The 57,164-nt window shown below is 60.5% G+C and carries 49 protein-coding genes, 1 tRNA gene and 2 pseudogenes (2 of these 52 cut by a window edge); 32 read left to right on the plus strand and 20 right to left on the minus strand.

The genetic code is table 11. The features are described 5' to 3' along the window. The 12 genes from VNV36_RS07510 to VNV36_RS07565 form a co-directional block, all read left to right on the plus strand. On the plus strand, positions 1 to 2,793 hold the 3' portion of the coding sequence (locus VNV36_RS07510; protein ID WP_325717215.1) for an EAL domain-containing protein. 954 nt of this gene lie to the left of the window's left edge; 2,793 of the gene's 3,747 nt are visible here — the last part of the coding sequence; the start codon falls outside the window, past its left edge; the stop codon is at positions 2,791 to 2,793. 15 nt (positions 2,794 to 2,808) lie between these two features. Continuing rightward, positions 2,809 to 2,885: transfer RNA gene (locus tag VNV36_RS07515), tRNA-Ile, on the plus strand. A 120-nt stretch (positions 2,886 to 3,005) separates the two neighbouring features. Further along, positions 3,006 to 3,467: an Lrp/AsnC family transcriptional regulator gene (locus tag VNV36_RS07520; protein WP_325717216.1), complete on the plus strand. Its 462-nt coding sequence runs from the start codon at positions 3,006 to 3,008 to the stop codon at positions 3,465 to 3,467. Between the two features lie 215 nt (positions 3,468 to 3,682). Then, the gene (locus VNV36_RS07525; RefSeq protein ID WP_325717217.1) at positions 3,683 to 5,365 is read left to right on the plus strand and encodes a flavin monoamine oxidase family protein; all 1,683 of its coding nucleotides are present in this window, start codon (positions 3,683 to 3,685) and stop codon (positions 5,363 to 5,365) included. 12 nt (positions 5,366 to 5,377) lie between these two features. After that, the gene (locus VNV36_RS07530) at positions 5,378 to 6,172 is read left to right on the plus strand and encodes a carbon-nitrogen hydrolase family protein (RefSeq protein ID WP_325717218.1); all 795 of its coding nucleotides are present in this window, start codon (positions 5,378 to 5,380) and stop codon (positions 6,170 to 6,172) included. A 38-nt stretch (positions 6,173 to 6,210) separates the two neighbouring features. Then, the gene (pqqF, locus tag VNV36_RS07535) at positions 6,211 to 8,625 is read left to right on the plus strand and encodes a pyrroloquinoline quinone biosynthesis protein PqqF (RefSeq protein WP_325717219.1); all 2,415 of its coding nucleotides are present in this window, start codon (positions 6,211 to 6,213) and stop codon (positions 8,623 to 8,625) included. A 156-nt stretch (positions 8,626 to 8,781) separates the two neighbouring features. Then, positions 8,782 to 8,856 carry a pyrroloquinoline quinone precursor peptide PqqA gene (pqqA, locus tag VNV36_RS07540; protein WP_003444522.1) on the plus strand — a complete coding sequence of 25 codons (75 nt, stop codon included), beginning with the start codon at positions 8,782 to 8,784 and terminating at the stop codon, positions 8,854 to 8,856. 81 nt (positions 8,857 to 8,937) lie between these two features. Next, positions 8,938 to 9,849, plus strand: a complete 912-nt coding sequence (gene pqqB, locus VNV36_RS07545) for a pyrroloquinoline quinone biosynthesis protein PqqB (RefSeq protein ID WP_325717220.1) — start codon at positions 8,938 to 8,940, stop codon at positions 9,847 to 9,849. 141 nt (positions 9,850 to 9,990) lie between these two features. Further along, on the plus strand, positions 9,991 to 10,743 hold the full coding sequence (pqqC, locus tag VNV36_RS07550; RefSeq protein ID WP_325717221.1) for a pyrroloquinoline-quinone synthase PqqC: 753 nt from the start codon (positions 9,991 to 9,993) through the stop codon (positions 10,741 to 10,743). Then, the gene (pqqD, locus tag VNV36_RS07555; protein WP_325717222.1) at positions 10,740 to 11,015 is read left to right on the plus strand and encodes a pyrroloquinoline quinone biosynthesis peptide chaperone PqqD; all 276 of its coding nucleotides are present in this window, start codon (positions 10,740 to 10,742) and stop codon (positions 11,013 to 11,015) included. Before pqqC ends, pqqD begins: the two co-directional genes overlap by 4 nt. Next, positions 11,008 to 12,147 carry a pyrroloquinoline quinone biosynthesis protein PqqE gene (gene pqqE, locus VNV36_RS07560; RefSeq protein ID WP_325717352.1) on the plus strand — a complete coding sequence of 380 codons (1,140 nt, stop codon included), beginning with the start codon at positions 11,008 to 11,010 and terminating at the stop codon, positions 12,145 to 12,147. The genes pqqD and pqqE overlap by 8 nt, the downstream gene beginning before the upstream one ends. After that, positions 12,113 to 13,912, plus strand: coding sequence for an alpha/beta hydrolase family protein (locus VNV36_RS07565; RefSeq protein WP_325717223.1), 1,800 nt, complete (start codon positions 12,113 to 12,115; stop codon positions 13,910 to 13,912). The genes pqqE and VNV36_RS07565 overlap by 35 nt, the downstream gene beginning before the upstream one ends. 117 nt (positions 13,913 to 14,029) lie before the next feature. Here VNV36_RS07565 and VNV36_RS07570 read toward each other — a convergent pair whose 3' ends face one another. Together VNV36_RS07570 and VNV36_RS07575 are read right to left on the minus strand one after the other, a co-directional pair. Then, entirely contained in the window at positions 14,030 to 14,188 is a 159-nt protein-coding gene (locus VNV36_RS07570; RefSeq protein WP_003228885.1) for a YqaE/Pmp3 family membrane protein, read from the minus strand. Between the two features lie 189 nt (positions 14,189 to 14,377). Further along, positions 14,378 to 15,661 (minus strand): aspartate aminotransferase family protein, encoded by a 1,284-nt coding sequence (locus VNV36_RS07575; protein WP_325717224.1) that lies wholly within the window; start codon positions 15,659 to 15,661, stop codon positions 14,378 to 14,380. Between the two features lie 169 nt (positions 15,662 to 15,830). Here VNV36_RS07575 and VNV36_RS07580 point away from each other — a divergent pair, with 169 nt between their 5' ends. Further along, entirely contained in the window at positions 15,831 to 16,736 is a 906-nt protein-coding gene (locus tag VNV36_RS07580; RefSeq protein WP_325717225.1) for a LysR family transcriptional regulator, read from the plus strand. 227 nt (positions 16,737 to 16,963) lie between these two features. On the opposite strand, the gene VNV36_RS07585 is transcribed toward VNV36_RS07580, so the two are convergent. The 10 genes from VNV36_RS07585 to bioB all read right to left on the minus strand — a co-directional run bounded on the left by VNV36_RS07585 (position 16,964) and on the right by bioB (position 29,414). Then, positions 16,964 to 18,742, minus strand: a complete 1,779-nt coding sequence (locus VNV36_RS07585; RefSeq protein WP_325717226.1) for an acyl-CoA dehydrogenase C-terminal domain-containing protein — start codon at positions 18,740 to 18,742, stop codon at positions 16,964 to 16,966. A gap of 211 nt (positions 18,743 to 18,953) precedes the next feature. Further along, positions 18,954 to 20,750, minus strand: a complete 1,797-nt coding sequence (locus VNV36_RS07590) for an acyl-CoA dehydrogenase C-terminal domain-containing protein (RefSeq protein ID WP_325717227.1) — start codon at positions 20,748 to 20,750, stop codon at positions 18,954 to 18,956. A 90-nt stretch (positions 20,751 to 20,840) separates the two neighbouring features. After that, entirely contained in the window at positions 20,841 to 22,130 is a 1,290-nt protein-coding gene (locus VNV36_RS07595; RefSeq protein ID WP_041476719.1) for a GGDEF domain-containing protein, read from the minus strand. Between the two features lie 191 nt (positions 22,131 to 22,321). Continuing rightward, positions 22,322 to 24,127: a phenylacyl-CoA dehydrogenase gene (locus VNV36_RS07600; RefSeq protein ID WP_325717228.1), complete on the minus strand. Its 1,806-nt coding sequence runs from the start codon at positions 24,125 to 24,127 to the stop codon at positions 22,322 to 22,324. Between the two features lie 275 nt (positions 24,128 to 24,402). Continuing rightward, positions 24,403 to 24,699, minus strand: coding sequence for a pyrroloquinoline quinone biosynthesis protein PqqE (locus VNV36_RS07605; protein ID WP_325717229.1), 297 nt, complete (start codon positions 24,697 to 24,699; stop codon positions 24,403 to 24,405). Between the two features lie 108 nt (positions 24,700 to 24,807). Then, entirely contained in the window at positions 24,808 to 25,488 is a 681-nt protein-coding gene (gene bioD, locus VNV36_RS07610) for a dethiobiotin synthase (RefSeq protein ID WP_325717230.1), read from the minus strand. After that, positions 25,485 to 26,294 carry a malonyl-ACP O-methyltransferase BioC gene (gene bioC, locus VNV36_RS07615; RefSeq protein ID WP_325717231.1) on the minus strand — a complete coding sequence of 270 codons (810 nt, stop codon included), beginning with the start codon at positions 26,292 to 26,294 and terminating at the stop codon, positions 25,485 to 25,487. The genes bioD and bioC overlap by 4 nt, the downstream gene beginning before the upstream one ends. Beyond that, positions 26,287 to 27,018, minus strand: a complete 732-nt coding sequence (locus VNV36_RS07620; RefSeq protein ID WP_325717232.1) for an alpha/beta fold hydrolase — start codon at positions 27,016 to 27,018, stop codon at positions 26,287 to 26,289. Before VNV36_RS07620 ends, bioC begins: the two co-directional genes overlap by 8 nt. After that, on the minus strand, positions 27,011 to 28,189 hold the full coding sequence (gene bioF, locus VNV36_RS07625; RefSeq protein ID WP_325717233.1) for an 8-amino-7-oxononanoate synthase: 1,179 nt from the start codon (positions 28,187 to 28,189) through the stop codon (positions 27,011 to 27,013). Before bioF ends, VNV36_RS07620 begins: the two co-directional genes overlap by 8 nt. A gap of 169 nt (positions 28,190 to 28,358) precedes the next feature. Next, entirely contained in the window at positions 28,359 to 29,414 is a 1,056-nt protein-coding gene (gene bioB, locus VNV36_RS07630) for a biotin synthase BioB (RefSeq protein ID WP_325717234.1), read from the minus strand. 90 nt (positions 29,415 to 29,504) lie between these two features. Here bioB and VNV36_RS07635 point away from each other — a divergent pair, with 90 nt between their 5' ends. The 5 genes from VNV36_RS07635 to rarD all read left to right on the plus strand — a co-directional run bounded on the left by VNV36_RS07635 (position 29,505) and on the right by rarD (position 35,260). After that, positions 29,505 to 30,239 carry a ComFC family protein gene (locus VNV36_RS07635; RefSeq protein WP_325717235.1) on the plus strand — a complete coding sequence of 245 codons (735 nt, stop codon included), beginning with the start codon at positions 29,505 to 29,507 and terminating at the stop codon, positions 30,237 to 30,239. Between the two features lie 95 nt (positions 30,240 to 30,334). Continuing rightward, complete coding sequence (modE, locus tag VNV36_RS07640) at positions 30,335 to 31,099, plus strand: molybdenum-dependent transcriptional regulator ModE (protein ID WP_325717236.1); 765 nt, start codon at positions 30,335 to 30,337, stop codon at positions 31,097 to 31,099. A 71-nt stretch (positions 31,100 to 31,170) separates the two neighbouring features. Continuing rightward, positions 31,171 to 33,072, plus strand: a complete 1,902-nt coding sequence (locus tag VNV36_RS07645; protein ID WP_325717237.1) for a PhoX family protein — start codon at positions 31,171 to 31,173, stop codon at positions 33,070 to 33,072. Between the two features lie 165 nt (positions 33,073 to 33,237). After that, the gene (gene srkA / locus VNV36_RS07650) at positions 33,238 to 34,212 is read left to right on the plus strand and encodes an SrkA family protein kinase (RefSeq protein ID WP_325717238.1); all 975 of its coding nucleotides are present in this window, start codon (positions 33,238 to 33,240) and stop codon (positions 34,210 to 34,212) included. Between the two features lie 160 nt (positions 34,213 to 34,372). Further along, entirely contained in the window at positions 34,373 to 35,260 is an 888-nt protein-coding gene (gene rarD / locus VNV36_RS07655) for an EamA family transporter RarD (protein ID WP_325717239.1), read from the plus strand. A gap of 223 nt (positions 35,261 to 35,483) precedes the next feature. On the opposite strand, the gene VNV36_RS07660 is transcribed toward rarD, so the two are convergent. Beyond that, the gene (locus VNV36_RS07660) at positions 35,484 to 36,002 is read right to left on the minus strand and encodes a glycine cleavage system transcriptional repressor (RefSeq protein ID WP_325717240.1); all 519 of its coding nucleotides are present in this window, start codon (positions 36,000 to 36,002) and stop codon (positions 35,484 to 35,486) included. A gap of 611 nt (positions 36,003 to 36,613) precedes the next feature. Between VNV36_RS07660 and VNV36_RS07665 the strand changes: the two genes are divergently transcribed. Further along, positions 36,614 to 38,791, plus strand: coding sequence for a malate synthase G (locus VNV36_RS07665; RefSeq protein ID WP_325717241.1), 2,178 nt, complete (start codon positions 36,614 to 36,616; stop codon positions 38,789 to 38,791). A 153-nt stretch (positions 38,792 to 38,944) separates the two neighbouring features. Here VNV36_RS07665 and VNV36_RS07670 read toward each other — a convergent pair whose 3' ends face one another. Next, positions 38,945 to 39,391, minus strand: a complete 447-nt coding sequence (locus VNV36_RS07670) for a response regulator (protein ID WP_325717242.1) — start codon at positions 39,389 to 39,391, stop codon at positions 38,945 to 38,947. 255 nt (positions 39,392 to 39,646) lie between these two features. Between VNV36_RS07670 and VNV36_RS07675 the strand changes: the two genes are divergently transcribed. The 8 genes from VNV36_RS07675 (at position 39,647) to VNV36_RS07710 (ending at position 48,734) form a co-directional block, all read left to right on the plus strand. Further along, positions 39,647 to 41,581, plus strand: coding sequence for a putative nucleotidyltransferase substrate binding domain-containing protein (locus VNV36_RS07675; protein WP_325717243.1), 1,935 nt, complete (start codon positions 39,647 to 39,649; stop codon positions 41,579 to 41,581). Beyond that, positions 41,578 to 42,285: a 3'-5' exonuclease gene (locus VNV36_RS07680; protein ID WP_325717244.1), complete on the plus strand. Its 708-nt coding sequence runs from the start codon at positions 41,578 to 41,580 to the stop codon at positions 42,283 to 42,285. The genes VNV36_RS07675 and VNV36_RS07680 overlap by 4 nt, the downstream gene beginning before the upstream one ends. A gap of 193 nt (positions 42,286 to 42,478) precedes the next feature. Next, positions 42,479 to 42,955, plus strand: coding sequence for an RNA polymerase sigma factor (locus VNV36_RS07685; RefSeq protein WP_325717353.1), 477 nt, complete (start codon positions 42,479 to 42,481; stop codon positions 42,953 to 42,955). Further along, complete coding sequence (locus VNV36_RS07690; protein WP_325717245.1) at positions 42,952 to 43,926, plus strand: FecR domain-containing protein; 975 nt, start codon at positions 42,952 to 42,954, stop codon at positions 43,924 to 43,926. The genes VNV36_RS07685 and VNV36_RS07690 overlap by 4 nt, the downstream gene beginning before the upstream one ends. Before the next feature lie 207 nt (positions 43,927 to 44,133). Further along, entirely contained in the window at positions 44,134 to 46,560 is a 2,427-nt protein-coding gene (locus VNV36_RS07695) for a TonB-dependent siderophore receptor (RefSeq protein ID WP_325717246.1), read from the plus strand. Positions 46,561 to 46,634: 74 nt separating this feature from the next. Next, the gene (locus tag VNV36_RS07700) at positions 46,635 to 47,765 is read left to right on the plus strand and encodes a PepSY-associated TM helix domain-containing protein (protein ID WP_325717247.1); all 1,131 of its coding nucleotides are present in this window, start codon (positions 46,635 to 46,637) and stop codon (positions 47,763 to 47,765) included. Further along, a complete protein-coding gene (locus VNV36_RS07705; protein ID WP_325717248.1) occupies positions 47,762 to 47,941 on the plus strand; it encodes a hypothetical protein in 180 nt (59 codons plus the stop codon). The genes VNV36_RS07700 and VNV36_RS07705 overlap by 4 nt, the downstream gene beginning before the upstream one ends. A 163-nt stretch (positions 47,942 to 48,104) precedes the next feature. Continuing rightward, positions 48,105 to 48,734 (plus strand): glutathione S-transferase, encoded by a 630-nt coding sequence (locus VNV36_RS07710; RefSeq protein ID WP_325717249.1) that lies wholly within the window; start codon positions 48,105 to 48,107, stop codon positions 48,732 to 48,734. A gap of 175 nt (positions 48,735 to 48,909) precedes the next feature. Here the strand turns inward: VNV36_RS07710 and creD are convergent, their stop codons facing one another. The 4 genes from creD to rloA2 form a co-directional block, all read right to left on the minus strand. Beyond that, a complete protein-coding gene (gene creD / locus VNV36_RS07715; protein WP_325717250.1) occupies positions 48,910 to 50,277 on the minus strand; it encodes a cell envelope integrity protein CreD in 1,368 nt (455 codons plus the stop codon). 171 nt (positions 50,278 to 50,448) lie between these two features. Continuing rightward, complete coding sequence (gene creC / locus VNV36_RS07720; protein WP_325717251.1) at positions 50,449 to 51,867, minus strand: two-component system sensor histidine kinase CreC; 1,419 nt, start codon at positions 51,865 to 51,867, stop codon at positions 50,449 to 50,451. Next, complete coding sequence (creB, locus tag VNV36_RS07725; protein ID WP_325717252.1) at positions 51,867 to 52,547, minus strand: two-component system response regulator CreB; 681 nt, start codon at positions 52,545 to 52,547, stop codon at positions 51,867 to 51,869. The genes creC and creB overlap by 1 nt, the downstream gene beginning before the upstream one ends. Before the next feature lie 69 nt (positions 52,548 to 52,616). Continuing rightward, complete coding sequence (rloA2, locus tag VNV36_RS07730; RefSeq protein WP_325717253.1) at positions 52,617 to 53,123, minus strand: retropepsin-like aspartic peptidase RloA2; 507 nt, start codon at positions 53,121 to 53,123, stop codon at positions 52,617 to 52,619. A gap of 247 nt (positions 53,124 to 53,370) precedes the next feature. Between rloA2 and yihG the strand changes: the two genes are divergently transcribed. Continuing rightward, positions 53,371 to 54,258 carry a 1-acylglycerol-3-phosphate O-acyltransferase, YihG family gene (gene yihG, locus VNV36_RS07735; protein ID WP_325717254.1) on the plus strand — a complete coding sequence of 296 codons (888 nt, stop codon included), beginning with the start codon at positions 53,371 to 53,373 and terminating at the stop codon, positions 54,256 to 54,258. A gap of 1 nt (position 54,259) precedes the next feature. Here the strand turns inward: yihG and VNV36_RS07740 are convergent, their stop codons facing one another. Then, positions 54,260 to 54,817, minus strand: a complete 558-nt coding sequence (locus VNV36_RS07740) for a DUF2780 domain-containing protein (protein WP_325717255.1) — start codon at positions 54,815 to 54,817, stop codon at positions 54,260 to 54,262. A gap of 149 nt (positions 54,818 to 54,966) precedes the next feature. Between VNV36_RS07740 and VNV36_RS07745 the strand changes: the two genes are divergently transcribed. The 3 genes and pseudogenes from VNV36_RS07745 (at position 54,967) to VNV36_RS07755 (ending at position 56,309) form a co-directional block, all read left to right on the plus strand. Continuing rightward, positions 54,967 to 55,557: an RNA polymerase sigma factor gene (locus VNV36_RS07745; protein ID WP_325717256.1), complete on the plus strand. Its 591-nt coding sequence runs from the start codon at positions 54,967 to 54,969 to the stop codon at positions 55,555 to 55,557. Continuing rightward, positions 55,508 to 55,795, plus strand: a pseudogene (locus VNV36_RS07750) (anti-sigma factor); the annotation flags it as partial. The gene VNV36_RS07745 and the pseudogene VNV36_RS07750, both read left to right, overlap by 50 nt. A gap of 172 nt (positions 55,796 to 55,967) precedes the next feature. After that, positions 55,968 to 56,309: a hypothetical protein gene (locus VNV36_RS07755; RefSeq protein WP_325717258.1), complete on the plus strand. Its 342-nt coding sequence runs from the start codon at positions 55,968 to 55,970 to the stop codon at positions 56,307 to 56,309. Between the two features lie 63 nt (positions 56,310 to 56,372). Here the strand turns inward: VNV36_RS07755 and VNV36_RS07760 are convergent. Further along, positions 56,373 to 56,570 (minus strand): annotated as a pseudogene (locus VNV36_RS07760) (formaldehyde dehydrogenase, glutathione-independent); the annotation flags it as partial. 517 nt (positions 56,571 to 57,087) lie between these two features. On the opposite strand from VNV36_RS07760, the gene VNV36_RS07765 reads away from it, so the two are divergent. Continuing rightward, positions 57,088 to 57,164, plus strand: partial view of a hypothetical protein gene (locus tag VNV36_RS07765; protein ID WP_325717259.1) — the start only. Its footprint extends 148 nt past the window's final position; the window shows 77 of its 225 coding nt (coding positions 1–77); the start codon lies at positions 57,088 to 57,090; the stop codon falls past the right edge of the window.

Raw genomic sequence — 57,164 nt, forward strand, 5'->3', positions numbered from 1 at the left:
GAAAGCCTGTCGGCCATTGCTTGGGAAGCGCGGATGAGCGACTTCACCTATAGCTATGTGTCACCCCACGCCGAAGATTTGCTCGGTTATCCTCAGTCCCATTGGCTGATTCCTGGCTTCTGGCACAACATCATTCACCCCGCCGACCTGACCCGCACGCAGAACTACTGCAGGGAAGCACTGCGTCAGGGCCGCGATCACATCGTCGATTATCGTGTCATCACCGCCGACGGCCGCTGCCTGTGGGTACGCGACATTGTCAGCCTGATCGAGCATGGCCATGAGCCGGTGATGCGCGGACTGATGATCGACATCAGCGAAATCAAGCGCACCGAAGAGGCGCTGCGCTTGTCCGAGCAGAAGTTCGCCTCGGTGTTCGAGCAATGCCCGGACATTCTGGTGATCGCGCGCACCTCCGACGGCTGCCTGTTGGAGGTCAATGAGGCCTTTGAAGAACAGATCGGCCTCAAAGCTGAGGACGTGATCGGACAAACCGCCACCCACCTCAACATTTGGGGCATTCCCGGGGTTGGACCGGGTCTGTTGCAGCGCTTGCAGGCCGGCAGCATCCGCAACCTGGAGATGCCCTTTCGCCGCAACAACGGCCAGGTGTTCACCGGGCTGATTTCCGCCGAGCCCTTCGATCTCGATACCACCCCGGCGCTGGTAGTTGTGGTACGCGACATCAGCCAGCTCAAGGAGACCCAACAGCAACTGCAAACCTCCGAAGAGAAGTTTGCCAAGGCTTTCCATGCGTCGCCGGACGGCTTGCTCCTGTCGCGCCAGAGCGACGGCCTGCTGATGGAGGTCAATGAAGGTTTCAGTCGCATTACCGGATTCAACAGCGCGATGTCGGTAGATCGTTCGACGCTGGATCTGGGTATCTGGGTCAACCTGAACGAACGTAAACAGATGCTCGACCTCCTGCACCGCGACGGTTATGTCCGCGACTTTACCTGCCACATACGTCGAAGCGACGGGCAGATTCGTCTATGCGAAGTCTCCAGCCGTCCACTGCCGATCGGCGACGAAGCCTGCATGCTGACCATCGCCCGCGACATCACCGAGCGCCATCTGATGCAGGAAAAACTGCAACAGGCGGCGACCGTTTTCGAAAGCACTGCCGAAGGCGTGCTGATCACCGACACCCAACAACACATCAGCGCGGTCAATCGTGCTTTCACCGAAATTACCGGCTACAGCGAAAGCGAAGCGCTGGGCCACACCCCGCGTCTGCTGGCTTCCGGGCTGCATGACAGCGCGTTCTACGCGGCGATGTGGCACCAGTTGACCGATGAAGGTCACTGGCAGGGCGAGATATCCAATCGACGCAAGAATGGCGAGTTGTATCCGAGCTGGCTGACCATCAGCGCGGTGCGCAACCGCGATAAGTTCATCACTCACTTCGTCGCCGTGTTCGCCGACATTTCCAGTCTCAAACATGCTCAGGCCAAGCTCGACTATCAAGCACACCATGATCCGCTCACTGGCCTGCCCAACCGCACACTGTTCGAAAGTCGCCTGCAAATGGCCCTGACCGGTCAGCAGGAAAATGGCAGCCAGGGCGCGGTGCTGTTTCTCGACCTCGACCGCTTCAAGCACATCAACGACAGTCTCGGTCACCCGGTCGGCGATCTGTTGCTAAAAGGGATCGCCGTACGTTTGAAGGAACAACTGCGCGACATTGACACCGTCGCGCGGTTGGGCGGAGACGAATTCATTATCCTGCTGCCCGGGCTGCAGCAGGCCAGCGACGCGGACAACATCGCCACGAAGCTGCTCCACTGTTTCAGCGCGCCGTTCCAGGCCGGCGAACACGAATTCTTTATCAGCGCCAGCATCGGCACCAGCCTTTACCCGCGCGATGGCTGCGATGTCGCCACGCTGGTGAAAAACGCCGACGCGGCGATGTACCGTTCCAAAGCCAAGGGGCGCAACCGTGTCGAAAGCTACACCCGCGACCTCACTGCCCAAGCCAGTGAACGCATTGCGCTGGAGCATGAACTGCGACGCGCGATCGAGCGGGAAGAGCTGTTTCTTTACTATCAGCCGAAGATCAGCCTCGTCGACCACACCCTTGTCGGCGCCGAAGCACTGATTCGCTGGCGCCACCCCACCTTCGGCGAAGTACCGCCGGAGCATTTCATTCCGCTGGCGGAAGAGAACGGCATGATCCTGCAGATCGGCGACTGGGTTCTGGAGACTGCCAGCCGGCAAATGTTCGAGTGGAACCAGATCTACCAACCGCTCGGCCCGTTGTCAGTGAATCTCGCTGGCGCGCAACTGCGTCAGCCGAATCTGCTGGTGCGCATCGAACAACTGCTCAACGACAACCGCCTCAGACCGGATTTACTGCAACTGGAAATTACCGAGAATTTCATCATGAGTCAGGCCGAAGAGGCGCTGGCGGTACTGCACCAGCTCAAAAACCTCGGTGTACAACTGGCAATCGACGACTTCGGCACCGGCTACTCCTCGCTCAGCTACCTCAAGCGCCTGCCGCTGGACATCCTCAAGATCGACCAGTCGTTCGTCCGCGGACTGCCCGACGACCCGCACGACGCGGCGATCGTGCGCGCCATCATCGCGCTCGGCCGCAGCATGCAATTCACCGTAATCGCCGAAGGCGTGGAAACCCAGGCACAACAACAATTTCTCGCCGCCGAAGGTTGCGAACAGATCCAGGGCTACATCGTCAGCCTGCCACTACCACCCGACGAATTCGCCGCGACGTTTCTTCGTGTAACCGTATCGGATTTTTCGGATAGCACAGCCGCGAAACCGTCGCTATAATCCGCGGCCTACTGAGGGCCTATAGCTCAGTTGGTTAGAGCAGAGGACTCATAATCCTTTGGTCCACGGTTCGAGTCCGTGTGGGCCCACCATCTTGAAAGCCGCGCATTGCGCGGCTTTTTCTTGGGTGATGGTTTGATGTTTTTCAGTCTAGGCGATCTTCATCGCCTGTAACATGCCCTGATCAACGACCCGCGCCAATGGAGCCGCCCTTGCCAGACACCCGCCCCCCCATCCTCGACGAAATCGACCGCCAATTGATCGCCGCCCTGCAGATCAACGCCCGCGAAAGCGTGGCCATGCTCGCCCGGCAACTGGGCATTGCGCGTACGACTGTCACTTCGCGTCTGGCCCGGCTGGAAAAGGCCAAAGTGATCACCGGTTACGGTGTGCGTCTGGGTCAGCGTGTGGTTGATGGCGGTTTGCAAGCGTATGTCGGGATCAAGGTGCAACCGCGTTCCGGCAAGGACGTGCTGCGCCGCTTGAGTGCGATGGCGCAGGTGCAGCAGCTGTGTGCGGTGAGTGGCGAGTTTGATTATGTGGCGTGGTTGCGCACGGATTCGCTGGAGCAACTCGATCAGTTGCTGGATCAGATTGGCAGCGTCGATGGGGTGGAGAAGACCACGACTTCGATTATCTTGAGTAGCAAGATTGATCGGGGGCAGCCGGTCTGAGCATTGGCCGGCGCATTTTTGCTGAACCTCTTCGCGAGCAGGCTCGCTCCCACATTTCAGTCAGTGTGCAGCCAGTAATCGTCATTCTGCGCAACAATCAAGCAAAACGACGACACATTGCGTCTTATTACCGCGCTCCACGCTCCCTAGAATGGCTGGCATCTTTTCCTATACTCGGACGCGTATCTCGCGCCGGGTCGCCAGTAAGGTCAGCCATGAACAAGAACAATCGCCATCCTGCAGACGGCAAGAAACCCATCACCATTTTCGGTCCGGACTTTCCGTTCGCGTTTGACGACTGGATCGAGCATCCCGCCGGTCTGGGCAGCATTCCCGAGCACAATCATGGCGCTGAAGTGGCGATTGTCGGCGCTGGCATTGCCGGCCTGGTGGCTGCGTACGAATTGATGAAACTCGGCCTGAAGCCGGTGGTGTACGAAGCGTCGAAACTCGGCGGCCGTCTGCGCTCGCAGGCCTTCAATGGCACGGACGCCATCGTCGCTGAACTGGGCGGCATGCGCTTCCCGGTGTCCTCCACGGCGTTCTATCACTACGTTGACAAACTCGGTCTCGAGACCAAGCCTTTTCCAAACCCGTTGACGGGCGCGTCCGGTAGCACCGTGATCGACCTGGAAGGCGAAACCTATTACGCAGAAAGCCTCAAGGATCTGCCTGCATTGTTTCAGGAAGTGGCCGACGCCTGGGCGGATGCGCTGGAAGCCGGTTCGCAGTTCTCCGATATCCAGCAAGCCATCCGCGAACGCGATGTGCCACGCCTCAAAGAGCTGTGGAACAAGCTGGTACCGCTGTGGGACGACCGAACCTTTTACGACTTCGTTGCGACCTCGAAAGCCTTCGCCAAATTGTCGTTCCAGCACCGTGAAGTGTTCGGTCAGGTCGGTTTCGGCACCGGCGGCTGGGATTCGGACTTCCCCAATTCGATGCTGGAAATCTTCCGCGTCGTGATGACCAACTGCGACGACCACCAGCACCTGGTGGTCGGCGGCGTCGAGCAGGTACCGCAAGGCATCTGGCGCCATGTCCCGGAGCGCTGCGCGCACTGGCCTGCTGGCACCAGCCTGAAATCCCTGCACCGGGGCGCGCCGCGTTCGGGCGTGAAGAAAATTGCCCACGCGCCGGGAGGCCGCTTCGCCGTCACCGACAACAATGGGGATACCCGCGAATACGCTGCGGTTCTCACCACTTGCCAAAGCTGGCTGCTGACCACCCAGATCGAATGCGACGAAACCCTGTTCTCGCAGAAGATGTGGATGGCCCTCGACCGCACACGCTATATGCAATCGTCGAAGACCTTTGTGATGGTCGACCGGCCGTTCTGGAAGGACAAGGATCCGGAAACCGGCCGTGATCTGATGAGCATGACTCTCACCGATCGCCTGACCCGCGGCACCTACCTGTTCGATAACGGCGACGATAAGCCAGGGGTGATCTGCCTGTCGTACTCGTGGATGAGCGACGCGTTGAAGATGCTTCCGCATCCGGTAGAAAAACGTGTTGAGCTGGCGTTGAACGCGCTGAAAAAGATCTACCCGAAAGTCGACATCGCCGCGCGGATCATCGGCGATCCGATCACTGTGTCGTGGGAGGCCGATCCGTATTTCCTCGGTGCCTTCAAAGGCGCTCTGCCCGGCCATTACCGCTACAACCAGCGCATGTACGCGCACTTCATGCAGGACGATATGCCGGCTGAGCAACGGGGGATTTTCATCGCTGGCGACGATGTGTCGTGGACACCAGCGTGGGTCGAAGGCGCGGTGCAAACGTCGCTCAACGCAGTGTGGGGAATCATGAAACACTTTGGCGGGTCGACACATAAAGCGAACCCCGGCCCGGGTGATGTGTTCAAAGACATCGGCCCTATCGCCCTGCCCGAGTAAGAGGATTCCCCGATGCGCGTAGCCGTTTACCAATGTCCACCGCTGCCACTGGACCCCGCCGCCAACCTGCATCGCCTGCACCAGGTGGCGATGGAGGCCAAAGGCGCCGATCTGCTGGTGCTGCCGGAGATGTTCATGACCGGCTACAACATCGGCGCCGACGCGGTCAGCACCCTGGCCGAAGTCTACAACGGCGAATGGGGCCAGCAGATCGGCCGGATCGCCAAGGCTGCCGGTCTGGCGATCGTTTACGGTTACCCCGATCGCACCGCTGACGGGCAGATCTACAACGCGGTGCAACTGATCGACGCGCAGGGCGAGCGCCTGTGCAATTACCGCAAATCGCATCTGTTCGGCGACCTCGACCGGTCGATGTTCAGCCCCGGCGACACGGAGTTGCCCGTGGTTGAACTGAACGGCTGGAAGCTCGGTTTCCTGATCTGCTATGACCTGGAGTTCCCGGAAAACGCTCGTCGCCTCGCCTTGGCTGGCGCCGAGCTGATCGTGGTGCCAACGGCGAACATGATTCCGTTCGACTTCGTCGCCGATGTCACCGTGCGCGCCCGCGCTTTCGAAAACCAGTGCTATGTGGCTTACGCCAATTACTGCGGACACGAGGGCGATATTCAGTACTGCGGGCAAAGCAGCCTCGCCGCCCCTGACGGCAGTCGTATCGCCCAGGCAGGTCTGGACGAAGCGTTGATCGTCGGCGAACTGGATCGCCAACTGATGAACGATTCGCGCGCCGCCAATCGCTACCTCAGCGATCGCCGCCCAGAGCTTTACGGCGCGCTCAACCGTCGCTAATCCGCTAGCATGGGCACTTCACTGTTCTGGAAATGCCCATGCCCGCGCCGACGCATCCCCGCCCCCACACTGAAACCCTGGCCAACGGCTTGCGCGTTACCCTGCGCCACATGCCCGGCCTCAAGCGCAGTGCTGCCGTATTGCGCGTGGCGGCCGGCAGTCATGACGCGCCGTTGGCATGGCCGGGGCTGGCGCATTTTCTTGAGCACTTACTGTTTCTCGGCACCGAGCGTTTTCCCACAAACGAAGCGCTGATGGCCTACGTGCAACGTCACGGCGGGCAGGTGAATGCCAGCACCCGCGAACGCACCACGGATTTTTTCTTCGAGCTGCCCGTGACGTCGTTCAGCGCAGGGCTTGAGCGTCTGTCAGACATGCTCGCCGGGCCGCGTATGAATCTGGCCGATCAACGGCGTGAACGGGAAGTATTGCAGGCGGAATTTGTCGCGTGGTCGCAGGATCCGACAGCCCAGCAGCAATTTGCGTTGTATGAAGGTTTACCCGCGGAGCACCCGTTGCGCGGTTTTCATGCGGGCAATCGCGACAGTTTGCAGATCGAGTCGCCAGCGTTTCAGTCGGAGCTCAAGGCTTTTCATCAGCGGTTTTACCACACCGGACAAATGATCCTGAGTCTGGTCGGGCCGCAGAGTATCGATGAACTGCGCATGCTGGCGCTGCAGTTCGCAGCTGGAATGCCGGTCGGGGATAAAGTTGAACAGGCCACACCGCCGCCGCTGGCAGTGAAAAGTTATCAACAGGTCAACGCGCAGCACAGCAGTCTGCTGTTAGCTTTTGACGCCTTGCCTGGATCATCCACAGAGGCGATGGATTTTCTGTGCCATTGGCTCAACAGTGCCAAACCCGGTGGACTGCTCGCGCATTTGCAGCAGCAAAAACTGGTCGACGATTTGAAGGCCACACCGCTTTATCAGTTCGCCGGGCAAGTACTGCTTCACCTTCAATTCAGTGCCGCTGGCGACCGATTAGATGTCATTGACGCACAACTGCGCGACTGGCTGAGCTTCTTCGCCCAACAGGGCTGGACGCCGCTGCGCGAGGAATACGCCGCTGTGCTGCACCGCCGGGAACAAGTCAGCGGTGCGTTGCAGTTGGCGCGCCTCGACGTCCAACAGCAAGCGTTCGGCCTGTCCGAATCGGGCGCCGCAGCCCTTGAACACATCCTCCGCGAAATCGGTGTTGTGGATAACTTCAGCGATCATTGGCACCTGCCCGCCGCCAATCCTTTCCTGCGGGCCAGTGAGCCGCCGGCCAACGCCGGGCTGATTCGCGGCCAGACCAGCGCCCATCGTGGCTTGCGCACGTTTGCCCAAGACCGCTCGCGCAGCCGCCGCGAGCGGTCGCCGATGCATTTCAGTCAGACGCTGCCGGACAACAGCGCTGAAGGCACGATTTATCTGCGCTGGCAGGTCGAGGCGGCAGCCAGTGAGGATTTGCGTTCGGGATTGCAGCGCAGTCTGCGCCAAACCCGGCAAGACGCATCCGAGGCAGGAGTCGATGTGTCTTTCAGTACTGCGGGTAACCAATGGCTGCTGAAACTGATCGGTTTACAAGAGCCCATGCCAAAAGTCCTCGAGCATGCGTTGAAAAGTCTGACGACGATGGACGCCAAATCTGCACGCGGCGAGGTGCAGACACAGTCAATGCCGATCCGCCAACTGCTCGAAGCGCTGCCAGAGCAATGCCTGCCTGCCATTGCAGCCAGCGGTGACGCCCAGAGGCTGTGGACAACTTCACGCTGGGATGGCCTCGCCCTGGGTCTCAACCAGCAGACGCAATCCGCCATGGGCATGGCGCTCAGCCGTATTCCCGGTACACCAGACAACCAGCTACCGGTGACGCCGACCAGCGACGGCCGATATCGATGGTGCGAAATTGCCACGGCCTCCAGCGAACATGCCTTGCTGCTCATCTGCCCGACCGCCAACCGCGAAGTCGCCGATGAAGCCGCTTGGCGCTTGCTCGCGCAGCTGTGTCAGACACCGTTCTATCAGCGCCTGCGCGTTGAACTGCAATTGGGTTACGCAGTGTTCAGCGCGTTTCGTCAGTTGCATGGAAAAGCGTCGATTGTGTTCGGTGTGCAATCGCCAACGACCTCAGCGCAGGCGTTACTCGAACATATCCAACAATTCCTCAAAGAAATCCCGGGCGTCATCGAAAAGCTTGATGACGCGAGCTTGAAGCGACAGCGCCAGATCCTCGTCGATCAATTCGACCTCGCTACGCTGTCCAACAGAGACGCTGCCGAGCTCCTGTGGCAGGGTAAACTGGCCGGCCATTCGTCGGAATATCACGCGCAGCTGGTTGCGGCAATCAACCAACTCGATCGCCCTGTGTTGCTTGCCGCCGCGCAGCGGCTGATCGATGCGGATGGCGGCTACCACGGCCTGGCCAATGAACCGCTGCCGGGCGCGCCATGGCAAGCGGCAAACTGATCATTACTGAGGCTGCAAGGAGCTTTCTCAAAGATTCACGGGTCATCCCGCTGAAATTTTGAGTAACATAGCCGCCTAACTAATTGGAACATCACCGCGCTGCCGTGGACTATACCTATGGATAGCGCTATCCCAACCCACAGAAGGAGACACCTCATGGCCTGGACCAAACCTGCTTACACCGACCTGCGTATCGGCTTCGAAGTCACCATGTACTTCGCCAGCCGCTGAGTTCTGCTTAGGTAGAATTGCAGTGCAACGCCTCGGCTCGCCGAGGCGTTTTATTTTCCGCGTTGAAATGATGGAGCGTTCATGTTCGTCCAGATTCTGGGTTCAGCCGCCGGTGGCGGTTTTCCGCAGTGGAACTGCAACTGCGTCAACTGCGCAGGCTTTCGCGACGGCAGCCTGAATGCCAGGGCCCGCACCCAATCGTCCATCGCCATTTCCGATGACGGTGTGAACTGGGTGCTGTGCAACGCCTCGCCGGATATCCGCGCGCAATTGCAAGGCTTCGCCCCGATGCAACCGGGCCGGGCCCTGCGCGACACCGGGATCAGTGCGATCATCCTGATGGACAGCCAGATCGACCATACCACCGGCCTGCTCAGCCTGCGCGAAGGCTGCCCGCATCAGGTCTGGTGCACGGACATGGTTCACGAAGACCTGAGCACCGGTTTTCCATTGTTCAAAATGCTCGCGCATTGGAATGGCGGGCTGGACTGGCACCGCATCGAACTCGACCAGAGCTTCACCGTAGCGGCTTGTCCGAACCTGCGCTTCACACCGCTGCCCTTGCGCAGCGCCGCGCCGCCGTATTCGCCGCACCGTTTCGACCCACATCCGGGCGACAACATCGGCTTGATCGTTGAAGACCTGAACACTGGCGGCAAACTGTTCTATGCGCCGGGGCTGGGCAAGGTCGATGCGCCGCTGCTGGAAATCATGTCGGGCAGTGATTGCCTGTTGGTCGACGGCACACTGTGGGACGACGATGAAATGCAGCGCCGTGGCGTCGGCACCCGCACCGGCCGCGAGATGGGCCATCTGGCGCAAAACGGCGCCGGCGGCATGCTCGAAGTGCTGGAGCAATTGCCCGAGCAGCGCAAGGTGCTTATCCACATCAACAATACCAACCCGATTCTTGACGAAGATTCGCCGGAACGCGCTGAACTGGCGCGGCGTAATGTTGAAGTGGCGTTTGATGGCATGAGTATTGTGCTTTAAGCATTCGAGACCACTGCGCGGTCTATCGCGAGCAGGCTCACTTCTACATTGGAATGCAATCAACCTGTGGGAGCGAGCCTGCTCGCGAAGAAGCCGGCACAGACACCCAGGATTTCAACGGTTGTTCCCCGGAGAACCGCAATGACCGACACCCCGCTGTCCCCCGCCGAATTCGAAGCGGCCCTGCGCGCCAAAGGCGCCTATTACCACATCTACCACCCTTATCACGTGGCGATGTACGAGGGGCGCGCGACCCGCGAGCAGATTCAGGGCTGGGTCGCCAACCGCTTCTACTATCAGGTGAACATCCCCCTGAAAGACGCAGCGATCCTCGCCAATTGCCCGGATCGGGAAATCCGCCGCGAGTGGATTCAGCGCCTGCTCGACCACGACGGCGCCCCCGGTGAAGACGGCGGCATCGAGGCCTGGCTGCGTCTCGGTCAAGCGGTCGGCCTCGACCCGGATCAATTGCGCTCCCAGGAACTGGTGCTGCCGGGCGTACGTTTCGCCGTCGATGCCTACGTCAACTTCGCCCGCCGGGCCAGTTGGCAGGAGGCCGCCAGCAGCTCGCTGACCGAACTGTTCGCGCCGCAGATCCACCAGTCGCGCCTCGACAGCTGGCCGCAGCATTACCCATGGATCGACCCGGCCGGTTATGAATACTTCCGCACCCGCCTCGGTCAGGCCCGGCGTGATGTCGAGCATGGACTGGCGATCACCCTCGAGCATTACAAGACCCGCGCAGGCCAAGAGCGCATGCTGGAAATTCTTCAGTTCAAACTGGACATTCTTTGGAGCATGCTCGATGCCATGAGCATGGCTTACGAACTGAACCGCCCGCCGTATCACAGCGTGACCGCAGAACGTGTCTGGCATAAAGGAATCACCTTATGAGTTTCGACCGCAGCAAAGTCCCGAGCTGGCGTACGGGCTACCGCTTCCAGTACGAACCAGCGCAGAAGGGCCATGTGTTGCTGTACCCGGAAGGCATGATCAAGCTCAACGAAACGGCCGCGCTGATCGGCGGCTTGATTGATGGCCAACGCGATGTCGCGGCGATCGTTGCCAAACTCGACGAGCAGTTCCCCGGCGTGCCCGAGCTCGGTGACGACATCGAGCAATTCATGGAGGTTGCCCGTGAGCAACACTGGATCGAACTTGCCTGATCTGCCGCCCAAGCCCGAGGTCGGCCTGCCGCTGTGGCTGCTCGCCGAGCTTACTTACCGCTGCCCGCTGCAATGCCCGTACTGCTCCAATCCGCTGGATTTCGCCAAGCAGGGCAAAGAACTGACAACCGAACAATGGATAAAAGTTTTCCGCGAAGCGCGGGAGATGGGCGCGGCGCAACTGGGCTTTTCCGGTGGCGAACCGTTGGTGCGTCAGGATCTCGCCGAACTGATTCATGAAGCGCGGCAGTTGGGCTTCTACACCAACCTGATCACCTCCGGCATTGGCCTGACCGAGCAGAAAATCAGCGACTTCAAGAAGGCCGGGCTCGATCACATCCAGATCAGCTTCCAGGCCAGCGACGAGCAAGTGAACAACCTGCTCGCCGGCTCGAAAAAGGCCTTTGCGCAAAAGCTGGAGATGGCCCGCGCCGTGAAGGCCCACGGTTACCCGATGGTGCTGAACTTCGTCACCCATCGGCACAATATCGACAAGATCGACCGCATTATCGAGCTGTGCATTGCCCTTGAAGCCGACTTCGTTGAACTCGCCACTTGTCAGTTCTACGGCTGGGCGCAACTCAATCGGGTCGGCCTGCTGCCGACCCGGGAGCAACTGGTGCGCGCCGAACGCATCACCAACGAATACCGGGCGAAACTGGAAGCCGAAGGGCATCCGTGCAAATTGATTTTCGTCACCCCGGATTATTACGAAGAACGCCCGAAAGCCTGCATGAACGGCTGGGGCAGCATCTTCCTGACGGTCACTCCGGAGGGCACCGCCCTGCCCTGCCACGGCGCCCGCCAGATGCCGGTGCAGTTCCCCAACGTGCGCGACCACAGCATGCAGCACATCTGGTACGACTCGTTCGGCTTCAACCGCTTTCGCGGTTACGACTGGATGCCCGAACCGTGCCGTTCTTGCGACGAGAAAGAAAAAGACTTCGGCGGCTGCCGCTGCCAGGCCTTCATGCTCACCGGCGATGCGAGCAACGCCGACCCGGTGTGCAGCAAGTCCGAACATCATGGCGTGATCCTCAAGGCCCGCGAAGAAGCCGAGACCGCCACTCAAACCATCGAACAATTGGCCTTCCGTAATGAACGAAACTCACGCCTCATCGCCAAGGGCTGAGCCTTTCAGCGCTGCCCAGGCCGTTGCCGCCGGGACCGACTTTGCCGAACTGCAACTCGGCGCCAATGGTTTGTTCTGGAATGAATATCGTCCGGAAGACGCGGCATGCCGGATCTGGCATTGGCGCGACGGCGGGGCGAAACGTCTGACACCAGATGGCTTCAGCGTGCGCAGCCGCGTGTACGAATACGGCGGTGGTGCGTTTTGTCTGACGCCTGACGGGGTGGTTTTCGTCAACGAAGCGGACCAGCAGTTGTATCGGCAGACGCTCAATGGTGAACCGGTAGCGCTGACTTCCACTGATTGTCGTTATGGCGATCTGCAATTCGCCGGTGGCCGGCTATTGGCGGTTGAAGAACAGCAGGATCGGCATCGGCTGGTGGCGATCGAGCTGGCGAACGGCGCGCGTCAGGTGTTGGCCCAAGGAGCGGATTTCTACGCGGCGCCAACGCTGAGTCCGGACGGTCAACGTCTGGCGTGGATCGAATGGAGCCGCCCGCATCAACCGTGGACGTCGACTCGTTTGATGGTCGCTGAAGGTGATTTTTCTGCGCCTCGTTGTGTCGCCGGCGATCAGATGGAGGAGTCGATCCAGCAGCCGCGCTTCGACGCAAAGGGTCGTTTGTATTGCCTGACAGATCGCGGCGGCTACTGGCAGCCGTGGGGTGAAACGCCCGAAGGTTTACAAGCGCTGGGCAGTGCCGAGGCTGATCACGCGCCCGCACCGTGGCAGCTTGGTGGCTGTACCTGGCTGCCCGTCGGTGATCGATTTCTAGCCACCTGGAGCGAGGGCGGTTTCGGTCGCCTGGCCCTTGGCGAAGAAGATTTCAGCGGCGATTACAGCCGCTTCCGCCATTTGGCGATGGATCAACAGTTCATCTATTGCATTGCCGCCTCGCCGGTCAGCCCGTCGGCAGTGATTGCCATTGATCGCGTCTCTCATACAGTAAAGGTATTGGCCGGCGCAGTGGCGCCCTTGCCTGCCGAACGCATCAGCCGCCCGCAGACCTTGCGCTATCCCAGCGGCTCCGGCGAGGCGCACGGTTTTTTCTACCCGGCCATGAACGGCGAAACAAAACCGCCGCTGGTGGTGTTCATCCACGGCGGCCCGACGTCGGCGTGCTATCCGATGCTCGACCCGCGCATCCAGTACTGGACGCAGCGCGGCTTTGCTGTCGCCGACCTCAACTATCGCGGCAGCAGTGGCTATGGCCGTGAATATCGGCAAGCCCTGCATCTGCGCTGGGGCGAGGTGGATGTCGAGGATGCCTGCGCGGTGGTCAGCTATCTCGCCGGACAGGCCTTGATCGATGGCGACCGTGCATTCATTCGCGGCGGCAGTGCCGGTGGCTACACAACGCTGTGTGCGCTGGCGTTCAGGCAGGTGTTCCGCGCAGGCGCCAGCCTCTACGGCGTCAGCGACCCGGTCGCGCTGGCCCGGGCCACGCACAAGTTCGAGGGCGATTATCTGGACTGGCTGATCGGCGATCCCGAGCGGGACGCCGACCGTTACGCTGCCCGCACCCCTTTGCTGCACGCAGATAACATCCGCGTGCCGGTGATTTTCTTTCAGGGTGAACTGGATGCGGTGGTCGTGCCGCAACAGACCCGTGACATGGTCGCGGCGCTGGAGCACAACGGCATCCCTGTCGAAGCGCACTACTACCCCGACGAACGCCACGGCTTTCGCCGCGCGGCGAATCAGGCGCATGCGCTGGAGAAAGAGTGGGAATTTTATCGGCGGGTGATGGGGTCGGTGAACTGAGATACCGCGTCGTCCCATTCGCGAGCAAGCTCGCTCCCACAGAGGACTCGTGCACGACACAGATCCAGTGTGGGAGCGAGCTTGCTCGCGAAAGCTATCTAAGAGACGCGACCGAATTCAGCGCTTGGCGATGATATACACCGCATGCACGATCCCGGGAATGTAGCCGCACAACGTCAGCAGAATGTTCAACCAGAACGCCCCGCCAAACCCGACCTGCAGAAACACGCCCAGTGGCGGCAAGAGAATAGCGATGATGATACGAATGAAATCCATGGGGCAGCTCCTGAATGGGGGTTGGCTCACTTGAGCCATACAAGCTAATCGACCCGCGCCGTTCATCAGGGTTCATTACGCTTGCTGTTTGATCGCCAGCACCACAAAAAAACGCCCCACGCCAAAAGAATCAGGCGTGGGGCGTGCGTTATACCGCGAGACGGTTCTGGAATTCGGTGGGTAAGCAGTTCAGACGGCAATGCCCTTGCGGCACTGCAATTGGGCGGTGCGCACTCGCGAGAAGGCGCGGCCCAGGCGCAGGAGCATTTCCTCGATGTTGCTTATGCTGACGGTCAGGGCCGGAGTAAAACGCAGGCAGTCGGCTTGCGCAGTGTTGATTATCAGGCCTTCATGCAACGCTGCCTGGACGACGGCGTCGGCAAATGCTTCGGACAGCGCCAGTCCGTAGAACAGACCTTGGCCGCGCACCTCGCCATGGCCGTAGCGGTGCGCCAGTCGTGCAAGACCTTCGCGCAGATGCTGGCCGTTGTCGTTGACCTGCTGCAGAAAGCTGCGGTCATGAACGCTGTCGAGCACCACCAGACCGGCTGTGGTCATCAGCGCGTTGCCGTGATGCGTGCCGCCCAGTTCGCCAGTGGCGAAACAGCACGCCTTGCCCCGCGCCAGCAAGGCCGCCAGCGGCAGGCCGCCGCCCAAGCCTTTACCGAGCACGACAACGTCGGCGCGAACACCACAGGACTGTTCGGCGAGCAAAGTGCCGCAACGACCGATGCCGGTCTGGACTTCGTCGAGGATCAGCAGAATGCCCAGCTCACGGCACAGTCGCTCGACGCCTTTTAGGTAGTGCTCGGTCGCGGGAATAACTCCCGCATCGCTCTGGATTGGCTCAAGCAGGATTGCGACGGTCTGCGCATCCACCGCCGCGTGCAGCGCCGGCAAGTCGTTGAAGGGCACCAGGTCGAATCCTGGCAGCAACGGCGCGAAGCGGTTGTGCAGATTGCCGCTGTCGGACGCGGACATCGTCGCCAGGCTGCGGCCATGGCAGCCCTGCTTCGCTACGATGATGCGCGCAGCGCCGCCACGATGCAGTTGTCCCCATTTGCGCGCCAGTTTGATCGCTGCCTCGCAGGCTTCGCTGCCACTGTTGAGCAGGTAAGCCTGATCGCTGCCAGTGGCGTCACACAGGCGCTCGGCGAGACTGAGCATGCCGCGATTGTGCAGATTGAAACCGGGATTGATCAGGGCCTGAGCCTGATTGGCAATCGCATTGACCAACGCCGAAGGGCTGTGACCGAGACTGTTGGCGCCGCCAGCCTGGGAAAAATCGAGGTACGCGCGATCGTTGCTGTCCCACAGCCAGGAACCCTGACCGCGGACGAATACCTGCTGCGGCCGTTCAACGCAGGTCATCAGGCGTTCGGCAGTGCAAGGATCGGTTCCTGCGGATGGGAACGCTTCGAAAGTGAGGTCATCAAGACTCGGCGTCTGGCGCCGCAAACTGAACAGATTCATGAAAAAAAACCTCGCGTGAGGTGTTTTGAACTGCCTATGTAAACACTGGCGAAGCACTCGTTCTTCATCGCGCTTTCTGGCCCTGTAAGCCTTGTGAATGCGGTTAGACTAGGCGCACATGCGGCTTCGAGCCATTTCGATTTCCCAGCATTTTCAATAAGCGTTACTTATGGATTTCAAACAACTGCGTTATTTCGTCGCGGTCTACGAAGAAGGTCATGTCGGCCGCGCCGCAGAACGTTTGTCGATCTCGCAACCGGCGTTGTCGCAGCAGATTCGTCAGCTTGAGCAGAACCTCGACGTCACCCTGTTCGAACGCAGCAGCAAGCGCCTGCTGCCAACCCTCGCCGCGCACACGTTGTATAACCACGCGTTGCCGTTGCTCGACGGGTTGCAACGGGCGCGCGAGGCATTGGGTAATTTCAAGGGACAGGCGTTGCGCACCTTGGCCATTGGTGTGCTGCAAACGGTGCACACCAGCCTGGTGCCGCAGATGCTCGAACGCGTGCGCAAGGCGCAGCCGCATCTGGTGGTACAGATCTACGAGCTGACCGGGCTGGAAATCGAGCGGCGTCTGCTCAACGGTTCACTGGATATCGGCATCAGCTACCTGCCGCCGCGCCAACCTGGTCTGCACGGTGTGATGCTCTATGAAGATGAGCTGACGCTGGTCATCCCGGCCGATCACCCATTGCGCGAATTCAAGAAAGTCTCGATGCGACAGGCGGCTGAACTGCCGATGTTGCTCCTCGGTGAAGAATTCCAGATCCGGCAGATCTGGCAGGCGCAACTGGCCAGCCTCGGACGTCGCCCGCAGGTGCAGGCAGAGTTGAACAATATGCTGGGGATCCTCGACAGCCTGGCACATACCAGACTGGCGACGGTGCTACCGGGACGTTCGCAAAGAGAATACGACGATCAGGATCTACTGTGGAAACCGCTGAGCGAACCGAGGGTGCCGTTGAAAGTCGGCCTGGTGTGCCGTGATGTGCAACGTCAGCAGGCGTCGTTGGCGTTGCTGAGGACATTGCTTGAAGAGGTCATGGATCGCGAAGTGAAGGCTCCGCTCGCCTGAAACTTTTCTTCAGACAAAAGAAAACCCCGCCGAAGCGGGGCTTTGCAGACTGTTTCCCTGACATCCATTTCACTCCGCCACCCTGGCAGAATCCTACGTGTCCGTGTTGTTTACTTGCGCTTCCTGCGCGACGTCCATGGAATGTAGATTAGCGGTGGATCCAATGTACGCCTATGGGAGAACAGCAGCACGTCACGTAAGCAAAAGCTTACATGCCGTGCACAGGATCAAAACTGCGTGGCATCAAGCAGGTACAGGGACTCGCTGCCAGCTTTGACCGACGCACTCAGCGAGTGGATACGCGGCAGCAAACGGGCGAAATAGAAGCGTGCGGTGCCCAACTTGCTGGCGTAGAAGTCGTCTTGCGCTTCCTTGCCTAGCGAGGCCTTGGCCATCAACGCCCACATATAGGCGTAGGCCGTGTAGCCGAACGCTTGCAGATATTCGACCGAGGCCGCGCCGATTTCGTTCGGATTGTTTTTCGCCCGGTCCAGCAGCCACGCGGTCAGCTCGTCGAGGGTGTCGAGGGCGTCGTTCAGCGGCTTGGTGAACTCGCCCAGATCGGCACTGGCGGTCGCTGTGAAATGACGGATCTCATCGGCGAACAGCTTGTAGAAGGCGCCGCCGCTGCCAACGATCTTGCGACCGACCAGGTCCAGCGCCTGGATACCGTTGGTGCCCTCGTAGATCTGCGTGATACGCACGTCGCGCACCAGTTGCTCCTGGCCCCACTCGCGGATGTAACCGTGGCCGCCAAAGATCTGCTGGCCGTGAACGGTGGTTTCCAGGCCCAGATCGGTCAGGAAAGCTTTCGCCACCGGCGTCAGCAAGGCCACCAGATCCTCGGCGCGTTTACGGGTAGACGCGTCTTCGCTGAACTTGGCGGTGTCCAGTTGCATCGCCACATAGGTGGAGAACGCACGGCCGCCTTCGTTCGAGGCTTTCATGGTCAGCAGCATGCGCCGCACATCCGGGTGGACGATGATCGGGTCAGCGACCTTGTCCTTGTTCTGCGCACCGGTCGGCGAGCGGCTCTGCAGGCGGTCGCGGGCGTATTCGACGGCGTTCTGATAAGAGCGCTCACCAGTGGCCAGGCCCTGAATACCCACGCCCAGGCGCTCGTAGTTCATCATAGTGAACATCGCGGCCAGGCCCTTGTTCGGCTCGCCGACCAGATAGCCGACCGCCTCGTCGAAGTTCATCACACAGGTCGCGGAAGCCTGGATGCCCATCTTGTGTTCGATCGAGCCGCAGTTGGCCGGGTTGCGCGCGCCCAGGCTGCCGTCGGCATTGACCATGAACTTCGGCACCAGAAACAACGAAATGCCCTTCGGCCCCGCAGGGGCGTCCGGCAATTTGGCCAGCACCAGGTGAATGATGTTTTCGGTCAGATCGTGCTCGCCACCGGTGATGAAAATCTTGGTGCCGCTGACCTTGTAGGAGCCGTCGGCCTGAGGCTCAGCCTTGGTGCGAATAATCCCCAGGTCGGTGCCAGCATGCGGCTCGGTCAGGCACATGGAACCGGCCCAGATGCCGGCGTACATGTTCGGCAGGTACGCGGCTTTCAGTTCTTCGCTGGCGTGGGCATTGATCGACAGGCAGGCGCCGGCGGTCAGCATCGGGTACAGACCAAAAGCCAGGCTGGCGGAGTTGACCATTTCTTCGACCTGCGCCGACACTGCTTTGGGCATGCCCATGCCGCCGTAGGCCGGATCGCCACCAACGCCAACCCAGCCGCCTTCAGCATAAGTCTGATAAGCCTGTGGGAAACCCGCCGGCGTGGTGACGGCACCGTCCGCCCAATGGCAACCTTCCTCGTCAGCGGCACGGCTCAGCGGCGCGATGCTTTTGCTGGTGACCTTGCCGGCCTCTTCGAGAATCGCTTCAACGGTTTCGGCGTCGACGGTCTCGGCCAGCGCCGGCAGCTCGGCCCAGAGTTTGGCGACTTCGAACACTTCATTGAGGACGAAGCGCATATCGCGCAGCGGCGCTTTGTAGTCAGCCATGGCAAACCTCGCAAGATCTAAACAGGTGGTTCGTGGAATGATGTTTTCGTTGATCCCGAGTGTACCTCAACAACTTTTGCGACACATAGGGTCAACCAGTGACTGATTTGTTATTTTTAGTCACCATAAAAAGATCGCAGCCTTCGGTAGCTCCTACAGATAAAACGCAATCCGGTGTAGGAGCTGCCGAAGGCTGCGATCTTTTGATTACCTAAAGGGCGAACGACTCCGCCGGCAACGTCATCAGGCAATCACTCCCCGCCTCGATCGCCGCCTGATGCGCAGCAGTCCGTGGCAACAGACGCTTGAAGTAAAACTCGCACGTCGCCAGTTTGCCCTTGAGGAAATCGGCCTCACCCTCGCCGGCCTCCAACTGAGCCTGGGCTACCAAGGCCATGCGCAGCCACAGATAGCCAAGGATGATGTAACCGCTGTACATCAGGTAATCCACCGACGCCGCGCCGACTTCGTCCGGGTTCTTCATGGCGGCCATGCCGACCTTCATGGTCAGATCGCCCCACTGCCGATTGAGCGTATCGAGTTGCGTTACAAAGCTGCCCAACTGCGGATGTCCGGCGTTCGCTGCGCAGAATTCATGCACGATTTTGGTAAAGCCGCGCAGCAACTTGCCCTGACTGCCCAGCACCTTGCGCCCGAGCAGGTCCAGCGCCTGAATGCCGTTGGTGCCCTCATAGATCGGCGCAATCCGGCAATCGCGCACCAGCTGCTCCATACCCCACTCGCGAATAAAACCGTGGCCGCCAAACACCTGCATGCCGTGGTTGGTCACCTCCAGGCCGGTGTCGGTCATGAACGCCTTGCAGATCGGCGTAAGGAACGCCAACAAGTCTTCAGCCTCCTGACGCGCCTGGGCGTCGCTGCTCATGTGCGCGACATCGAGCATCTGCGCGGTGAAATAAGTCAGCGCGCGGTTGCCTTCGTTGAAGGCTTTCATGGTCAGCAACATCCGACGCACATCCGGATGGACGATGATCGGGTCAGCGGGTTTCTCCGGGGCTTTGGCACCGGTCAGCGAGCGCATCTGCAGACGGTCATTGGCGTATTTGATCGCGCCCTGAAAACTCGCCTCGCCCAGACACAGCCCCTGCATGCCGGTGCCGAGCCGCGCGTGGTTCATCATGGTGAACATGCAGTTGAGGCCCTTGTTCGGCTCGCCGATCAAGTAGCCGGTGGCCGCGTCGAAATTCAGCACGCAGGTGGCCGAGGCCTTGATGCCCATCTTGTGCTCGATCGAGCCGCAGGAAACACCATTGCGCTGACCCGCTTCGCCTGCTGCATCGGGCAGGAACTTCGGCACGATAAACAGGGAAATACCCTTGGTCCCGGCCGGCGCGTCCGGCAGTTTGGCCAGCACCAGATGGATGATGTTGTCGCTCAGATCATGCTCGCCGGCGGAAATGAAAATCTTGCTGCCGGTGATCGCGTAACTGCCATCGGCCTTGGGTACGGCGCGGGTCTTGATGATGCCCAGATCGGTGCCGCAGTGGGCTTCGGTCAGGCACATGGTGCCGGTCCACTGGCCAGCAGTCAGTTTGCTCAGGTAGGTGTGTTTCTGTTCGGAGGTGCCGTGGGCGTGGATCGCCGACATCGCGCCGTGGGTCAGGCCGGGGTACATGCCCCAGGACGTGTTGCTCGAGCCGACCATTTCGCTGATCACCAGCCCCAGCGAACTCGGAAGACCCTGACCACCGTAAGCCGGATCAGCCGCCAGTCCGTGCCAGCCAGCCTCGACGTATTGTGCGAAGGCCTGCTTGAAGCCTGTAGGTGTTGTTACCACGCCGTTGTCGAAATGGCAGCCCTCTTCGTCGCCGCTGCGATTGAGCGGCGCCAGAACGTTCTCGCAGAACCTGGCGCCTTCTTCGAGAATCGCGCCGATCATGTCCGGGCTGGCGTCATGCGCGCCAAGATTGCTGTAGCTGGTGTGGAAATCGAAGACGTGATCGATCAGAAAGCGCATGTCGCGCAGGGGAGCTTTGTACTCGGGCATGGTGGCTTCTCCGTCAGCAGATTTCTTCAACCTACTGCCGGCCACCACCTGCGACAATCATCCTGCAGACGCTGAATGCGCCGTCATCACTCAACCCGCAGCGGTGTCCATGCGCACCGCGCCACGACGGTTCTGCCCGAACGCCATGACGCAATTACGCCCGGCGCCTTTGGCGCTGTATAACGCCTGGTCGGCGGACTTGAGCACTTCTTCCGGGGTGCGCTGCTCGACACGTTCGGCGACGCCGATACTGACCGTAACCGACACGGCCGAGGCCCCGGAACCGCTGCGGCGCTGGCGACCTTGCTGGTCATCCTGCGGGCGGTTTTCCTGATTGCGCAACTGAATGCTGTAGGAGGCGATCGACTCGCGGATCACTTCCAGGTGCGGCATGCATTCCTCAAGGGTTTTGCCTGCAAACACCAGGGCGAATTCTTCACCGCCGTAACGATATGCCCTACCTCCGCCGCTGATTTTTGACAGTTTGCTGGCGACCAGACGCAGAACCTGGTCACCGACATCGTGGCCGTGGGTGTCGTTGAATTTCTTGAAGTGATCGACGTCGCTCATTGCCAGCACATAGTTGCGCCCCAGGCGCTGCATCCGTTCGTTAAGTGCACGACGCCCCGGCAGACCGGTGAGTTCGTCGCGAAACGCCATTTGGTAGGCTTCATGCGCAACGGCCGCCGCAATCATCAACATCACCTGGCTGCACATGATGTTCAGGGTGAACGGCAGGATGAAAGTCTTTGGCAGCATCCAGAACACCCCGAGCAACCCGACCAGTTGCGCCGCGTGCAGCGGACGCGGGTTGCGCCAGTATTGCCAGGCCAGCAGCAGGAAAGCCGAGATGAACACCGGATAGGACAACTGGATCAGGCTCATCCATGCGCCGTGCAATGCCGGCCAGCGGATCTCCGACAGCCAGAGCAGTAACGCCTGTGGGTAACTTTGTTCCAGCCCCAGCGCGACGCTGCCGAAAGCCAACAGCACGGCGAACCGCGCGACCATGTCCTGAAACAGATGGGTACGCTCCTGCCAAGCGGCAAACAGCCCGAACAACAGGGGCAACAACAGGCAGACCAGATGAAAGACCACCGCAGCGTCTTCGCGCACCTTGCCATTGTCGCGGTAAAAGTCGGTCTGGGTATCGAGCAGAAAGTAGGCGATGTACACCGTGAGCATCAGAAACAGTTCGCGTTGACGCCGATACACCGCGCAATACGCGCCGCCGAGCAGCAACACGAGGGTCGGCAGGACGTTGAACAGAGACGTGAAGAACACGCTGAGGTCTTTGACGTACGCAGCCGCCAACCCCGCAAGTAACAACAGCAGTGAAGGTAGGAAATGGCTGAAACGTACAGCGGAAGAACGCGGCAAGGGTAAGCTCCGACCCGTCATATCAAAGAGATGGCATTGTGCCTGCAAAGTGCAGCCAAGCCCACACAATGTGATGCAGATCACACGCTGTCTCTGTAACGGCCGGATTCGCTGCTATCTGAGCGATTCGCCAACAAAAAAACCGCTGTCCCCTAACGGGAGCAGCGGTTTTCAGGAGATTGCAGTAAGGCTTAGTAGCCCAGAGCGAAGTCTTCTTCTTTCATGTCCATCAGGTTGTTCGCGCCCGAGAGCATGGTGGCCACGTGTGTACGGGTCCGCGGCAGAATGCGCTGGAAGTAGAAGCGCGCGGTCTGCAGCTTGGCAGTGTAGAACGCCTCGTCGCCGCCGCCGGCAGCCAGTTTTTCCGCAGCCACACGTGCCATGTCGGCCCAGAAGTAGGCCAGGCAGGCATACCCGGAGTACATGAGGTAGTCCACGGAAGCCGCGCCAACTTCTTCGCGGTCTTTCATGGCGGCCATACCGACCTTCATGGTCAGTTCGCCCCACTCCTTGTTCAGTGCAGCCAGTGGCGCAACGAACTCCTGAACGGCTTCGTTACCTTCGTTGTTCTGGCAGAACTTGTGCACGATCTTGGTGAAGCCTTTCAGAGCCTCGCCTTGGGTCATCAGCACTTTACGGCCGAGCAGGTCGAGAGCCTGGATGCCGGTGGTGCCTTCGTACAGCATCGAAATGCGGCTGTCGCGAACGTTCTGCTCCATGCCCCACTCGGCGATGAAACCGTGACCACCGTAGATCTGCACGCCGTGGTTGGCGGCCTCGAAACCGACTTCGGTCATGAACGCTTTAGCGATCGGGGTCATGAAGGCCAGCAGTGCGTCGGCTTTCTTCTTCTCTTCTTCGTCGACGCCGTACTTGACGATGTCGACCTGCTTGGCGGTGAAGTACACCATCGCACGGTTGCCTTCGGCGAATGCCTTCATGGTCAACAGCATGCGGCGTACGTCTGGGTGCACGATGATCGGGTCAGCGGCTTTGTCCGGTGCTTTAGGGCCAGTCAGCGAACGCATTTGCAGGCGATCGCGAGCGTATTTCAGACCACCCTGGAAACCGATTTCGGCGTGGGCCAGACCTTGCAGTGCGGTGCCCAGGCGCGCGGTATTCATAAAGGTGAACATGCAGTTCAGGCCTTTGTTCGCCGGGCCGATCAGGTAACCGGTGGCACCGTCGAAGTTCATCACGCAAGTGGCGTTGCCGTGGATGCCCATCTTGTGTTCCAGCGAACCGCAGCTCACCGCGTTGCGAGCACCGATGGTGCCGTCAGCGTTGGGCAGGAACTTCGGCACGATGAACAGCGAGATGCCTTTGGTACCGGCCGGTGCATCCGGCAGGCGCGCCAGTACGATGTGGACGATGTTATCGGCCATGTCGTGTTCACCGGCGGAGATGAAGATCTTGGTGCCGGAAACTTTGTAGGAACCGTCGGCCTGAGGTTCGGCCTTGGTGCGCAGCATGCCCAGGTCAGTGCCGCAGTGCGGTTCGGTCAGGCACATGGTGCCAGTCCATTCGCCGGAAACCAGTTTGGTCAGATAGGCTTCCTGCTGCTCAGGAGTGCCGTGCTCGGAGATAGTGTTCATCGCGCCGTGCGACAGGCCCGGGTACATGCCCCACGACCAGTTGGCTTCGCCGACCATTTCGCTGACCGCCAGACCCAGCGACTCAGGCAGGCCTTGGCCGCCGTGCTCGACGTCATGCGCCAGGCTCGGCCAGCCGCCTTCGACGAATTGCTTGTACGCCTCTTTGAAGCCAGTCGGGGTTTTCACGCCGGACTCGCTCCAGGTGCAGCCTTCCAGGTCGCCCACGCGGTTCAGCGGTGCCAGTACCTGCTCACAGAACTTGGCGCCTTCTTCGAGAATGGCGTCAACCATGTCCGGCGTGGCGTCTGCGCACGCTGGCAGGCTCTGATAGTGCGCTTCGTAGCCGAGCAGCTCGTCACGAACGAAGCGAATATCACGCAAGGGGGCCTTGTAGTCAGGCATAGCGATAAACCTCTGCTGATGTAACCGGGAATGAACGACCGTGTTGAGTTGTTATGACGGTCAAACAGTTGTTTGAAACATACGTTTACGCCGAAATCTTGTCAAGCATCGATCTTTTGCCGTTCGTCATCGTTTTTTTCAGAGGCCGGCCACGAACAATCGCCGCGACTTCACACAAGCCACGGGCACTCTGGAAAAGATTAGTTGAGCAAGAAGGACTTAAACGAAAAACGCCGCGACAGGGCGCGGCGTTTCGATGTTTTCAACAATCTGAATCAGGCGAAAGTGTCGATGATCGTACCCAGCACTTCGTCGGAAGCCTTGGCCACTTTCACACCCAGCTCTGCCTGGAATTTGCCTTGCGACAGCTCAACCACACTGCTCGCCAGATCCGACTCCTGCGCGCGATCCACACCGCGCAGACGATTGACCTGTACTTCAGACGACTGGCTGGTCACCGAGCGTTCTATGGTGTTGTTGGCGATCTGGCTGGCGGCCTGATCGAGGCGGTTCTGCCCGGACTGAATCGAGCTCAGCCCCGCATAAAAAGCGGTGTTACCGGAGATTTCCATAGTCACTCTCATCCCTGCAAAGGATCAATGGCCGTCATTGAAGCAGACGCGCCGGAAAAACACCCGTCAAAAACACTAATGGCACAGTGCCTGTCCATAGGGAAAAGCTTAGTCGAGCAAGTCCAGTTGCAAATGCTCGGCCACCGATTCAGCACTCGGCGTCTTGAGTTTGGGCACGCGCCCAAGGCACGGTGCCGGAATGCGCTCGGCCAGGGTCGCGAGATTTTCCTCCAGCCGCGAGGTCTTCGGATCGATGATATTCGCCACCCACCCCGCCAATTGCAGACCATCGCGGGCAATCGCTTCGGCCGTCAGCAACGCATGACTGATGCAGCCCAGCCTTACGCCCACCACCAGAATCACCGGCAGCTTCAGCGCAATCGCCAAATCCGACAGATTGTCCTGATCCGCCAACGGCACTCGCCAGCCCCCTGCCCCTTCGATCAAAGTGAAATCGGCGTTCATGGCCAGAATCGCGCGCATCGGCGCCAGCAACGATTGCACCGTCAGCGCCACACCCGCCTCGCGCGCCGCCAGATGCGGAGCGATGGCTGGTTCGAATGCCACCGGATTGACCTGTTGATAAGTCAGCGGCAACGAACACTCGGTCAGCAGCGCCAAGGCATCGGAGTTGCGCAACCCCTTGGGCGTGACATCGCATCCTGACGCCACCGGTTTGCCCGCCGCCGTGCTCCAGCCTGCCGACCGTGCCGCGTGCAGCAATCCGGCAGCGACGGTGGTCTTGCCGACATCGGTATCGGTGCCGGTGATGAAATAGGCTGCGCTCATAGGGGTTTCTCCAACACGGCGTACACCACCTGATAGGTTGCCGGCAGTCCCGACGCCTGACGGAACCGCTCATAAGCGTCGATCAGCGCGAGAATCCGTGCCCGCCCAGTCAAACCGCCCGGCCGTCCGGGATTCAGATTGTGTGCACCCAGCGCCTTCAACTCATGGGTCAGGCTGCGCACATCCGGGTAGTGCAGCACATGCGGCTGATTGTCCAGACTCAGCGTGCGCAAGCCACTGCCGGCACATAACTGTTCGTAGCGGGCGAATTCGCGAAAGCGATTGACGTGCACCAGCCCGTCGACCTGCCGCCAGCTCTCACGCAACTCGAACAACGTCCCTGTACACAGACTAGCAAACGCAAAAATCCCTCCCGGTTTCAGCACGCGAAAGGCCTCGCGCAGCACCGCGTCGAAGTCCGCACACCATTGCACCGCCAGGCTGGAGAAGATCAGATTGCAGGTCGCGTCTTTCAGCGGCAGCCGCTCGGCATCACCGGCAATGAAATGCTCTGCACCACCCAACGGCCGTGCGTGACTGAGCATGCCTTCAGCAATATCCAGTGCCAAACCCTGGGCCTCGGCAAAACGTGAAGCCAGCGCTCGGGTGAAGTAGCCGGTACCACAACCGAGATCGAGCCAGCGCGGCGGCGTCCAACCCGCAGGCAAGCGCTGAAGCAGCTGTGTACCGACATCGCGCTGCAACTCGGCGACGCTGTCGTAACTGGCCGCCGCGCGAGAAAAAGACGCCGCCACCTGGCGCTTGTCGGGCAAGCCTTGAGGCAGCACAAGAGACAGATCAGTCATCAGCGCACTCATGTAGAAATGCCTGGATCGCGCCCGCTACTCCGTGCGGGTCTTCCAGCAAAAAAGCGTGGCTGGCCTGTTCGATCAGACCAATTTCGATATCCGGCAGCAGCGCAAACAACGCGCCCGCCGCTTCCGCCGGGACCAGCGCGTCCAGCCCGCCGAACAGATGAAACTGCGGGCCGCGAAACGCCTGCAACGCCTGGCGCGTGTCCAGCTGCGCAAGCAGTTCCAGCCCCCCCATCAGCATTGCTGGTGCGGTTGTCGGTGCGCCCCCCAGCAGCAAGCGCGACAAGCCACGGGGGTCTGGCGAACCTTGCGCGCACAACAAAGCGAAGCGTTTGAGCGTTATCTGCGGGTCGGCCTGGCAACCGGCCAGAAACCCGTCGAATGTTTTGCCGGGCATCGCTTCCGGCCATTGCTCATGGGCGACAAACGAAGGATTGCTCGCCAGCGTCAGCAAGCCGCAGCAAGCCTCGTCACGACGCGCAGCCAATTCGCACGCGAGCATGCCGCCCAGCGACCAGCCCCCCAGCCACGCCTCTTGAGGAAGGCGTGCGTCGAGTTCATCGAGCCAGTCCTGCAGGTCAGCGGAATCCAGCTCCGGCAGCGGCTCGATCTCGACATGCAGATGTTGGTCGAGGCCACGCAATGCCGCCGCCAGCGGCTCCATCGGCGACACGCCAAGGCCCCAGCCGGGCAGCAGGATCAGGCGATTACGCATAATCGGGCTCCAACGACAATCGGGCGAAACAATCCGCCAGCCCTTCCAGCAACCGTTGCACCTGCGCCTCGCTGTGCGCGGCAGTCAGGGTTACGCGCAGTCGAGCGCTGCCCGCCGCAACGGTCGGCGGGCGGATTGCAGTGACCATCAAGCCACGCTCGCGCAACATCTGCGAGAACCGCACCGCGCGCCCGGCATCGCCGATCAGGATCGGCTGGATCGGCGTGAAACTGTCCATCAGCTCCAACCCGATCTGCTCGGCGCCGTTGCGGAACTGACGGACCAGCGCCTGCAAATGTTCACGGCGCCAATGTTCGCTGCGCAGCAGTTCAAGACTTTTGAGCGTCGCGCAGGCCAGCGCCGGTGGTTGGCTGGTGGTGTAGATGTACGGGCGAGCAAACTGAATCAGGCTTTCGATCAACTCTTCGCTGCCAGCCACAAACGCGCCGGCAGTGCCGAAGGCTTTGCCAAGGGTGCCGACCAGCACCGGCACGTCCTCCTGGCTCAAGCCGAAATGCTCGACAATGCCGCCACCGTTGGCACCCAATGGGCCAAAGCCATGAGCATCATCGACCATCAGCCAAGCGCCTTTGGCCTTGGCCTCCCGGGCCAGCGCCGGCAAGTTGGCAATGTCGCCGTCCATGCTGAACACGCCGTCGGTGACCACCAGCGTATTGCCGGTGGCTTTCTCCAGACGCTTGGCCAAACTGTCGGCGTCGTTGTGCAAATAACGATTGAAACGCGCGCCGGACAACAGACCCGCGTCCAGCAAGGAAGCGTGATTGAGCCGGTCTTCGAGCACCGTATCGCCCTGCCCGACCAGCGCCGTAACCGCGCCGAGGTTGGCCATGTAGCCGGTGGTGAACAACAGCGCACGCGGACGTCCTGTGAGATCGGCGAGTGCTTCTTCCAGTGCGTGATGTGCGCTGCTATGGCCGATGACCAGATGCGACGCGCCACCGCCCACGCCCCAGCGCTCAGCGCCGGCGCGCCAGGCGTCGATCACCTGCGGGTGGTTGGCCAGCCCCAGATAGTCGTTGTTGCAAAACGCGAGCAACGGCTGACCGTCGACCACTACTTCCGGGCCTTGCGGCGATGCGAGCAGCGGGCGCTGGCGATAGAGGTTGTCGGCACGGCGGGCAGCAAGGCGTGCGGCGAGATCGAAAGACATGCAGGCCTCGTTCGAATGATGTTATCAGAGTGGAACCGCCCCCTGTGGGAGCGAGCCTGCTCGCGAATGGGCGTCACATCCAACATAGATGTTGGCGGACAAACCGCTTTCGCGAGCAGGCTCGCTCCCACAGGGGTTTTGCATTCCTTCAGAGCAATCCGCGCAGTTTTTACACCGCAGCGTTATAGAACTGCTCGCTGGTCTTCTGCTCCACCAGCGCCTGCTCGATCGCCGCTTGGTGAACCTCATCGGCATGTTCTTCGCGAGCTTCCGGCTGGATACCGAGGCGTGCGAACAGCTGCATATCCTTGTCCGCCTGCGGGTTGGCGGTGGTGAGCAATTTGTCGCCGTAGAAAATCGAGTTAGCGCCAGCGAAAAACGCCAGAGCCTGCATTTGTTCATTCATTGCCTCACGACCGGCAGACAGGCGCACGTGGGATTGCGGCATGAGGATGCGCGCCACGGCCAGCATGCGGATGAAGTCGAACGGATCAATGTCTTCGGCGTTTTCCAGCGGCGTACCGGCGACTTTTACCAGCATGTTGATCGGTACCGATTCCGGATGCTCGGGCAGGTTGGCCAACTGGATCAGCAGGTTGGCGCGGTCGTCGAGCGATTCGCCCATGCCGAGAATGCCGCCGGAGCAGATTTTCATCCCCGACTCGCGCACATAGGCCAGCGTCTGCAGGCGCTCGCTGTAAGTGCGGGTGGTGATGATGCTGCCGTAGAACTCCGGCGAGGTGTCGAGGTTGTGGTTGTAGTAATCGAGGCCGGCCTTGGCCAGCGCTTCGGTCTGCTCCTGATCGAGACGCCCGAGGGTCATGCAGGTTTCCAGGCCCAGGGCCTTCACACCTTCAACCATCTTCAACACGTAGGGCATGTCTTTGGCCGAGGGATGTTTCCACGCCGCGCCCATGCAGAATCGCGTCGAACCGATGGCTTTGGCGCGGGCCGCTTCTTCGAGGACCTTCTGCACTTCCATCAGTTTTTCTTTTTCCAGGCCAGTGTTGTAGTGCCCGGACTGCGGGCAGTACTTGCAGTCTTCCGGACAGGCGCCGGTCTTGATCGACAACAGCGTCGAAACCTGCACGCGGTTGGCGTTGAAATGTGCGCGGTGCACCGTTTGCGCCTGGAACAGCAAGTCGTTGAATGGCTGTACGAAGAGTGCCTTGACTTCAGCCAGAGACCAATCGTGACGCAGGGTGGCAGTGGTGCTCGCGCTCATGGGCAATTCCTTGGTTATGCTTGGCTGGCGCCGGGGAAACGGAATACCCACAGGCGCTACACGGATGTTCGGCATATTTAAGGAAGAGTGATGCGCTGTCAACCACGATACCAGGGACAGGTTTACATCTGTTTAAAAAACGTACAGACATGTTTGCTGTGCGATGAGCCCGCAACAGCAGAAATGCCAATCTGCGAGGGCTGTGAGACCGATTTGCCTTGGCTCGGTAGCCATTGCCAGACCTGCGCGTTGCCGTTGCCGGCGAATGGCCTGACGTGCGGCGAGTGCCTGCTAGAGCCGCCGGCGTTCGAACAGGTCGCCGTGCCCTGGGTTTACGGGTTCCCGGTGGACAGTCTGATTACCCGCTTTAAACACAACGCGAAATGGCCGTTTGGTCACCTGCTCGCCGACGTTCTCGGCCAATACCTGCAGCATCGCTTCGAGGAAGATCTGCCCCGACCCGACGTATTGTTGCCGGTGCCACTGGCGAATAAACGTCTACGACGACGGGGCTTCAATCAGGCCGCGATGCTCGCGCGCTGGTTGAGTGTTGCGCTGGATTTGCCGTGTGAAGAGCAGATCCTGCGGCGAATCAAGGACACCGATGCGCAGCAGGATCTGGATGCCAAGGCGCGCAAACGCAATCTACGCAATGCCTTCACCCTGGCGGCGGATGCACAGGTCAAAGGTCGGTATCTGGCATTGGTGGATGATGTGCTGACCACGGGAGCGACGGCCCGGGCATTGGCCCGCCTGTTGATGGATGCGGGCGCGGCAAGGGTCGACGTCTACTGCCTCGCCCGTACGCCAAAACCCGGCACCTGAGCTCAACACACTCCTACAGGTTGTGTGTTCGGCTTGACTCATGCGTTGCAAGTGGCCAACTTTCATTTCATCGCCCAAGCCAAAAGCGTTCTGATATGTCTCTGCCCTCTCTGCTCTCCCAGCACATCGTCCGCCGCCCGCAGCGCATCGCGTTGTTGCAGCACATTGCCGAGCAGGGTTCGATCACCCGTGCGGCGAAGAGCGCAGGGCTCAGTTACAAGGCGGCGTGGGATGCGATTGATGAGCTGAACAACCTGGCGCAGAAACCCTTGGTCGAGCGCGTGGTGGGCGGCAAGGGTGGCGGTGGCGCCAGATTGTCCAGCGAGGGCGAGCGAGTGCTGCGCCTGTATCAGAAATTGCAGGCATTGCAGGCGCAGGTGCTGGAAGCGGCGGAAGACGCCAGCGATCTCGATCTGCTCGGGCGCCTGATGCTCAGGACCAGTGCGCGCAATCAGCTGCATGGCACGGTTGTGGCAATTGAAGCGCAAGGTCGCAACGATCTGATCCGCCTCAAACTGGCGCAAGGCATTGGTCTTGATGCGCAGATCACCCACGACAGCACCGTGCATCTGGAGCTGCAACCCGGCACTGAAGTCGTGGCATTGATCAAGGCCGGTTGGCTCGACCTGCTTGGCACCGACCAGCCTGCAACGCCCGGTCTTAATCTTCTCAACGGCACCATCGAAGCCATTCTTCACGCCGACGACGGTCCCAGCGAAGTGCGCATTTCCCTGCTCAACGGCCACACCCTCTGCGCTCTGGCGCAAGCGCTGCACTTGCGCAGCCAAAACCTGGGTGTCGGCAAGCCGGTTCAGGTGCAATGCGCGCCGTCCAACGTGCTGATCGGCACGCCGCTCTGAGTCGCTCCTGCAACAATAGCGTCATCGACCCGCATTAAGGTGTTGGCCATAAACCATGCAGGGAGCCTGATGTGAGCCTATTAGAAGAAAACCAATCCACTGACCTGGAAAAAATGGTCGGCCTCAGCCGTCGCGGCTTCATCAGCGCCGGTGCGTTGTGCGGCGCGGCGATGTTCCTCGGCGGCAATCTGTTGAGCCGCAGCGTCCTGGCCGCCAGCGTCAGCGCCGGCAACAGCCGCTTGCTCGGTTTCGAGAGCATCCCGGCGGCGACCACCGACGCCATCAGTCTGCCCAAGGGTTATAAGTCCTCGGTGCTGATCAGTTGGGGCCAGCCGTTGCACAAGAATGGCCCGGCCTTCGACCCGAGCGGCAATGGCACCGCTGCCGCGCAGGAAGTGCAGTTTGGCGACAACAACGACGGTATGAGCCTGTTCGAGTTTCCCGGCGAGAAAAACCGTGCGTTGATGGCGATCAACAACGAATACACCAACTACCGTTACTTGTATCCGCACGGCGGCATGCCACAGTCGGCCGAAGACGTGCGCAAGGCACTGGCCTGCGAAGGCGTGTCGGTGATCGAAGTGCAGCGCAAGCACGGTCAATGGCAGTTCGTGCAGGGCTCGCGCTACAACCGTCGCATCCACGGCAACTCGCCGCTGCGCATCAGCGGTCCGGCCCGCGGCCACGACTTGATGAAAACCGCCGCCGACAAGCACGGCAAGAAAGTCCTCGGCACCTTCCAGAACTGCGCCAACGGCAAGACTCCGTGGGGCACCTACCTGACCTGTGAAGAGAACTTCACCGACTGCTTCGGCAGCAGCAACGCTCAACAGCCATTCGATGCTGCGCAAAAGCGCTATGGCGTCACGGCTGCCAGCCGCGAGATCAACTGGCACCCGTTCGACCCGCGCTTCGACATGGCGAAAAATCCCAACGAGCTCAACCGCCACGGCTGGGTGGTGGAGATCGACCCGTTCGATCCGCAATCGACCCCGGTCAAACGCACTGCGCTGGGCCGCTTCAAACATGAAAACGCCGCACTGGCCGAGACCGACGATGGTCGCGCCGTGGTGTACATGGGCGACGACGAGCGTGGCGAGTTCATTTACAAATTCGTCAGCCGCGATCGCATCAACCACCGCAACCAAAAGGCCAATCGCGACATTCTCGATCACGGCACTTTGTACGTGGCCAAATTCGATGCCGGCGACGGCAACCCCGATCATCCGAGGGGTCAGGGCCAGTGGATCGAATTGACCCACGGCAAGAACGGCATCGACGCCAGCAGCGGATTTGCCGATCAGGGCGAAGTGCTGATCCACGCACGCCTCGCCGCCAGCGTGGTTGGCGCAACACGCATGGACCGCCCGGAATGGATCGTCGTCAGCCCCAAGGACGGCCAGGTTTATTGCACGTTGACCAACAACGCCAAACGCGGCGAAGACGGGCAACCGGTGGGCGGCCCGAATCCGCGCGAGAAGAACGTCTATGGGCAGATTCTGCGCTGGCGCACCGACCGCGACGATCACGGTTCGAAGACTTTTGCCTGGGATCTGTTCGTGGTTGCCGGCAACCCGGGCGTGCATGCCGGAACGCCGAAAGGTGGCTCATCCAACATCACCCCGCAGAACATGTTCAACAGCCCGGATGGCCTGGGTTTCGACAAGGCCGGCCGCCTGTGGATTCTCACTGACGGCGACTCGAGCAACGCCGGCGACTTTGCCGGGATGGGCAACAACCAGATGCTCTGCGCCGACCCTGCGACCGGTGAGATTCGCCGCTTCATGGTCGGGCCGATTGGTTGCGAAGTGACCGGGATCAGCTTCTCGCCGGATCAGAAAACCCTGTTCGTCGGGATTCAGCATCCGGGGGAGAACGGGGGGTCGACCTTCCCTGAGCACCTGCCCAATGGCAAGCCGCGCTCTTCGGTGATGGCGATCACCCGAGAGGATGGCGGAATCGTCGGCGCCTGATAAACCGCTTTCGCGAGCAGGCTCGCTCCCACAGGGGATCGCATTCCAATGTGGGAGCGAGCCTGCTCGCGAAGAGGCCCGACCAGACACCAACCCCCTCAATGCCTGCCATCTGCGCTACCATGCCGAGCCGGACGCAGCAGCCTGCTGCGCGCAGGAGTCAGCATGGCCCACCCGTTTGAAACCCTCACCCCCGATCTCGTGCTGGATGCCGTCGAAAGCATCGGTTTCCTCAGCGATGCGCGCATTCTGGCGCTCAACAGCTACGAAAACCGCGTTTATCAGGTCGGCATCGAAGACGCCGAGCCGCTGATCGCCAAGTTCTATCGTCCGCAGCGCTGGACCAACGCAGCCATCCTCGAAGAACACCAGTTCACCTTCGAACTGGCCGACATCGACATTCCAGTGGTGGCGCCGCTGATCCACAACGGCGAAACCCTGCACGAACACGCAAGTTTCCGCTTCACGCTGTTCCCGCGCCGTGGTGGCCGTGCGCCGGAGCCGGGCAATCTCGATCAGCTGTATCGCCTCGGCCAGTTGCTGGGGCGCATGCATGCGGTGGGCGGTACCAAGCCGTTCGAACATCGCGAAGCGCTAGCCGTGGAGAACTTCGGCCATGCCTCGCTGAACACCCTGCTCGAAGGCAACTTCATTCCCAAGAGTCTGCTGCCGGCTTACGAGTCGGTTGCCCGCGACCTGCTCAAACGCGTCGAGGATGTCTACGCCGCCGCGCCGCACCGGAACATCCGCATGCACGGCGACTGCCATCCAGGCAACATGATGTGCCGCGACGAGATGTTCCACATCGTCGACCTCGATGACTGCCGCATGGGCCCGGCGGTGCAGGACATCTGGATGATGCTTGCCGGCGATCGGCAAGAGTGTCTTGGACAGCTGTCGGAACTGATGGACGGCTACAACGAATTTCACGATTTCGACCCGCGAGAACTGGCGCTGATCGAGCCACTGCGCGCATTGCGCCTGATGCACTACAGCGCCTGGCTGGCGCGGCGCTGGGACGACCCGGCATTCCCGCACAGTTTTCCGTGGTTCGGCACGGAGCGTTATTGGGGCGATCAGGTGTTGGCGTTGCGCGAGCAACTGGCGGCACTGAATGAAGAACCGCTGAAACTCTTCTGATCAAAGATCAAAAGATCGCAGCCTTCGGCAGCTCCTACTTTGGAATGCATATCCCTGTAGGAGCTGCCGAAGGCTGCGATCTTTTTGCTTTCTGACACGACACATCTATACAACCTCCTTACAATCCCTTCTTTGTCAGTTGCCTGAGCAAGGATTCTGCATGCAAGCCGCCAACCCGCGCCGCGGGTACATTCTGGGCCTGAGCGCCTACATTATCTGGGGCCTGTTCCCGATCTACTTCAAAGCCATCGCCGAAGTGCCGGCAGTCGAAATCATCATTCACCGGGTGCTGTGGTCGGCGCTGTTCGGGGCGCTGTTGCTGATGGTGTGGAAACACCCGGGCTGGCTGCGTGAGCTGCTGGACAATCCCAAGCGTCTGGCGATTCTCGCGTTGAGCGGCACGCTGATCGCCGCCAACTGGCTGACCTACGTGTGGTCGGTGAACAACGGACGCGTGCTCGAGGCCAGTCTGGGCTACTACATCAACCCGCTGGTCAATGTGCTGTTGGGCATGGTGATTCTCGGCGAGCGACTGCGGCGCATGCAGTGGCTGGCGGTCGGGCTGGCCGCGATCGGCGTAGCACAGCAGGTGTGGCAGGTCGGCAGTTTGCCGTGGGTGTCGCTGGCGCTGGCGCTGACCTTCGGTTTCTACGGCTTGATCCGTAAACAGGCACCGGTCAACGCGTTGCCGGGGCTGGTGGTGGAAACCTGGATGCTGGTGCCGATCGCCATCGCCTGGCTGCTGTTCAACCAGACTGCCACCAGCGTGCAGCCGCAATTCTGGACCACTTCCGAAGCCTGGTGGCTGGTGGCCGCCGGCCCGGTGACCCTGGTGCCGCTGGTGTGTTTCAACGCCGCCACACGCCATCTGCCCTACACCACCATCGGATTTCTGCAATACATCGCGCCGACCCTGGTGCTGCTGCAAGCCGTGCTGCTGTTTGGCGAGCATTTGTCGTCGAGCACATTGGTCGCCTTCATGTTTATCTGGGCCGGTCTGGCCGTTTACAGCGTCGATGCGTGGATAAGTTTGCGTCGGCGCAGCTGATCAAAAAACGCTCAAACCTCCACAGGCCACGGTTCTCGTGGCCTGTACCGTTCCTTCCCAAGGTTATCCACAGCGTGATCCCCGCCGTTTGTGCGCAAGTCACTGAAAGTTGGCGATTTTTTGAACAATTGCCGCAAAGCCACGGCCGATGTGGCGTGGCGCCCTGTCTCTACAGGTTATCCACAGGCAGGTGCACGTTAAACCTGAATAACCTCTCGGGCGTTTAATCCTCTGTGCGCAACACCAGTTCCACCATCAGATCGTCGGCCAGCGTTTCAAGGCGCGCCTGCAACACATCCAGGGACAGCGTCAGCGGCACCGCCAGAATCGCCTCGGCGTGAAACAGTGACTCGCTGCTCATCGGTGCGGGGCGCACCTCAGTCACCAGCCTTTCCAGATTCACGCCCTGCTCGCTCAACAGCCGCGTGATATCCCGGACGATGCCCGGCCGGTCATTGCCGACCAGCTCCATGGCGATCGGCTTCCAGGTGCAGGATTGCTCGACACCACTCTCGGCGATGAGTACGCGGATGCCATGCGCGGACAGGGCCTGTAGAGAATCGACCAGTTCATCGTACGCCTCTGCCGGGACACCCACGCGCAATATCCCGGCGAACTGCCCGGCCATCCGCGACATGCGACTCTCCAGCCAGTTGCCGCCGTGCTCGGCGATGCATTGGGCAATGCGCTCGACCTGGCCGGGCTTGTCCGGAGCGAAGACGGTGAGTACGAGATGGTCCATGGCGCAGCCCTCAGTTCATGACTTTTGTTATCGAAGGGCAAGTATAGGCAAGAGGATTGATTCAGATGGGCCAGCCGCTGCGCAGAATCTGTGGCCAGGGAGCTTGCTCTCGCTGGCGGCCGCAGGACGCCCTTGTGCAGTCATTGATATTTTTGCGACTACTGCGCAGCCGAGCGGGAGCAAGCTCCCTCGCCACAACAGCGCACCGACCAGAAGCTGCGCCAAAGGCAGCCTGAGCAATATTTATGTGTACAACTTTTGATATTTAGCTGGAACAATCCAATGCTTTTTTGAGAACATCCCGTTCCGCGACGTGACCGCAATGCGTCATGAGGTCGCAGAACGACGTAATTAGTCTGATTTTCACAAGCGCAACTCATCATGTAGTATGCCGCAGCGCGCACTACATAACGCTGGATCGATGTCTGCCCAAGGCCCTTCGCAATCCTGAAAGCCCCGTCAGCAAGGCCTCCAAGCCGTTGATTGGTGCCTGGCCCAGCCGCCAGCAATGGCATGTACTGGTCGGCAGGTTTGTGGTTTAAATGGCCAGAAGCTTCATTGTTAAATTGACGAGCTGAAAAGCGAAATAGCTGAGCAGAGTGAGGCAAGCAATGACTGAACACGTTCAAGTCGGTGGCCTGCAGGTCGCCAAAGTCCTGTTCGACTTCGTGAACAACGAAGCCATTCCCGGTACCGGCCTCACCGCCGAACAATTCTGGGAAGGCGCCGACAAGGTCATTCACGACCTGGCGCCGAAGAACAAAGCCCTACTCGCCAAACGCGATGACTTCCAGGCGCGCATCGATGCCTGGCATCAACAGCATGCCGGCCAGGCGCATGACGCCGTGGCCTACAAAGCTTTCCTGCAAGAGATCGGTTATCTGCTGCCAGAAGCCGCTGATTTCCAGGCCACGACGCAAAACGTCGATGATGAAATCGCCCGCACCGCCGGCCCGCAACTGGTAGTGCCGGTGATGAACGCGCGCTTCGCGCTCAATGCCTCGAACGCTCGCTGGGGTTCGTTGTACGACGCCCTCTATGGCACCGACGCGATCAGCGAAGACGGCGGCGCCGAAAAGGGCAAAGGCTACAACAAGGTACGTGGCGATAAAGTCATCGCCTTCGCCCGTGCCTTTCTTGACGAAGCCGCGCCACTGGCCGCCGGCTCCCACGTCGATTCGACCGGCTACAGGATCGCTGACGGCAAACTCGTCGTGACCCTCAAGGGCGGCAGCAACAGCGGCCTGCGCGACGACGCTCAGCTGATCGGTTTCCAGGGCGACGCCACTGCGCCGATTGCAATTCTGCTCAAGCACAACGGCCTGCACTTCGAAATCCAGATCGATGCCAGCACCCCGGTCGGCCAGACCGATGCCGCCGGCGTCAAAGACATCCTCATGGAAGCGGCGCTGACCACGATCATGGACTGCGAAGATTCCGTAGCCGCGGTCGATGCCGACGACAAAGTGGTGATCTACCGCAACTGGCTCGGCCTGATGAAGGGCGACCTGGCGGAATCCGTGTCCAAGGGCGGCCAGACCTTCACCCGCACCATGAACCCGGATCGCACCTACACCGCGCCCAACGGTGGTGAAGTGACCCTGCACGGTCGTTCACTGTTGTTCGTGCGCAATGTCGGCCATCTGATGACCATCGACGCGATCCTCGACAGTCAAGGCAATGAGGTCCCGGAAGGCATCCTCGACGGTCTGGTCACTTGTCTGGCGGCGATGCACAACCTCAACGGCAACACCTCGCGGCGCAACACCCGCACCGGTTCGGTGTACATCGTCAAACCGAAGATGCACGGCCCGGAAGAAGCGGCGTTCACCAACGAGCTGTTCGGGCGCATCGAAGACGTGCTGCGTCTGCCGCGCAATACCCTGAAAGTCGGGATCATGGACGAGGAGCGCCGCACCACGGTCAACCTCAAGGCCTGCATCAAGGCTGCCAGCGAGCGCGTGGTGTTCATCAACACCGGTTTCCTCGACCGCACCGGCGACGAAATCCACACGTCCATGGAAGCCGGCCCGGTGGTGCGCAAGGCTGACATGAAGGCCGAGAAGTGGATCGGCGCCTACGAGAACTGGAACGTCGATATCGGTTTGAGCACCGGCCTGCAGGGTCGTGCGCAAATCGGTAAAGGCATGTGGGCGATGCCCGACCTGATGGCGGCGATGCTCGAACAGAAAATCGCTCACCCGCTGGCCGGCGCCAACACTGCATGGGTGCCATCGCCGACAGCCGCTGCGTTGCATGCACTGCATTACCACAAGGTCGACGTGTTCGCCCGCCAGGCCGAACTGGCCAAACGTGCGCGCGCCTCGGTGGACGACATCCTGACCATTCCGCTGGCGGTGAACCCGAACTGGACGCCGGAGCAGATCAAGAACGAACTGGACAACAACGCCCAGGGCATTCTCGGTTACGTGGTGCGCTGGATCGACCAGGGCGTCGGCTGCTCGAAAGTGCCGGACATCAACGACATCGGCCTGATGGAAGATCGTGCGACGCTGCGTATTTCCAGCCAGCACATCGCCAACTGGCTGCGCCACGGTATCGTCACCGAGGAGCAAGTGATGGAAAGCCTCAAGCGCATGGCGCCGGTGGTCGACCGTCAGAACGCCAACGACCCGCTGTACCGCCCGCTGGCACCGGACTTCGACAGCAACATCGCCTTCCAGGCGGCGGTCGAACTGGTGATCGAAGGTACCAGGCAGCCGAACGGCTATACCGAGCCGGTACTGCACCGTCGTCGTCGTGAGTTCAAGGCGGCGAATGGTCTGTAACGTACGTTGATGGTTGAAATGAAAAAGGCCCTGAGCGAAAGATCAGGGCCTTTTTTTTAAACGCAAAGTCAAAAGATCGCAGCCTTCGGCAGCTCCTACGTGGGATCACCTGTAGGAGCTGCCGAAAGCTGCGATCTTTTGATCCTCAAATATTCAGGGCTCAATCCCCAATTCGTGTTTGACCAGCCCAAGCAGCTTCTCCGTATCAATCGGCTTGAGCAGAAAATCCACCACGCTCAAATGCATCGCCGCGATCGCGTCTTTCACGTCGGCATCGCCCGACACGATGATGATCGGCATCGCCGCCCGAACCGATTCGCGCACGTGCCGGATCAAGTCCAGGCCATCGACATTGCCCATGCGCAGATCGGTAATCACCAGCCCGATCGAAGGCTTCTGCTCAAGCATTTTCAGCGCCGTTTCACCGCTGGCTGCGGTCATGCAGTGAATGCCGTCGAGCGCGAGAATCTCCGACAGCAGCTCTCGGGCGTCCTTGTCGTCGTCGACGATCAGGACGCGCTGCGGCGGCAGATCGGGTTCGAGCATTACTGCGCTGAGCGCTTCACGCTCGGCGTCGCTCAGAATATCGTGGTCGGACATGGCGCTCTCTAAATGTTCAATCAATCTCTGGCAAGTCGTCAGACATCACCGGACAGCGCTTCAATGTGCACTTCGTCGGATTTTTTTCCAAGGGGCTATGACAAGCTTTTCCGAGCTTTTGCGTAGGGTATTTCCGAAAATCGGCCAATGGTGGCAAAACCTAGACTTACGTCCAATGGGCACCCTGCCCGCCGGGGTCGACCATGGCCGCAACGATCCGACCACAACAATTCGAAAAAGACTGCGGTAATGGTTATGAGCAAAGCGGACGCCTACACCCAGGCAGGGAAGACCGCGGTTTTGCAGAACATTCAGGGCACCCTGCAATTCCTCCAGCGCTTCCCGCCCTTCAATCAGATGGAACACGCCCACCTCGCGTACCTGGTGGAGCAATGTCAGCTGCGTTTTTTTGCCCAGGGCGAGAGCATCATCAAACCGGCTGACGGCCCGGTCGAACACTTCCATATCGTCAAACAGGGTCGGGTGGTGGGCGAACGCCAGCACATCACCAAACCCGGCACCGAGACCACGTTCGAAATCACCACCGGCGAATGCTTTCCGCTGGCCGCACTGCTCGGTGAGCGCGCTACACGCACCGAACATCTGGCGGGCGAAGACACCTTCTGCCTGCAACTGAACAAACTGGCGTTCATCAAACTGTTCGCCCTTTCCAGCACCTTTCGCGACTTTGCCTTGCGCGGGGTCAGCAGCCTGCTCGATCAGGTCAATCAGCAAGTGCAGCAGAAAGCCGTGGAAACCCTCGGCACGCAGTACTCGCTGAATACCCGCCTGGGCGAACTGGCGATGCGCCATCCGGTGACCTGCAGCGCGGATACACCACTGCGTGAAGCGGTGAAGCTGATGCACGAGCAACAGGTCGGCAGCATCGTCGTGGTGGATGAGCACAAAGCGCCACTGGGGATTTTCACCCTGCGCGATCTGCGCCACGTAGTCGCCGAAGGCGTCGGTGATTTCAGCGACGCCATCGACCGGCACATGACCCGCGGGCCGTTCTTTCTGTCACCGGATCACAGCGCCTTCGATGCGGCGATCGCCATGACCGAGCGGCACATCGCGCACGTATGTCTGGTCAAGGATCAGCGCCTGTGCGGCGTGGTTTCCGAGCGTGATCTGTTCTCCCTGCAACGGGTCGATCTGGTGCATCTGGCCCGAACCATCCGCAGCGCGCAACGGGTCGAACAACTGGTGACCCTGCGCGGCGAAATCGGCCAGCTTGTTGAACGCATGCTCGCCCACGGCGCGTCCTCGACGCAGATCACCCACATCATCACCCTGCTCAACGATCACACCGTGTGCCGGGTGATCGAATTGACCCTCGCGGAAAAAGGCGATCCCGGCGTGCCGTTCAGTTGGCTGTGTTTCGGCAGTGAGGGCCGGCGCGAGCAGACACTGCACACCGATCAGGACAACGGCATTCTCTTCGACGCCCGCGATGCAGCGCATGCCGCCGAGATTCGCGGCAAGCTGCTGCCGATTGCCCAGCAGATCAACCAGAGCCTGGCGCAGTGCGGCTTCACCCTGTGCAAGGGCAACGTCATGGCCGGCAATCCCGAGCTGTGCCTGTCGCGGGCCGAATGGGCGCGGCGCTTCGCTGCGTTTATCCGCGAGGCAACGCCGGAGAACCTGCTGGGCTCGAGCATCTATTTCGATCTGCGCGTGGTCTGGGGCGATGAGCAAGGCTGCGAGCAATTGCGCCGGGGCATTCTCGATCAGGTCGGCGACAACCGATTGTTCCAGCGCATGCTGGCCGAAAACGCGCTACGCAATCGCCCACCGGTGGGACGCTTCCGTGAGTTCGTGCTGGCGCGCAAGAATGGCGAGAAAGCCACACTTGATCTGAAGATCCAGGGTTTGACGCCGTTCGTGGACGGTGCTCGCTTGCTGGCGCTGGCCAACGGCATCGACGCCAACAACACCCTCGAACGCTTTCGCCAACTGGTGGATAAGGAAGTCATCGAACCGCTCGATGGCGCGGCTTATGAAGAGGCCTACCACTTCATTCAGCAAACGCGGATGCAGCAGCATCAGATCCAGACCCGGGAAAACCAGCCTTACTCCAACCGCGTCGATCCCGACAGCCTCAATCACCTTGACCGGCGCATCCTGCGCGAGTCCCTGCGTCAGGCCCAGCGCCTGCAAAGCAGCCTGACGTTGCGGTATCAGCTATGAGCCTGTTCTCGTGGCTGCGCCCGGCCAGCCCGGTGGTGCCGGCAGCTTTTCAGCAGCGTCTGGCGAAATTGCCGGCCATCACCGGGCTGAGCGAATGCAGCCTGCGCGAGCAGCGCTGGGTGGTGCTGGATCTGGAAACCACTGGCCTGAACCTCAACAAGGATCGCGTGTTGTCGATCGGCGCGGTGGCGATCGAGGATGGCGCGATCGATTTCAGCCAGCAGTTCGAGCGTACTTTGCAGTGTCGCGAGTTGAAGCTCAGCCCCAGCGTGCTCATTCATGGGTTGGGGCCGAATGCGATTGCCGCTGGCAGTGATCCGGCCGAGGCGTTGCTGGAACTGTTGGAGTTCGTCGCCGACAGCCCGGTACTGGCGTTCCATGCGCCATTCGATCAGCACATGCTCGGGCGCGCATTGAAGGAACATCTGGGATACAAGCTGCAGCATGTGTTTCTCGATGTGGCGGATATTGCGCCGCTGCTGTGTCCGCAGGCGCAGATTCGCGAGGCGGGCCTGGATGAGTGGATCGAGTGGTTTCGCCTGGAAGTGTTCGAACGGCATAACGCGAGTGCCGATGCGCTGGCCACGGCGGAACTGGCACTGATTCTGTTCAGCCGGGCGCGGGCGCAGCAGATTTACAGCCCGTTGCATCTGCAGCAGCGGTTGAGGCAGTGGAAGCGCAGGCAACAAACTCATTCTTTCTAGCCCCCCCTGTAGGAGCTGCCGCAGCCTGCGGCAGCTCCTACAGGGCATGCGTCCATATCACCTGACCAGTGGCCAATTGCTAACCATTCCCACCTCTGCCAGAATCGCGAACAATTCTCGTTAGTTAACATTTCCCAATCGGTGATGTCCGGTGTCGTCAGTTCCCAACCCTCACAGTGAACTCGTCGGTGCGATGTATCGCGACCATCGCGGTTGGCTGCTGGCGTGGTTGCGGCGCAATGTGGCGTGTCCGCAGCGCGCCGAGGACTTGAGCCAGGACACCTTTGTGCGCCTGCTCAACCGCGACGAACTGCTGACCCCGCGCGAGCCACGGGCATTTCTCGTGGCTATCGCCAAAGGCCTGCTGTTCGACTACTTCCGCCGCGCCGCGCTGGAACAGGCTTACCTCACCGAACTGATGCTGATCCCCGAAGACGAGCAGCCGTCGGTGGAAGAACAGCAAATGATCCTCGACGATCTGAAAGCCATCGACCGCATGCTCGGCAAACTGTCGACCAAGGCCCGTGCGGCCTTTCTGTATAACCGCCTCGACGGCCTCAGCCATGCCGAGATTGCCAACAGGCTCGGCGTATCGGTGCCGCGCGTGCGTCAGTATCTGGCGCAAGGCCTGCGCCAGTGCTACGTCGCGTTATACGGTGAACCGACATGAGTGCCGCCAGCTCGCGCCCGGTGCCGGCGCATGTGCTGGACGCGGCGATCGCCTGGCAATTGACCCTCGATTCCAGCACCGCGCTGGAGCGCGAAGAGTTCGCCAAATGGCACGCGGCAAACGAAGAACACGCCCGCGCCTGGCGTCAGTTGGGCATGCTCGATCAGCGCTTCAGCGTCGCCAAGGGCCCGGCCCGCAACGCATTGCTGCAATCACGCGAAGGCATTCGCCGGCGCGTGCGCAAGCTGGGCAGTGGTCTTGCCAGTGTTGTGCTGGTGCTCGGTCTGGGGCTGTTTGTCAGTGAGCGTTATCTGCCGCTCGACTATTGGCTCGCCGACCAGCGCACCGCCACCGGCGAACAACGCACTGTGCGCCTGCCCGATGGCACCCTGCTCAACCTCAATACCCACAGCGCGGTTGACGTACGCTTCGATGACAAGCGCCGCTTGATCGTGTTGCAGGAAGGCGAAATTCTCGTCGAGACCGGGCATGGCGATGCCCGGCCCTTTATCGTCGAAACCCGCGAGGGCAGCATGCGCGCGCTGGGCACGCGGTTTCTGGTCAAGCGCGAGGATGACGGCACGCGCCTGAGCGTGTTGCAGTCGGCGGTGGCAGCCCATGCGCAAGATAACCCTGAAGAACAGATTCTGCGCGAAGGCCAGCAAGTGCTGCTGCGCAGCGACGGACTGGGTTCGATTGTCGCCCTCACCCCCGGCGCCGATGCCTGGACGCGAGGCATGCTGGTGGTGGACAACGCGCGGCTGAGCGATCTGGTGCATGAGCTCGGGCGTTATCGTCGCGGGCATCTTGGCGTAGCGCCGGAAGTGGCCGACCTGCGCATTACCGGCAGCTTTCCGTTGCACGACACCGACAAGGCCCTGAGTGCGCTGCTGCCGAGCCTGCCGGTGCAGATCGAGCGGCATACGTCGTATTGGGTCACCGTGGCGAAGGCTGATATCAAGCCTGAGTAAGGCGCCGGCAGGAAAAAGTCTTCGCGAGCAGGCTCGCTCCCACAGGAAAACGCATTGCAGATGTGGGAGCGAGCCTGCTCGCGAAGGCGACATCAGCCGCACAACCATTTTCAGCTGAACAAAATAAATTCCATCCCGCCCTATCACTTTTTGATTTTCGTCCGGCACACAGGCAATTGAGAAATATTTCCATTCAGGAGCCGCCGTATGTCCCGTTCGCCAGACACTTTGTTGCGCCCCAGTCTGCTGGCTTTTGCCATCGCTTTCAGCACGCCGCTGATCAGCAGTCCGTTGCTCGCCGCTGAGCAAGCGTCCAGCGTGCGTGCCTACAACCTGCCGGCGGCGCCGCTGTCGACCACGCTGAACCAGATCGCCAGCCAGGGAGGTCTCGCCCTGGCGCTGAATCCGGCACTGGCGGCAGGCAAGACCTCGGCCCCGGTCAACGGCCAGTTCGACACCGTCGGCGCCCTGCGCGCGGCGTTGCGCGGCAGCGGTCTGCAACTGGAGCAAAGCAGCGCCGGCACTTACACCCTCGTGGCTGTGCCTGAAGGCACGCTGGCCCTGCCGGAAACCTCGGTCATCGGCGTGGAAAATCTGGAAAGTGCCTGGGGGCCGGTGGAAGGCTATACCGCGACCCGTACTGCCGCCGGTACGAAGACCGACACCGCACTGGTCGAGGCACCGCGTTCGATTTCCGTTGCAACGCGCCAGCAAATGGACGACCGCAGCGTGCACAGCCTTGATGACGCCGTGCGTTATATGCCGGGCATCACCGCCAGCAGCTACGGCAGCGACACCCGCGCCGACTGGCTGCGCGTACGCGGTTTCGAGCCGACCCAGTTCCTCGATGGCCTGCCTCTGCCAAAAGGCGTGTACGCCAACCCGAAACAGGAAACCTGGAACCTCGACCGCCTCGCCCTGCTGCGTGGCCCGGCCTCGTCGGTGTACGGCCAGACGCCGCCGGGCGGTTTGCTCGACATGGTCAGCCGCCGCCCGAGCGCTGAAGCCAGCAGTGAAATCCAGCTGCAATACGGCAGCGACAACCACCGGCAGATCAACTTTGCCAGCACCGGCAAGATCGACGAGGCCGGTCAGTTTCTCTATGGCCTCAGCGGCGTGGTGCGCGACAGCGGCACGCAGGTCGACCACGTCGACAACAAGCGCTACAACATCGCGCCGAGCCTGACCTGGAACATCGATGACGACACCCGTTTCACCCTGCTGACCCAGTTCACCCGCGACGATACCGGCATCACCAGCCAGTTTCTGCCAATCCAGGGCACCAAAATCAATTCGCCGTTCGGTGATATTTCCCATCACAAGAATCTCGGCGATCCGGATTGGGAATATTACGACCGCACCTACTACGCACTGGGCTATGCCTTTGAACATCGGCTGAATGATGTCTGGCAGTTCAAGCAGAACCTGCGCTACACCAAGTCGGATCTGTCGTTTCAGTCGCTGACGCCCGGCTCCTACCCGTTCACCACCGTGGATGAGCAAGGCAACGTCGGCCGCACCAGCACCAGCGTCGAAGAAGACATCAGCCAGTTCGCCGTCGACAACAACTTCCAGGCCGACTTCGCCACTGGCGATATCCGCCACACCTTGCTGCTGGGCCTGGATCACCAGCGCGGTAACACCAACTACACCTCGATTTTTGGTGATGGCCTGCAAACCAACGTGATTACCCCGATCTACGGCCAGCCAATCGTCCGTCCGGCGCGTTCTACTGCGTTTTACGACTACAACCAGAAGACCTACCAGACCGGCCTCTACGTGCAGGATCAGATGGCCCTGGATCAGTGGCGCCTGACCCTCGGCGGCCGTGAAGACTGGGTGCACACCAGCACCGAATTCTTCAACAAGGGCGATGCCACCAATACCCAGCGCGACAAAAAATTCAGCGGCAACGCGGCGCTCAGCTACGTCTTCGACAACGGCTTCGTGCCGTACCTGTCCTACGCCGAGTCTTTCCAGCCGACCACCGGCGCCGATGTCACCTCGACCGGCTCGCTCAAGCCGACCGAAGGCAAGCAATGGGAACTGGGCATCAAGTATCAGCCGCCGGGCAGCAAGACCCTGCTGACCGCCGCCGTGTATGACCTGACCCAGAAAAACGTCGCGGTGAACACCTTCGTCAACAACGTTTCGGTAACCAGCCAGACCGGTGAAGTGAAAGTCAAAGGGCTGGAGCTGGAAGCCGTCTCCGACGTGACCGACAACCTCAAAGTCATCGCCGCCTACACCCTGGCCAAGTCCGAAGTGCAGAAAGGCGTCGACAAGGGCAACCGCCTGCAACTGATGCCCAACCAGCAAGCTTCGCTGTGGACCGACTACACCTGGCACAGTGGCGTGCTCGACGGTTTCGGCGTCGGTGCCGGCGTGCGTTATACCGGCAACACCTACGGCGACAAGGCCAACACCTGGCTGGGCAAAGCCGATGCCTATACCGTGTTCGACGCCAGTGTGCATTATGATCTGGGCCGTCTGGACAACAGCCTTAAAGGCGCGTCGCTGGCCGTCAACGCGACCAACCTGTTCGACAAGGATTACATTTCCACCTGCGACAGCTTCTACTGCTACTACGGCGACCAGCGCAGCGTCGTCGCCAGCGCTACTTACAAGTGGTAAGCCAGTGAGCTGAAACAGGCCCTGTTACCAGGCCGTCCGCACCGGGCGGCTTTGGTGTTTTTGAAGGTCATGCAATGAAAAGTAAAACCATCCGCCGCTGGTCGTTCATTCACACCTGGACCAGCCTGATCTGCACGGTGTTTCTGCTGATGCTGGCATTGACCGGGCTGCCGCTGATTTTCAGCCACGAGATCGACCATTTGCTGGGCAACGCCCCGGAGCTGCGCGAGATGCCGGCCGACACGCCGCAACTCAACCTGCAGCAACTGGTCGACGCTGCGCAAAAGCATCGCCCCGGCGAAGTCATGCAGTATTTCGGCTATGACGACGAAGATCCGAACGCGGCCTTCGCGATCATGGCCAAGACCGCCGATACCGAGCCGAACTCCTCACACACCTTCATGCTCGATGCGCGCACCGGCGAAGCCCTGGAGACTCCTTCGGCCAATGGCGGCCTGATGCTGTTCATCCTGCGCCTGCACGTCGACATGTTTGCCGGGTTGCCGGGCAAGCTGCTGCTGGCGTTCATGGGGTTGCTGTTTGTTATGGGGATCGTCTCCGGGACGGTGCTGTATCTGCCATTCATGCGCCGTTTGCAATTCGGCACCGTACGCCAGGACAAATCCACCCGCCTGCGCTGGCTCGATCTGCACAACCTGATCGGCGTGGTGACCCTGACGTGGTGCCTGGTGGTGGGCGTGACCGGAGTGATCAGCGCCTGCGCCGACCTGCTCATCGCCGCCTGGCGCAACGACGCGCTGGCCACGTTGATCGCGCCTTATCGCGATGCTCCACCACTGAGCCAACTGGCACCGGCGACCCGTTTGCTCGACATCGCCGAAGAAGTCGCACCGGGAATGAAGCCGGACTTCATAGCCTTCCCCGGCACGCGTTTTTCCAGCGAGCACCATTACGCGGTGTTCATGAAGGGCGGCACGCATCTGACCTCGCATCTGCTGACACCGGTGCTGATCGATGCCACGACTCTGCAAGTGACCGCCGTGGCCGAACGCCCGTGGTACATGGACGCCATGGGCATGTCCCAGCCGCTGCACTTCGGCGACTACGGCGGCATGCCGATGAAAATCCTCTGGGCCACGCTGGATGTACTGACGATCATTGTGCTGGCCAGCGGTGTGTACCTGTGGATGGTGCGGCGCAAGGCGGCCAAGCCTGTGCTGGAAACTACGGAGGCCTCGGCATGAAACCGCGTCAGTCGAGTTTCTGGAAGGTCTTCAGCACACCGATCGTGATCGCCCTGCTCAGTGCGGCGGGGCTGTTTGCGGCATTGCTGGGAGATGGCATCTGGGATGCGTTGAGCTGGGTCGGGCTTGGCGTACCGGCATTTCTGGCCATAAGAGGTTTTCTGCCGCGAACCTGAGAATCCCTTGTGGGAGCGAGCCTGCTCGCGAAAGCGCCCCGACATTCAACATCAGAGTCGACTGTCACGACGCCTTCGCGAGCAGGCTCGCTCCCACATGGGTTCTGCGCAGGCCTTGAGCAGGCTATGCTGGCCGATCATTGTCCTGATCGAGACCTTGCCCATGTCCGCCCCCAGCATGACCCTGTACCACAACACCCTGTCGCCCTTCGTGCGCAAAGTCATGGTGCTGCTGCACGAAACCGGTCAGCAGGATCGTGTCGCGCTGCAGGACTGTGTGCTCAGCCCGGTCAGCCCGAATGCGGCGCTGATCGCTGACAACCCGTTGAGCAAGATTCCCGCCCTGCGCCTGGCCGACGGCAATGTCATCCATGACAGCCGCGTCATCCTTGAATACCTCGACCAGCAGCACGTCGGCAATCCGCTGATCCCCCGCGAAGGCGCGGCGCGCTGGCGGCGGCTCACCCTGGCGTCGATGGCCGACGGGATCATGGATGCGTCGGTGATGGTGCGTTATGAAACCGCCCTGCGCCCGGTGGAAAAACACTGGGACGAATGGCTCGACGCCCAGCGCGACAAGATCCGCCGCGCCCTCGCCGTGCTGGAGAGCGAAGCGATCGCCGAGCTGACCAGCCATTTCGATGTCGCGGCGATCAGCGTGGCCTGCGCGCTGGGCTACCTGGACCTGCGCTTCCCGGACATGGACTGGCGCACGGCCAATCCGCAACTGGCCAACTGGTATTTCGCAGTGAGTCAGCGGCCTTCGATGATTGCAACGTTGCCAAAAATCTAAGCCGTCTGCTCTGGCCTCTTCGCGAGCAAGCTCGCTCCCACAACATGGGTGCCATACCCGAATCCCTTGTGGGAGCGAGCTTGCTCGCGAATGTACCAGCTCGGTTCCGGCGGCAGCGCTGCAACAATCAGCGTCAGCAAAACCGCTGCTTCCCTGCGCTCAGCTCTCAACCCGCTCATCGCATCGCCTCCACATCAAACTCAAGCGGCTTGGCCGATTTTGCGCCAATCCCGTACCAGTCCAGTTTGCGCGTCAGCACCATGAACACCCCGAGCAGGCCGAACAACATCAGCGAGCCCATCAGCAGCGCGTAATCCTCGGCGCTGAGCAGTCCGTAAAGCAGGCCATACAACGCCGCCAGACCCGCCGAAAAACTCCAGCCATGCCGCGCACTGCGCAGGACGTGACTGACATAAAAACCGATCAGCAACACGCAGCCGCTGGCCGAGAGCAAATACGCCAGAGCAAAGCCGATATGCTCCGACAGTGACAACAGCAACAGATAAAAGAACGCCAGCGCGACACCGACCAAGGCGTATTGCACCGGGTGCACCGCCAGACTCTTGAGCACTTCGAAAAGGAAGAAACCGGCGAACGTCAGGACGATGAACAGCAGCGCATATTTGATCGCCCGATCGCTTTTCAGGTACTGATCCACTGGATCAATAAAACTCACACCGAAGCTGCGGCCATTGAGCGCATCACAGTCACCGGCGACACAGCGCTGCATGGCTTCTTGCAGGTTGGTGGAGAAGAACGAGGTCTGCCAATCGGCGCTGAAACCCTGATCGTTGATCTCGCGCTTGGCCGGCAGAAAGTTACCGACGAAGCTGGGGTGCGGCCAGTTGGCGGCGAGGCTGACGCTGCTGGTCTTGCCCACCGGCACCACACGCAACGAGCCGGTGCCTTGCAAACGCAGGTCAAAACCAAAGGTCAGCTGCGTGGCTTTGCTGGCGTCCAGTGCCGGCAAGATTACGTGCACGCCCTCGCCGATCCAGGCCACTTCGCTGCCGGGCACGAAGTCCAGCTGCTGGCCGGCGACCTCCAGTTTCAGCGCATTCTCGATGCCACGAATGTCGCTGATACCGACGGCCAGGAACGGCGCGTCGAATCGGTAATCGGCGAAATCCTCTGTGATGCCCAACTGCGCCGGTAGCGAAAAATGCCCGTCGATGCGGTTGTCGGCATGGAACAGCCGCGCCTCGTAAATGCCGCGTTTGCGCAGTTCTGTTTGCACCTGACCATCGAGTTCGAAACGCTCCGGCAGAAAGTACAAGCGCCCGCGCGTTTCGCTGACTTCCTCGTAGCGCTTGTTGGTTTTCTCATTGGTCTTCCAGGTGCGTACGAGCTTGCGGTACGGCACCACCATCACCGGCCCGGTCAGTTGCTGGCTGTAACTGGAACTGCGCGCGATGTCTTCGAGCACCCCGTCGCGCAATTGCTGACGCTCGTCGATGACGCCGTCAATCATCAACAGCGGGATCAGCAACAGCAGGATCAGCAAGGCAATCGCGCCGAGCTTGATGGTCAGATTCTTGTTCATGGGACTCTCCCTGTTTGGATGGGGGGAGTCTGATGAGTGGGCGTGAGGGTTTTGTGGGGGGAATGTGGAGATTGTGTGGAAAGATCAAAAGATCGCAGCCTTCGGCAGCTCCTACAGTTGTACCGTATTCCAAATGTAGGAGCTGCCGAAGGCTGCGATCTTTTGGCTATCTCAAGGCAGGCGCAATACCACTTCAACCCCGCCCTCGACATTGCCGATGCGCATGGTCCCGCCATGCAACTTGATCACTTCCTCAACGAAGTTCAGCCCCAGCCCGGTGCTCTTGCGTCCGCTGTCGGGGCGCGGCAGTGAGTAGAAGCGTTCGGTCAGACGCGGCAGAGCGTAATCGGGGATCGGCGTGGTCTGGTTGAACAGGCGAACCTCGATCTGCTCGCCAACCCGCTCGGCACTCAAGCGCAACAGGCCCTGCGCCGGAGTGAAATCCAGCGCGTTCTCGAGCAGATTGCCCAGCGCCTGACGGAGCAGAAACGGCTCGCCAATCAGCAGCAGTTCCTCGCCGATCATTTGCTCGATACGCAGTTGTTTGCGTTCGATCCGCGCCGCCTGCGCCTTCAACAATTGGCCGACCAACATCGCCAGCGGCACTGCCACCCGCTCCTCCAACCCTTGGCGTTGTTCGACCTGCGCCAGGTTGAGCAGGCGCTCGATCAACTGCTGCATCCGTGCGCTTTCGCTGTCGATGTTGCCGACGAAGCGCAAACGCTGGAGCGGCGGCATATCACTTTGTAACAACTCCGCCGCACCACGAATCGCCGCCAGCGGACTTTTCAGTTCATGGGTCAGGGTGTGGACGTAGCGTTCGACGTAGGCCTTGCCTTCGAGCTGCGTGCGCATGTGCTCGACCGCCGTTGCCAGTTGCTCCAGCTCGCCGCCGCGATAATGCGGTACTTCAACGCGCCGGCCTTCGCTCACCGCTTGGGCATAACCGGTCAAACGATGCAGCGCGCGACTCAGCCACCACGACAGCAACGCACCGAACAACAGACCGAGGCCGACCAGGCCGGCGCCATAGGCGAGCAGACGCCGCTCGGTGCGATCGACGTAGGGCTGCAGCGAACTGTTGGGCTTGGCCACGGTGACCACGCCGATGATCCTGCCGTTGTCACGGATCGGCGCGCCGACGTGCATCACCGAGGAATTAGGATCGTCAGGGTCGCTGCGGCTGGAACGCGCGCCGTATTCGCCGCGCAGGGTCAGATACACGTCGTTCCAGCGCGAATAATCCTGGCCGACCGCGACGCCGCTGGAGTCGAGCACAACAATGCCCTTGGCGTCGGTGACGTAGATGCGGTGGTTGACCTGGTTCTTCGGCAAGCCCCAGATCGTCGCTTGCGGCTGGCGTTCGCCATAGGCACGGAGCAACTGCGGCCAGCGGTTCTCGCTGAGGGTGCCGGCCTTGAAATCGTCGCGCAGGATTTCCGCCATCAGGTTGGCGGTGTCGACCAGTGTTTCTTCAGTCGACTGGCGCACACCGGGGCGGATTTCTTCCATCACCGTGTTGAGCACGAAATAACCGGTCAGGCCGACGAACAGCACGTACACCAGAAAAATCCGCAACCCCAACGACATCAGCTGTGCCCCGGGCTGTAGCTGTATCCGAGGCCGCGGTGGGTCTGGATCGGCTCGGCCTCGGCGCGCACCAGACGCAACTTGGCGCGCACGCTTTTGATGTGGCTGTCGATGCTGCGCTCGTAACCGGCATCGGCGGCAACGCCCAGCGCATCGAGCAATTGCTCGCGGCTGAACACTCGTTCGGGTTGTTCGAGCAGGCATTGCAACAGGCGGAATTCGTGGCGGGTCAGGCTCAGCGGCTGGCCGCGATAGCTGATCTGTACGCGTTCGGGATCGATGCGAAACAGCGCAGAGCCTGCTTCCACCGCAGAGCGCGGCGCCATGCGTTTGAGGATGGCTTTGACCCGTGCCGCCACTTCCCGGGGGCTGAACGGCTTGACCACGTAATCGTCGGCGCCGATCTCAAGCCCGACCACCCGATCTATTTCAGCGTCCCGGGCACTGAGAAACAGCACTGGCACTTCAGTGAAGCGCCGCAGTTGCTTGCAGGTTTCGAAGCCACTGATGTCCGGCAGGCCAATGTCGAGAATGATCAGATCGGCCGGCGTCTGCCGCTGATGCTCCAGCGCCGCCGCGCCGAGGCTCAGCCACGCGGTGGTAAAGCCCTCGCCCTGCAGGGCAAAAATCAGCGTGTCGGCAATCGCCGCTTCGTCTTCGACAATCAGGATGTGCGGCATGGCGTCCGAGCCCGTGGCAGGTGATCCGCGAACGGTGCCCCAAGCCCGGTGTTACGTCAATCAGACCACTTAGCAGTCAGGCTTGTCGGCGGTATAGCGCCGCGCCGGATTCACCGCAGCGCCGAACTCGCGCAGGGCCTTGGCGCCGATCAACAACGGGTAGTTGAAGTGGCTGCGGTCGGTCAGGTTGACCTCGACCGTGCGTTTGACGTTGCCCAGGCACAGTTCCAGATCGACCACCGGGCGCTTGGCGACATCGCTGGCATCGCGCTCCTCGTCGTCCTCGTCGGAACGGCTTTTGATCTTGCTGATGCGCGCCACCTTGTGCTCGAAGACCTTGTCGCTGGCGTCCTTGGTGGCGAGGCGGAAACGCACCCAGTCATCGCCATCGCGGGTGAACGTCTCGATGTCCTTGGCCGACAGCGAGGCGGTCAGCGCGCCGGTGTCCATCTTGGCCTTGAGCACTTCGCCGCCGATTTCCGGCAGCGCGATGTATTCGTAACGCCCGTACAGCGTCGGCTCGGCGGCCATGACCGGCAGCGCGACGAGGGCAAACAGAGCAAGGAGGGATTTCACGTAAGGGGCTTCCTTGGAAGGTTGGGCAACGGCATTTTAGACCGCCACCTTTGAATTCGTTCGGGTGAATCAAGATCAAAAGATCGCAGCCTTCGGCAGCTCCTACAGGGATCGGTGTAGGAGCTGCCGAAGGCTGCGATCTTTTGATCTTACGGTTTGAAAAGTGAAACATTCGTCAGCGCCGATTTGGCCTGTCGCGCGAAGCTGCTTATCATGGCCCGCCCCCTGCCACTTCAAAGAGTTGCTTATGCGCCGCCTGCTCACCGGCTGTTTCGTCACCCTGCTGCTGTTGCTCAACACCCTGATCCTGATCGGCCCGTTGATGGTGTTTGCCCTGCTCAAACTGGTCGCCCCCGGGCGCTGGCGCGATCACGCATCGGCGGCGGTGATGTGGATTGCCGAGACCTGGGCCGAGATCGACAAACTGATCTTCCAGCTGTGCATTCCGACGCAGTGGGACATTCGTGGCGGCGACGATCTGCGCCGCGACACTTCCTATCTGGTGGTCAGCAACCATCAATCGTGGGTCGACATTCCGGCACTGATCCAGACCCTCAACCGGCGCACGCCGTTCTTCAAGTTCTTCCTCAAGAAAGAGCTGATCTGGGTGCCGTTCCTGGGTCTGGCGTGGTGGGCGCTGGATTACCCGTTCATGAAGCGCTACACCAAGGCCTTTCTGGCGAAGAACCCGGAACTGGCGGGCAAGGATCTGGAAATCACCAAAGCCGCTTGTGAGTTGTTCAAGCGTCAGCCGGTGACCGTGGTCAATTACCTCGAAGGCACTCGCTATACCTTGGCAAAAAGCACGCAGCAGACGTCACCCTTCAACCACCTGCTCAAGCCCAAGGCCGGCGGCGTCGCGTTTGTGCTGGCGGCGATGGGCGAACAGCTCGATGCGATGCTCGATGTGACGGTGGTGTATCCGCAGGAAAGGATTCCGGGCTTCTGGGATTTGATCAGCGGCAACGTGCCGCGGGTGATTATCGACATCAAGACCCGCGAACTCGACCCGACGCTTTGGCAGGGCGATTACGAGAAAGATCCGGCGTTCCGCCAGCGCCTCCAGAACTGGGTCAACCAGCTCTGGACCGAGAAGGATCAGCGCATCGCCGAGCTGCGCAACGAGCGTCGCTGATTCAACTGCCGGTGCCAGTGCCCCAGATGCTGCCCAGACTGCTCAACAGCGAACCGCCGACGCCCTGCTGACCGAGGTATTGCAGCAGCACCGGGGCAAACTGGCCGATCATGCCGCTGTCCATGCCCAATGCGCTGAAGGCATTGTTCAGGTCGTTGCTGTCTTTGACGTTGCCCAGCGCATTTTCCAGGCCAGCGGACTTGCCGGACGAACCGAGCAACGCCCCGAGCGCCGCCAGATTGCCGCTGCCACCGGACAACTTGTCGATGCCCGGCACTTCCTTGGCCAGTTGCGAATAGTCGGTGCTGCTCAATTGATTCTTGGCCAGCCCGAGCATCGCACTGGTGCCGCCAACAGCTTGCTCCGGCGTGACATCCAGCGCACTGAGGGCGCTGAGCAAACCGGCGGTCTCCGAGGTCGGCGCCGCAGCGGCCGCCTTGTCACCACCCTGCATACCCGCTACCGCACCGGCCACATCCTTGAGACTGAAACCGGCAAACACCGGCCCGGCGGCCAGGGTCAGGAGTGATGCCAAGGCAAAACCGCGTGAAATCCTCATTCAGACATCCTCTTGCGCTGTGGAAACCGCCCGTAGAAGGGCGGCGAAACTGCCGGTTTGACCGGGTATCCGCCGGCATGTTCCGGCGCGGCGCATCCATTTTCGTCCGGCCTGCGTATATAAAACGTGAAATCCCGGACACCCTCGTGATGAATGGCACAACCGCTGTCGCTGAACTAGCCTGTGAACAGTCCGAGCCCAGCCCTCGTCGCCCGACCTTTGCCTGGAGAGTCGTCACTTCCATCGCCGACACCGATCAGCTGCGACAGTTGTTGGCCCAGTGTTCACTGGGTGATCGTCGCGCCTTCGAAACGCTCTATCGCAGCGTCGGCCCGCGTCTGCACGGCGTGGCCCTGCGTTTTATGGGCCGCACCGATCTGGCCGAGGAAGTGCTGCAGGAAAGCTTCGTGCGCATCTGGAACAACGCCTCGCGCTACGAAGCGCATCTGTCGGCGCCGCGGACCTGGATGATCAACATAACCCGCAACCAAGCCATCGATCAGTTACGCAAACAGCGCGACCGGCCACTGGGCGATCTCGAGCAGGACGCACTGCCGGACGAAAGTCCTTCTGCGCATGAACAATTGAGCAGCGCCCGCGCGGCTCAGGCGCTGAACCGTTGTCTGGAAACCCTCGACGGCATGCAGCGCCAGTCGATCAGCGTGGCTTACTTTCAGGGCGTTTTCTACGGAACATCCGGTGCCCCAGCGCGTGTGGAATGGCATCACCGCGCGGATTGAGCCGCAAGTCCTACATTTGCCGGAAAAACGACCGTTCTGGAACTGGCTGCGTATCACGGCCGCGCTGTGTTCAATCGTGGTGCCGGTATTCTTCGGCTCGCTGGACAACCGCGACGATGCCCGCTACACCGCGACCCTGCTGAACGCCGACGCGCAACCGGCGTTGAAGGTCGAGGCGCATGCGGATTACATGCAAGTAGAGCCTCTGACGCCGGCGGCGGTTGATTCGGATCGCAGCCGACTGGACCCGTGCTTTATCAGGGGGCTCTGGCCGCACTCTGACCAAATAATGCATCAAAAATCGGTTTCTTATCGCGAGAGAATATAAAAACCTGTCAGATCTGACAGTACCCCTAATTGGGCAAGTTCCTCATGCTGGGCATCCCATCCAGACACACAGGAGTGTGCAAATGAGCAAGTCGATCGCAATGGCACTTTTCGTCATCGGTGCAGCAACCACGAACGCTTATGCGGCCAGTGTCGAAAGTTGCCCCCCGGTGAATACCATCAAATCATCGGCCTATACGGACAGCAGCGTTCCGGAGCCGGACAACACCGGTTTCCAATACAGATCGAGTTTCAATGGCAAAACATGGACCGGCGTAACGCTGTCAACCCGAGACGACTTTCTGGCACCGAAATATGAGCTGAAAGCGGAAAGCTTCGACGGTTCGATCTGCACTTATGGCGGGAAAAAAATTGTTGAAAACGGCGAAAATTCCACTCCCTATCTGAAACTTAAAGCCAATTGATCCTGGCGCCTTCAGGCTTAGATCTCTCATAAGAAGGGCGACCCATGGGTCGCCCTTTTTTCGTTACGCCGCACAGAACAACTTATGCGGATCAATCACAAATTTCTTCGGCACACCCGCATCGAACTCGCCATAACCTTCAGGCGCCTGATCGAGGCTGATCATTTGCACGCCCACCACTTCGGCAATGTTGATGCGGTCCCACATGATCGCCTGCATCAGTTGGCGGCTGTACTTCATCACCGGAATTTGGGCAGTGTGTTCCAGACAGCACATTCGTTTTCAATAAGTTCATTGAGTTAGAAGTGAAGCACGGATCACATGCGTTAAATGCGCGTCCGAAAAAAACAGACGCAATACATATCTCCGCACTTGACGGCAGATCAACGGTTTAAATCCAACGGAGATACACAACCATCAAACTGAAAAGGCCGAATATGCAAAACGTTCAAGACATCACCGAAACAGTCACTACCGCTCTGACAGCACTCACCCAATCCGCAAAACGCCCCCGTGCGCGAGCCCTACCGCAAACACATCATCTGGCTGAAAAAACGTACCGTAGTGAAGCGGAATAACTGGAGGTGACTGCCCTGCTCCAAGCAATTTCGCTTATTTCCAGACTTCATAACCCCGCCACCGGTCAATCCAAACAAGTCTAAAAGACTGTCAGACCTGACAGGTGTTCGAATGTCGGCGTTGGCATACGCTGTTGGTGTGTCAACGGACTGAAAAAAAGCGAGGTACAACCAACGATCATTCAACGGGAGATACGGAGATGGAAGAGCAGTGCAGTCCGAGCGATCAACTGTTCGAATCAGATGTCCCGCCGATCATCTTTTGCATCAGCCCGGA

The sequence above is a fragment of the Pseudomonas sp. genome (genome assembly GCF_035554175.1).
GTDB lineage: Bacteria > Pseudomonadota > Gammaproteobacteria > Pseudomonadales > Pseudomonadaceae > Aquipseudomonas.

Excerpts from the sequence above, each read along its gene's own strand:
- VNV36_RS07525 (WP_325717217.1), top strand. The coding sequence starts at position 3,683 with ATGAACAAGAACAATCGCCATCCTGCAGACGGCAAGAAACCCATCACC.
- VNV36_RS07530 (WP_325717218.1), top strand. The coding sequence starts at position 5,378 with ATGCGCGTAGCCGTTTACCAATGTCCACCGCTGCCACTGGACCCCGCC.
- pqqF (WP_325717219.1), top strand. The coding sequence starts at position 6,211 with ATGCCCGCGCCGACGCATCCCCGCCCCCACACTGAAACCCTGGCCAAC.
- pqqB (WP_325717220.1), top strand. The coding sequence starts at position 8,938 with ATGTTCGTCCAGATTCTGGGTTCAGCCGCCGGTGGCGGTTTTCCGCAG.
- pqqC (WP_325717221.1), top strand. The coding sequence starts at position 9,991 with ATGACCGACACCCCGCTGTCCCCCGCCGAATTCGAAGCGGCCCTGCGC.
- pqqD (WP_325717222.1), top strand. The coding sequence starts at position 10,740 with ATGAGTTTCGACCGCAGCAAAGTCCCGAGCTGGCGTACGGGCTACCGC.
- VNV36_RS07565 (WP_325717223.1), top strand. The coding sequence starts at position 12,113 with ATGAACGAAACTCACGCCTCATCGCCAAGGGCTGAGCCTTTCAGCGCT.
- VNV36_RS07570 (WP_003228885.1), bottom strand. The coding sequence starts at position 14,188 with ATGGATTTCATTCGTATCATCATCGCTATTCTCTTGCCGCCACTGGGC.
- VNV36_RS07575 (WP_325717224.1), bottom strand. The coding sequence starts at position 15,661 with ATGAATCTGTTCAGTTTGCGGCGCCAGACGCCGAGTCTTGATGACCTC.
- VNV36_RS07580 (WP_325717225.1), top strand. The coding sequence starts at position 15,831 with ATGGATTTCAAACAACTGCGTTATTTCGTCGCGGTCTACGAAGAAGGT.
- VNV36_RS07585 (WP_325717226.1), bottom strand. The coding sequence starts at position 18,742 with ATGGCTGACTACAAAGCGCCGCTGCGCGATATGCGCTTCGTCCTCAAT.
- VNV36_RS07590 (WP_325717227.1), bottom strand. The coding sequence starts at position 20,750 with ATGCCCGAGTACAAAGCTCCCCTGCGCGACATGCGCTTTCTGATCGAT.
- VNV36_RS07600 (WP_325717228.1), bottom strand. The coding sequence starts at position 24,127 with ATGCCTGACTACAAGGCCCCCTTGCGTGATATTCGCTTCGTTCGTGAC.
- VNV36_RS07605 (WP_325717229.1), bottom strand. The coding sequence starts at position 24,699 with ATGGAAATCTCCGGTAACACCGCTTTTTATGCGGGGCTGAGCTCGATT.
- bioD (WP_325717230.1), bottom strand. The coding sequence starts at position 25,488 with ATGAGCGCAGCCTATTTCATCACCGGCACCGATACCGATGTCGGCAAG.
- bioC (WP_325717231.1), bottom strand. The coding sequence starts at position 26,294 with ATGACTGATCTGTCTCTTGTGCTGCCTCAAGGCTTGCCCGACAAGCGC.
- VNV36_RS07620 (WP_325717232.1), bottom strand. The coding sequence starts at position 27,018 with ATGCGTAATCGCCTGATCCTGCTGCCCGGCTGGGGCCTTGGCGTGTCG.
- bioF (WP_325717233.1), bottom strand. The coding sequence starts at position 28,189 with ATGTCTTTCGATCTCGCCGCACGCCTTGCTGCCCGCCGTGCCGACAAC.
- bioB (WP_325717234.1), bottom strand. The coding sequence starts at position 29,414 with ATGAGCGCGAGCACCACTGCCACCCTGCGTCACGATTGGTCTCTGGCT.
- VNV36_RS07635 (WP_325717235.1), top strand. The coding sequence starts at position 29,505 with ATGCGCTGTCAACCACGATACCAGGGACAGGTTTACATCTGTTTAAAA.
- modE (WP_325717236.1), top strand. The coding sequence starts at position 30,335 with ATGTCTCTGCCCTCTCTGCTCTCCCAGCACATCGTCCGCCGCCCGCAG.
- srkA (WP_325717238.1), top strand. The coding sequence starts at position 33,238 with ATGGCCCACCCGTTTGAAACCCTCACCCCCGATCTCGTGCTGGATGCC.
- rarD (WP_325717239.1), top strand. The coding sequence starts at position 34,373 with ATGCAAGCCGCCAACCCGCGCCGCGGGTACATTCTGGGCCTGAGCGCC.
- VNV36_RS07660 (WP_325717240.1), bottom strand. The coding sequence starts at position 36,002 with ATGGACCATCTCGTACTCACCGTCTTCGCTCCGGACAAGCCCGGCCAG.
- VNV36_RS07665 (WP_325717241.1), top strand. The coding sequence starts at position 36,614 with ATGACTGAACACGTTCAAGTCGGTGGCCTGCAGGTCGCCAAAGTCCTG.
- VNV36_RS07670 (WP_325717242.1), bottom strand. The coding sequence starts at position 39,391 with ATGTCCGACCACGATATTCTGAGCGACGCCGAGCGTGAAGCGCTCAGC.
- VNV36_RS07675 (WP_325717243.1), top strand. The coding sequence starts at position 39,647 with ATGAGCAAAGCGGACGCCTACACCCAGGCAGGGAAGACCGCGGTTTTG.
- VNV36_RS07680 (WP_325717244.1), top strand. The coding sequence starts at position 41,578 with ATGAGCCTGTTCTCGTGGCTGCGCCCGGCCAGCCCGGTGGTGCCGGCA.
- VNV36_RS07685 (WP_325717353.1), top strand. The coding sequence starts at position 42,479 with ATGTATCGCGACCATCGCGGTTGGCTGCTGGCGTGGTTGCGGCGCAAT.
- VNV36_RS07690 (WP_325717245.1), top strand. The coding sequence starts at position 42,952 with ATGAGTGCCGCCAGCTCGCGCCCGGTGCCGGCGCATGTGCTGGACGCG.
- VNV36_RS07695 (WP_325717246.1), top strand. The coding sequence starts at position 44,134 with ATGTCCCGTTCGCCAGACACTTTGTTGCGCCCCAGTCTGCTGGCTTTT.
- VNV36_RS07700 (WP_325717247.1), top strand. The coding sequence starts at position 46,635 with ATGAAAAGTAAAACCATCCGCCGCTGGTCGTTCATTCACACCTGGACC.
- VNV36_RS07705 (WP_325717248.1), top strand. The coding sequence starts at position 47,762 with ATGAAACCGCGTCAGTCGAGTTTCTGGAAGGTCTTCAGCACACCGATC.
- VNV36_RS07710 (WP_325717249.1), top strand. The coding sequence starts at position 48,105 with ATGTCCGCCCCCAGCATGACCCTGTACCACAACACCCTGTCGCCCTTC.
- creD (WP_325717250.1), bottom strand. The coding sequence starts at position 50,277 with ATGAACAAGAATCTGACCATCAAGCTCGGCGCGATTGCCTTGCTGATC.
- creC (WP_325717251.1), bottom strand. The coding sequence starts at position 51,867 with ATGTCGTTGGGGTTGCGGATTTTTCTGGTGTACGTGCTGTTCGTCGGC.
- creB (WP_325717252.1), bottom strand. The coding sequence starts at position 52,547 with ATGCCGCACATCCTGATTGTCGAAGACGAAGCGGCGATTGCCGACACG.
- yihG (WP_325717254.1), top strand. The coding sequence starts at position 53,371 with ATGCGCCGCCTGCTCACCGGCTGTTTCGTCACCCTGCTGCTGTTGCTC.
- VNV36_RS07740 (WP_325717255.1), bottom strand. The coding sequence starts at position 54,817 with ATGAGGATTTCACGCGGTTTTGCCTTGGCATCACTCCTGACCCTGGCC.
- VNV36_RS07745 (WP_325717256.1), top strand. The coding sequence starts at position 54,967 with ATGAATGGCACAACCGCTGTCGCTGAACTAGCCTGTGAACAGTCCGAG.
- VNV36_RS07755 (WP_325717258.1), top strand. The coding sequence starts at position 55,968 with ATGAGCAAGTCGATCGCAATGGCACTTTTCGTCATCGGTGCAGCAACC.